Genomic DNA, 57,671 nt, shown 5'->3' on the forward strand with positions numbered 1-57,671 from the left:
TGCTATATGCGCGCTGGCGCAGTCAGCTTGACCGATCTCAGGCAGCAGAGGCAACGGCTTGACCCATTCCCGCCCTTCTGACCCTGTGCGCTGGCGGCGGGATTTCCCGCTGCTGTCGCAGCGAGTACATGGCCAGCCACTGATCTACCTCGATAATGCAGCCACGACCCAAAAGCCTCGTGTCGTCATCGAAGCCATCAGTCGCTTTTACAAGACGAGCAACGCCAATGTACATCGCGGTAGCCATGCGCTGTCAGCACAGGCCACAACTGCCTTCGAGCAGGCCCGCACCACCCTGGCTAACTGGCTCGGCATTGACGATCCTGCCTGCCTTATCTGGACACGCGGCACCACTGAAGCGATCAACTTGGTCGCCCAGAGCTGGGGTCGTAACCAGTTGCGCGCCGATGACCTGATTCTGCTGCAGCAGAGTTCCCATCACGCCAATATCGTACCCTGGCAGATGTTGGCCGAAACGGTGGGCGCACGCATTGAAGTGATCCCATTGCAGCCTGATGGTGATCTGGATCTTGAAGCCTATCAACTGCTGCTGCAGAAACGCCCAAAACTAATTGCGTTGAGTCATGTCTCAAATGCGTTGGGCACGCGCTATCCCGTTGAACAGCTGTGCAGGCTTGGCCGCGATGCCGGTGCTGTCACGCTGGTGGATGGTGCACAGGCCCTGCCTCACTTTGATATTGATCTGACCAGGTTCGGATGTGATTTCTACGCTTTTTCTGGCCATAAATTGTTTGGACCCAGCGGCATCGGCGCCCTTTGGGGACGCCGAGAATTGCTTGAGCAGATGCCCCCATGGCAAGGTGGCGGCGAGATGATCCGCGATGTCAGTTTCAGCGGAACAACCTATGCCGATCTGCCGTTTCGCTTTGAGGCCGGTACGCCCAATATCGAGGGCGCCATAGGGCTGGCAGCCGCCATTGAATACCTGCAGCAGCAGGATCGTACGGCCATGGAACGGCATGAACAGACACTTCTACAGCACGCACGAGACTGCTGCTCGCAACTTAAAGGCTTCCGTGAGCTGCCTTTTGGCAGTGATCGAGTCAGTCTGCTGTCGTTTGAACTTGAAGGTTTCCACCAGCAGGATGTGGCCCACTGGCTTGATCGTCACGGTATTGCCATTCGTGCCGGTCACCACTGCGCCATGCCGCTGATGCGATCATTAGGACTGCCGGGTTCACTGCGTGCATCATTTGCCTTTTACAACCGACTGGATGAAGCCGAACAGCTCGCCAGCTGCCTCGATCAGCTGATACAGAGCCAGACAACCTCAACCACCGTTGCATTTATCGAACAAAAAACCTCCCAAAACCTGATTAAGAGGGTATACTCTGCAACAGACTGGAACGCCCGCTATCAAGCCCTGATGCACATTGGTCAAAGCCTGCCGGGGCTCCCCGACGCTCTCAAGCAGGACTGCTACCGTCTGCATGGCTGTGAATCGCGTGTATGGCTTGTCCCGGCACTGGATGACACTGGCCGGCTGGCCTGTCAGGCCGATGCGGATGCCCGTATTCTGCGAGCTTTGCTGGCGCTTCTGCTCAACCGTATCAACGGCCTTACACCGGCCGAGCTGCTGAGCACTGATCTCGGTGCTGTTCTGGATCAGCTGGATATTCGCCGTCACCTGAGCCCATCCCGCGGCAATGGAGTGGCGGCCATTATTCAGGCCATCGAGGCCTTCGCGCGTGATCCGCGAGGCTAGGTCCGAGTCTCTTTTCTGTTCTGGAGAGTTTGATGAATCTGAATGACCTCAGCCTGTTTATCCGTGTTGTCGAAACCGGCAGTTTTACCGCCGCAGCCGACAGCCTGAATGTACAGAAGTCCACCATCAGCCGCCGTATCGCGCAGCTGGAGGACACCTTGGGTATCCGGCTGATACAACGCACCACCCGCAAACTCAAGCTCACGCCGGAAGGTGAGGAGCTGTTCAACCGGGCGCAGCCTTTGGTGGATGATCTGGAAGCCGTTCAGGACGACATCAGTGCATCCAAAACCGAGTTGCGTGGCCGTCTGCGCCTGACCATGCCCACCGAGATCGGTGTGTTCATGATGAACGAGGTGATCACCAGCTTCATGCAGACCTACCCAAAACTGGAAGTGGATGTCGAGCTGAGCACCCGCACCGTTGATTTGATTGAAGAAGGCGTGGATCTGGCACTGCGGCTGGGCCCCCTGCCCAACTCCAGCCTGATTGCACGTCATATTGCCGGGTTGCACCGAGGTCTGTTTGCAACGCCTGAATACCTGGAACAGCACGGCATGCCCAAGACACCGGATGACCTCGCCCATCACCAGTGCATTAGCCTGCTCAAGCCCTTTGACCATCTGCGGTTTACCAACTGGAATGACAACGAACCGGTCACCATGGGCGGCCGACTGAGAACGAACAGCATGAGTTTCGTGCGGGAAATGATTCTGCAGGGAATGGGTATCGGACGCCTGCCAGAGGTGTTCTGCGGCGAACTGGTCAAGACCGGTCGCATCGTGCGCGTGCTTGATGAGTTCACCCTGGACCCGCTGGAGATCAATGCCCTGTACGCCAGCCGCCGCAACCTGAACCCACGGGTGCGTGCATTTCTTGACCACATGTCAGAGCGCTTGCGCGATCACCCCTGGGTACAGAATCGACTGGTACACCTGGACGGTTGAAACAACAGCCCTGTTCCGTCTTACCGGTACAGGACTGCCGTTTGGCCAGTGGGGCCAGAAAAATCAGCTCCAGCCGGTCACAACCTTCACTTCCAGATACTCCTCCAGCCCCCAGGGGCCGCCCTCGCGACCATTGCCGGACTGCTTGTAGCCACCAAAGGGCGCTCCGCCACCCAGCGATTCACCGTTCATCTGTACCATACCCGAACGCAACTTGCGCGCCACACGCTTGGCCTTGTCGGCATCCTGTGTCTGCACATAATGCGTCAGACCATAGGGGCTGTCATTGGCGATGCGCAGCGCTTCTTCTTCGCTGTCAAAGGGGATGATCGACAGCACCGGGCCAAAGATTTCCTCACGGGCAATGGTCATCTCGTTGGTCACATCGGCAAATACGGTGGGGCGCACAAAGTAGCCTTCGCTCATTCCGTCCGGTCTGCCGGTACCACCCGCCACCAGCCGTGCACCCTCATCGATGCCCTGCTGAATCAGCCCCTGAATCTTGTCGAACTGGGCTTTGGAGACCACCGGTCCGATATGCTTGCCCTCCAGTGACGCCTGATTGACCTCGGTTTTGGCTGCCACCTCAATGGCCGTTTGTACCGCGTGATCATAGATGGATCGCTCAACCAGCATACGGGTCGGCGCATTGCACGACTGCCCCGAGTTCATGAAGCAGTGGCGAACGCCACGCACTACCGCCTTCTCATCCGCGTCGGCAAAGATGATATTGGCCCCCTTGCCGCCCAGCTCAAGACTGACTCGCTTAACCGTGTCAGCCGCATTTTTGGAGATGGCGATACCGGCACGGGTCGAGCCGGTGAACGAGATCATATCGATATCGGGATGTCCGGACAGCTGAGTCCCGACACCGGCACCATTACCGTTCACCAGATTGAACACACCGGCCGGTAAACCGGCTTCATCGATCATCTCGGCAAACAGCATGGCCGAAAGCGGCGCAATCTCGGACGGCTTGAGCACCATGGTACAACCCGCTGCCAGTGCCGCTGCCACTTTCAGAGTGACCTGGTTCATCGGCCAGTTCCAGGGCGTAATCAGACCACACACGCCGATCGGATCTCGAAGAATCTGGTTGCCCGGTGCATGCTCACCCAACGGGGTCTCGAATTCATATTCGCGCAGCACGCGAATGAAATTTTTCAGGTGGCCGGCACCCGCCCCCCACTGAGCACTCTGGGCGAGGGCAATCGGCGCGCCCATCTCCAGCGAGATCGCCTCGGCCATCTCCTGAGAACGGGCCTTGTAGCGGCTGTACAGCTTTTCCAGCAACGCCAGCCGCTCCTCTTTGGTGGTCTGACTCCAGCTTTCAAATGCGGTGCGGGCCGCGGCCACAGCGGCATCGGTATCGGCCTGAGTGCCCAGGGATATGACGGCACAGACGTTTTCAGTGGAGGGGTCAATCACCTCAAGGTCATTGGCCTGAGTCGGTGCCACCCATTGGCCGTTGATATAGAAGTCGCGTCTTTCCAGCATGTTCTGTGTCTCTCTTGTTATCACGTGGCTGATACTTAATCTGTTAAGGGTAGCGGCTCGGGCACACAAAATCACGGCCTGCCCTCTCAATCTCAGCCGGCTTTAGCCGTCTTGCGCCGAGCGGTTGGTGATCCTTTCCTGCGCGTGCTGCCGCTTCGCTTGCCTCGGCTTGCACCACCCTTGCGTCCAGCCGGAGCCTTGATGCCATTCATTGCCTGAGGTCGGATCTGCTCGATCAGCTGCGGCAACGCCTGCTCCAGCGGCTGCATGAACCCCTGATAGCTGAATGCCTTTCGGCTGATCGCATCCAGCTGCGATTCCCAGTGTGCGGTCATGTCCGGTCGGCTCAGCTCCTCCGGCAGTGCCGCGATCAGTGCCTTGCCTGCCTCGGTGGCGTGAATCTGCTTGCCCTGACGCTGTAGAAAACCGCGCTTGAACAACAATTCGATAATACCGGCACGGGTGGCCTCGGTGCCAAGGCCATCGGTATCGCGCAGCACCTTGCGCAGCTCTGCATCCTGCACAAAGCGCGCAATGCCGGTCATGGCCGCCAGCAGGCTGGCATCGGTGAACGCCTTGGGCGGCTGGGTCATTTTTTCCAGCAGCTCACCACGTTCACAGTGCAGTGACTCGCCCACCGTGAGCGCGGGCAGCTGACCTTCGTCCTCCTCCTGCGCCTCCTTGCCCATCAACGCCTTCCAGCCCGGATCGGTGATCTGACGCACCTTGGCCACAAACTGGCCACCGGCAATCTCCACCTCGACACGCCGATCGGCATAGCGACAGGGCGGGTAGAACTGCATCAGATACTGGCGCGCGATCTGGCTGTACACCTGCAGTTCGGCGCGGCTCAACCGAACCGAAGCCGCCGCCTTGCTGGTGGGGATGATCGCATGATGCGCTTCCACCTTTTTGTCGTTCCACGCCTTGGACCTGAGGCTCAGGTCGGCCTTCTGTACCGCTCCCGCCAACTCCGGCTGGGTACGGGCGATCGCCTGAGTGACACGAGGCGCTTCGGAAAAGTGTTCGGCAGGCAGGTAACGGCAGTCGGACCGAGGATAGGTGATCAGCTGATGTTTTTCATACAGTGCCTGGGCCGCATCCAGCACCTGCTGGGCATTGAGACCAAAACGTTTCGCACAGTCGATCTGCAGCGACGACAGGTTATAGGGCAGAGGCACTGCCTGCTGGCCGGTCTTGCGTTCATCCTTGGTGACCACACCTGGCTGGCCGGTAATGCGCTGCACCACGTTTTCGGCCAGCGGCTTTGACAGCACCCGCCCCTCTTCGTCCTGAAAACGGGCACAGGCTTCACTGGGTTGCCAGCGGGCGGTAAAACGCTCGCCCCGCTCGGTGAGCAGATGAGCATCCACTTCGTAATAGGGCTTGGGCACAAAGGCGGCAATCTCGGCATCACGCTGTACCACCAGCCCCAGCACCGGTGTCTGTACCCGTCCCACGGACAACACGCCGTCATAGCCGGCACTGCGACCCTTGATGGTCAGCGCCCGGGTCATGTTGATACCGAACAGCCAGTCGGCGCGGGAACGGGCTAATGCGGACACCGACAGCGGTACAAAGTCCTGATTAGGCTTAAGCCGCGCAATGGCACGGCGCACCGCCTCTGGGTTCAGGTCCGAAATCAGACAGCGCTGCATCTGTGCCCGCTTGGTAGCCGGTACCTTGAGAAAGTCGATCACTTCATCCACCAGCAGCTGCCCTTCACGATCCGGGTCACCGGCATGGACGATCTGATCCGCCTGTTTCACCAGCTTGCGCAGTACCGCCACCTGCTTGGCCACACCGCTGCGCGGCTTCAACTGCCATTCACCGGGTACGATAGGCAGATGCTCCAGCCGCCACTGTTTGTAGGCCGGATCGTAGGCATCAGGCTCGGCCTGCTCCAGCAGATGGCCGATACACCAGCTCACCACCTGATCACCGCCACAGCGGATCAGCCCTTCCTCCTTCTTCTGTGGGCCGGGCAGAACAACGGCGATGGCACGGGCAAGACTGGGTTTTTCGGCGATGTAGAGCTTCATGATATTCGGGGCATTGGCCTGGGAATGCCAAGAGTAAGAGATCAGACAACACATGTCGATAAAGACTGTATATAAGAACAGTTTATTCAGATATTAGCCTTAACCTGAGACAGAACAGCCCACTAAATAATCTATAAATCTGATCAATATGAGCTAATTTTAGTCATTTTTAATCAATCGTATGACAACTATAGTTAACTCAACCTATCAAACACGTGGAGAAACACGATGAACGTCTCACTGATCACCCGCCTGCTGAATACATCCGACAGTTTTGCTCCCCTGGCACTGCGTGTCCCGGCAGGCATTATTTTCATGGCACACGGCGCTCAGAAACTGTTCGGCGCTTTTGGTGGTTACGGTCTTGAAGGTACAGGTCAGTGGATGGCGTCCATTGGACTTGAGCCAGGGTATCTGATGGCACTGATGGCGGGTAGTGCGGAATTCTTCGGTGGTCTGGCGATTCTAATTGGTTTGCTGGTACGCCCGGCAGCAGCAGCTTTGGCCTTTGCCATGCTGGTCGCCATTTTTGCCGTGCATATCGGTAACGGACTGTTCATGTCGAACAACGGTTACGAGTTTGCTCTCTCTTTGCTGGCCATAGCCGTTTCTCTGTTAATCAGCGGTGGCGGCAACCTGTCACTCGACCGAATGCTGCACCAGCGTCAGAGCTAAGCTCTGATGTCGCTCTAGCCAGGACTTTCAATTAACCGACGTCACTGACAATCAGGAGATTTTCATGGGCTTACTGCTTGATGGCCGCTGGGTTGACCAGTGGTATGACACCGAATCCAATCAGGGTCGCTTCGTGCGGTCGGAATCACAGTTTCGTAACTGGATTGCTGCCGACGACCAGCCTGGCCCCAGTGGCGAAGACGGTTTTCAGGCAGAATCCGGCCGCTACCATTTGTATGTCTCCCTCGCCTGCCCCTGGGCACATCGCACCTTGATTTTTCGCCACCTGAAGGGACTGGAGAAAATGATCTCGGTTTCGGTGGTACACAGCTACATGGGTGACCACGGCTGGACTTTCGCAACGGAGCCGGGTGCAACCGGAGATGAACTATATGGGCTGGATTACCTCTACCAGCTCTACCTTAAAGCCGATCCGAACTACTCGGGCCGTGTCACCGTTCCGGTACTCTGGGACAAGCAGCGTCAGACCATCGTCAACAACGAGTCAGCGGAGATCATCCGCATCCTGAACTCCGCCTTTGATGAGATTGGTGCCGCCCCAGGGGATTACTACCCTCAACTGCTGCGCAGTGAGATCGACACGCTGAACAGTGAGATTTACGACCGCATCAACAACGGTGTATACAAGGCAGGGTTCGCAACCACTCAGGAAGCCTACGAACAGGCTGTTCACCCCCTGTTTGAAGCCCTGGACGCACTGGATACCCGGCTTGGCTCCCATCGCTATCTACTGGGCGACCAGATCACCGAGGCAGACTGGCGTCTGTTCACGACCTTGATTCGATTTGATGCCGTCTACCACGGTCACTTCAAGTGCAACCTGAAACGGATCGTCGACTACCCTAACCTCTGGGGATACGTACGTGAGCTTTATCAATGGCCCGGTGTGAGCGAGACGGTCAACATGCAACACATCAAGCACCACTATTACCGCAGTCATCACACCATCAATCCGACCGGTGTGGTGCCTGTCGGCCCGACTCTGAACCTTAACCAGCCACATCAGCGTAAAGCTGTCAGTCAATAAAACTCAGGAGATGCAATCATGAGCAAAATTCTTGTACTTTACTATTCATCCTATGGCCACATTGAAACCCTGGCCCGGGCCATTGCAGAAGGCGCCCAGTCAGTTGAGGATACCGAGGTGGTCATCAAGCGCGTTCCCGAGCTGATGCCGGAAGAGGTTGCCCGCAACGCCGGCGTTAAGCTGGATCAGGCGGCTCCCATCGCCGACCCCAAGGAACTGGACCAATATGATGCCATCATCTTCGGCACGCCGACCCGCTTCGGTAACATGGCCAGCCAGATGCGCAACTTCCTTGACCAGACCGGTGGGCTGTGGGCAAAGGGAGCGCTGGTCGGCAAGGTGGGCAGTGTCTTCACCAGTACCGGCACCGGTGGTGGCAACGAAACTACCATCCAGTCATTCCACACTACCCTGTTCCATCACGGCATGGTCGTGGTAGGGCTGCCCTATGCGCTGCCGGAGATGACTGATATCAGTTCCGTACACGGCGGTTCACCGCTGGGGGCTGCCACCATTGCGGGTGCCGACGGCTCACGCACACCTTCAGAGCAAGAGTTGACCATGGCACACTTTCAGGGCGCACACGTTGCCCGAATCTCAGCTAAACTCAGTGCCTGAAGCTGAATCTCTGCGGGTTGCCACGGGGCGCCCGCATCGTCCTTCATCGCCAAACACATCTACGAACGACTGTGCCGTATCGTCAGGCTCCATGCTTTGCTGCTGCACATACCAGGCCCCGGCCAACAACACTGCACCGACAATAATCACCGCAAGCGTGATGAGCAACCCACCCTGATAGCTGCCTTCCGACTGCGCCAGATAACCGACTATCATGGGCGCCAGCATCTGCGCGATGCCGTAGCCGAAGGTGAGCCGTCCCATCGGCCGCGAGGGATTCTCCGGGTAGAGCCGCCCCACCATTGCCAGCGTCATACTGACAATACCGATAAAGCTGACGCCGTAGATGATCGCACTCAACAAGACACCTGCCAGGCCGGTTGTCATCAGCAACAACAGCACACTGGCCGCATTGAGCAGATAAGCCAGCAGCAGTGCCAGCCAGTCTCCCTGCCTGCGCACCAGCAAATCCCACAGCCAGCAGGCAGGCGCCGCCGCAATGCCGGTCACCAGCCAGATCAGCCAACCACGGCCTTCCAGCAGGGGCGAAGCTTCCGCAATGGCGACCAGAAACGTCGCTGTCACCACATAGCCCACACCGGCACAGAAATAGGCTAACTGAAGCAGCAACATGAATGGACTGATCCTTCGTGCTTGGGAAGTTGGCGCGGCTGCACTGGCGGGCAGGCAGCGGCGGTAGTCCGGGCTCCACCACCAAACCGGCAACAGCAGGATCAGGGCGGAAAACCCGTAGATCACCCATTGCTGGTCCCAGCTGAAACGGAGTCGAATCATCTCCGCCAGCAGTGCCGTCATGACAATACCGATTCCCAGCCCCGAAAAGAAAATACCCAGTTCGGGCTTATGCCCCTGTCGCAGAAGCCAGCTCATCAACAGGCCAGCACCGATCAGTACGCCAGCAGAACTGCTCAACCCCGACAGAAAACGCAGCAGATACCAGAGCCATTCCTGGCTTGTGCAGCCCATCAGGCCAGTGGTCAGAACCGCGCCCAACAATCCGGCCTTGTACAGCCATATTTTCAGACCCGACGAGCGGATAAACGAGATCAGCAAGGCACCACTGAAGTATCCTGCATAGTTGGCCGTGGCCAGCATACCGGCCAGAGCATTGTTCATCCCGGCACCTGACATCATTTCCGGAATCATCGGGGTATAGGCAAAACGTGCTATCCCTACCGTGATGACCACAGCCATCACGCTGGCAATCAGGACCTTTACCTTCTCGGTCAGCATTCTCTACCCTCCTGTTTTCTGATGTGCATCAGATTAGAGGACAGAGGTAGTCTATTCTTCATATAAAATGACAGATTACATATGAAACTCGACAACCATGAATACAGGCCTGAGCGATGAATCATGCAATCACACAACTCTCGCCACCCGAAATGCTCTCATTGCCACGTCAGGTGTATGTTCGCCAGCAGCTGATGCCGCCTCAACACCTGTTCCCGCCACATACACATGACTGGCACCAACTGCTCTACGCCACCTCAGGTACTTTGGTGACAAACCTTGAAGGCCAGCGCCTTTTCGTTCCGTCGGGCACAGCCGTATGGCTACCGGCAGGGGTCGAGCACAGTACCTATACCGAATTCGGTGCCGAGCTGAAAAGCCTCTATATCGAAACAGGATTTAACGCACTCGACACAGCGATACCTCTGGTACTTGAGGTTTCCCCGCTAATGCGTGAACTGATGCTGGCCGCGGCCAACTTTGAGGTGGAGTACCCGCTGCACGGCTATGAGCACAATCTGATCCAGTTGATGCTGCAAACCCTGGGGCGTCTGCCACAACGCGGGCACACCCTGCCCTGGCCCGCCGATACCCGACTGGCCAAACTCTGCACTCGGCTCTATGCACGCCCTGGAAAACGACCCGGTCTGGATCAGATTGCAGCCGAAATGGCGATGTCGACCCGCACACTGGAGCGGCACTTCCGTCGTGAAACAGGACTCACTCTGCAAGGCTGGTATGCTCGTCTGCGCCTGATGAAAGCCATAGAGATGCTGGGCACGGAGATGAGCGTCACCCGGATTGCGCTGGAGCTGGGGTACAGTGCTCCAGCCCCTTTCATCCTGATGTTTCGAGAACACTTGGGCGTCAGCCCCAACCGTTACCGTACCCAAAAGCAGCCAAGTTAACGGAACTTAGCACCCCACACTGTCACACATACATCAACGAGAAGAGCTATACCGACCCGGTGGTGCTTTAACTGTTTCTGCAGGTGCTCGCCAGCGGTCAGGCGGGGCTGGCACTGTGCGGCTTACTGCTTTAAAGATGCCTGTCACCCCCAGTACACAGCTTTTAAGCAGTCGCATGCACGCAACAGCGCGAAGTCGACGGCCTCGTGGCAGGTAGAATGACATATCAATACTGCCATTGTGACAGCGGCGAACCTTGCGTGTTTGCGAATCTGTAGCGGCAACCATCATCAAACCCTCCCTGTGATCATTGATGACAGCTTAGGCCTGCCCTTGTATTATGAATAACGATTAATTTAGATCGTATTGATCGTTATTCATAATGGATGGATCATGCCCCAGCCTAACCTGAGTACCGAGCTGCTGCGCACATTTGTCACCGTGGTCGATGAAGATGGTTTTATCCGCGCTGCTGAACGCCTGCACAAAACCCAGTCCACCGTCAGCCAGCAGGTTCGCCGTCTGGAGCAGGAACTGGATGTGGCGCTTTTCCGTACCGAGGGGCGCAAGCGCGTGCTGACCTCAACCGGCGAGACCATGCTGGGCTATGCTCGCCAGTTGCTTGCGCTGCAGGAAGACGCATTAGCCGCCATCACCGAGCAAAGTGCAGAAGGCGAGCTGCGTATAGGAGTGTCGCTGTCGCTGACCGAAAGCATGCTGCCCTCCATTCTGGCGCGCTTCAAGCAACACAACCCGGGCATCCGCCTGAATGTGCAGACCGACTACAGCAACAGCGTCTGTCAGGACTACGACGACGAACGGTACGACCTGGCCCTGATTCTCCGCCGTGATCGCAGTCAGGTGCGCGGTGAGCTGCTGGGCTACGAACAACTCATCTGGATTGGGCCGGCAGGCTATCAGTGGTCCAAAAACCGCCCCCTGCCACTGGTGCTGTTGAATGTGCCCTGCCTGTTCCGTGAGGCGACTTTGCAGGCACTGGATGCCACCGATATCAGTTGGCGTACCGTGTATTCAACCACCAGCTTTACCAGTCTGATGGCAGCTGTGCGGGCCGGACTGGGTGTGACTGTCAGAACTCAGGGGGCACTGGCAGAAGGGATGGAGAGCATTGGCTCACAGCTTGGCCTGCCGGAATTGCCTCCGGTCTACATCGAGCTTCGCTATCGCAGCAAAGTACCCGGCTGCGAGCAGCTGGCACAGCTGATCCGCCACGAGCGGCTACAGGCCTGGTAAATCAGGCCTTCAACATCTCTTCTGGCACCCCCGCATGTACTGCGAGTTGGTGAGCTGTCTCAACTCGGGCACGAGCCTTGAGCGCCCGGCGCCGAGCCTGTTCCAGATCGTTTTGCCGTTGCGCCCACTCAGCCTGATCCAGAGTGGCATCGACTTCAGCAGCAGCCAAATCGGCCTCCATCTGCTCCAGATCGCCGGCAGTTAATTCGGCCAGGCGACACGCATCATTCAGGACATCCAGAGCACGAGCCCGCTCGGCCGCCTCCCCCTCTTCCGGTTCGGCATCCAGATCAATATCCTCGGCAGCCAGTACCGCCACACTGAGCGGCAGGGATTCAAGCGCGACATTAAGAGGCTGTCCGTAACAGTCAACCGGCTCGTTGCGCTGAAGCCTGAACGGCAGAAACACCAGAGATGCATCCAGCGAATAGCGTTCACGTGCGCCAGGGTCAGTATGATCGATCAGTACAGCCCGCGCATCGATGCGGCTTTGCTCCAGGTAGTGGCACACATCGTCTGGAGTCGCACTCGGGTCGTCCTCATCGCTGCGGGCGATCAGAATCCGCAGACAGGCACCTTCCCATTCGGGTGTGCGCAGCATCAGGTGGCCAAGCAGCAGCATCAGATGGCTGGAGGCATCGCCCCACCACCAGATGTCGATGCGGCGCTGCTCCGGCGGGATCTGTTCCAGTTGAGCCCAGCGATTTTCATCACCATCAAACACGAGCAGGCTGCAGCCCTCATGGAAAGCGGTCCAGAGGTGACGGGCAAAAATATGTGTAGCCTCAGCTGATAACGTGCGAGGATCATGTTCCAGCCAGTTAAGCAGTATCAGGTTGGCTTTGAGGCTGCCGAGACCAAAGCCTTGCAGCAAGGTCCGCAGCCCCGCATCGAATGTATTCACTGTCAGCGCCAGCGGCCAGGCATCGACCCTTGCACGCTGGATATCGTCAGCCAGCACTTTTTCTACCTCATCACGCTGACGGCGCAACCGGAGTCCTTCACCCTCCAGCATTTTCACGGCGGTGACGAAACCACTGCCACCTTCCAGCCCTGCCGCCAGTTTCAACAGTGGCAAGCGGCGATGACTGCTGTCAGAAAACAGCAGAATATTCGGGCGCCAGTCACGTGGACTGTCAGGGCCATTGCGAATCGCAAGCAGATGCTGACGTATCTGCCGGGTGTGATACGAACGCCGTCCGTCCGCCCAGCGTGGCAGGGGCGCTTTCAGCTGAAGATAGCGATAGATCAGCGCCATGATACCCAATGCCACCATTCCGGCCAGCAGGTCAATTGCCAGCATGGCCACAAGACAGGCCAGTGCGCCCGCCAGACTGAGCAAGGGATGATAGAAACGAAAACGGGGACGGAACGATGGGCTCGCGGATTGTGCTTCAAACCAGGTTGCGTAGTTGATCAAGCCATAGGAGATAAGAAAGAACATCGACACCACAGGTGCAATGAGGTCAAGTTCACCCAGGCCGATGGTCATCAACGCAACCACACCCGACAGCAGTAACGCTCGGCGTGGATTGTCACTGGCACCACTGCCCTTGGAAAAAGGGTTGAGCAGCGGGAACAAACGGTCCTGCGACACCGACTGCAGAATGCGTGGCGCTCCCATGAACGAGGCCATGGCTGACGAGAGCGTTGCCGCCAGCACACCGGCCAGAATCAAGGGCGCAAACACCGCCACTTGCTGCATGGCGGCATAGTCCTGGCTCAGCACCTCTGCCGGCAACGCTCCGGCAAAGAGAAAGGCCGCCAAGAGATAGACCAGTATCGACAGTGCCACAGCACTCAAAGTGCCATTGGGAATGCTGCGCCCGGGATCACGCAGTTCACCCGACATGCTGACCCCTTGCGTAAAGCCGGTAACAGCCGGGAAGAAGATTGCGAAGAGCAGCCAGAAATCAACCTCACCCGGTGCTGACCAGTTGGCCGACAGCTGTTCGGCATCGAAACGCTCTACGCCTCCTATGAAGAAGGATACCAATGCCAGAGCCAGGATCACCATAATGCCGAACTGCAACCGAGTGGCCCAGTCGGCGCCTTTCCAGGCAAAGCCGAACAGCAGCAGTGCCGCCAGTGCAGCAATCAGCTGAACACTCCAGCCCGGCGCGCCCGGGATCATCCCGACCACTGCCTCGGCAAACCCGATACAGTAGAACCCCACCGAAACCGCTTGAGCCAGAAACAGCACCAGTCCGATCGCCCCGCCAAACTCCTGTCCCAGCGTGCGCGAGATCAGGTAGTAGTCGCCACCCTTCTTGACGTGCAGATTGGTAGCCACCGCCGACAGCGACAGGCTGGTCAGCACCGAGATCAGATTCGCTGCCAGCAGAATCAGCAGCATCAGTCCAAGCCCCGCCGCCCCGACTACATAGCCAAGGCGGAGGAACAGAATAATGCCGAGAATGGTGAGGATGCTGGGGGTGAAGACGCCTGCAAAGGTGCCCATGCGCCCGCCCGTCTCTGTCGCGGAACGTGACTCGGTGGTTCGCATCGTCAGACTCCTGTCGGATGGCGCCCATGTAAGACATCAGCATAACGGGACAGACGGCGACTTAACAGCATCCCCGTATCAACAGGCAACGCCACGCTCCAGTACCTTGCGCAACACGAAACTGGAGTGCACCCCCGTAACCCCCTCAATACGTGTAATGTGGTGAAGCAGAAGGTCATGGTAGGCGTCCATGTCCTCCACCAGCACCCGAAGCTGATAGTCGGCATCCTGGCCGGTGATGATCAGGCACTCCAACACCTGCGGCAGTTCGGCGATCCTGCGCTCAAAGTTCTCGAACCGCTCTGGCGTGTGCCGATCCATGGAAATATGCAGGATTACGGTGAGGTTCAGCCCCAGTTTTTTGGCATCAACCAATGCCCGATAGCCACGAATCAGACCATTCTCTTCCAGCGCCCGCACCCGCCGCAGGCAGGGTGACGGCGACAGACCGATACGGTCGGCCAGCTCCTGATTACTGATGCGGCCTTCCTGCTGCAAAATTCGCAAAATGGCATGATCATAGCGATCCAGTGTCGCCCTCTCTTCATGTATCGACATAAAATTGCTCTATAAAATAAATTTGAGATTTATATTGCCAAAAATAGACCAAAATAGCGCAATTTAGCAATCGCCTGACATCATAAATCCCCTATCATGTGTCCCATATTCAGTTTCGGTCCGCGCAGGCGCCAACGGGTTCTACCCGAGCCCTGACGGCGATGACAGTCCTACCCGGAATGTCTAATGCAGCGGCCCACCCCACAACCAATGGAGAGCAAAACCATGGCAAGTGCCAACTTTAACCATCGCAAATATCAGCCGGTTGAACCCGTCACCGGCTTTACCCGTACCTGGCCCGACCGTCAGGTGACCGAAGCCCCAATCTGGGCCAGTGTCGACCTGCGCGATGGCAACCAGGCCCTGCTGGAGCCGATGAACGTGGCCCAGAAGCAACGCCTGTGGCATTTGCTGGTCAAGCTCGGCATCAAGGAGATTGAGATCGGCTTTCCGTCCGCCAGTCAGCCGGATTACGACTTTACCCGCTGGTTGATCGAGGAAAACCAGATCCCTGATGACGTGCGCGTACAGGTATTGGTGCAGGCGCGTGAAGAGTTGATTGCTCGCACCTACGAGGCACTCAAGGGTGTGAAGCAGGCGGTGGTGCATGTCTACAACTCTACATCTCGCATCCAGCGTGAGCGTGTCTTCGGCATGAGCCAGGACGAGATCAAGCAGATCGCCGTGCGCGGTGCGCGCTGGGTAAAAGAGTATGCCTCTAAATACCCGGAGACGGATTGGACCTTCCAGTATTCACCGGAGAGCTTCACCAGCACAGAAGTGGATTATGCCGTTGATGTCTGTGAAGCGGTGATGGACGAATGGCAGCCAACGCCACAGAAACGCTGCATTCTCAACCTCCCGACAACCGTCGAAGTTGGTCCGCCGAACCACTTTGCCGATCAGGTGGAGTATTTCTGCCAGCATTTGAGCCGCCGCGACAGCGCCATCATCTCGGTGCACACCCACAACGACCGTGGCGGTGCCGTGGCGTCCGCTGAGCTGGCCCTGATGGCTGGTGCCGACCGGGTGGAAGGTACTTTGCTTGGCAACGGTGAGCGTACCGGCAACATGGATATCGTCACGCTGGCGTTGAACCTGTACAGCCAAGGTGTGGACCCGCAGCTTGATCTGTCCAACCCGGACGAGATCATTCAGGTCTGCACCGAATGCACCGGCCTGCCAATTCATCCGCGTCACCCGTGGATCGGTGAGCTGGTCTACACGGCGTTTTCCGGCAGCCACCAGGATGCGATCCGCAAGTCACTCAAGCAGCAGCGGGATGACGAGCCCTGGCAGGTCGCCTATCTGCCGATCGACCCGGCGGATCTGGGCCGTGGCTATCAGGCGGTGATTCGCGTCAACAGCCAGTCCGGCAAGGGCGGCATGACCTTCCTGCTGGAGCGCGATTTCGGCATCAGCATCCCGCGCTGGCTGCAGCTGGAGTTGGCCCCGATCGTACAGAAAAAAACCGAGGAGCAAGGCGGTGAGCTGGACAGTCAGGTGATCCATGACCTGCTTGTCCAGCACTTCGTACAAGACAAGGTACCGGTGAGTCTGGACGGCTACCGCATCGAGCGTAGTGGAGATGCCGAAACCCTGGCGGCCGACATCAGCGTCGACGGCGAACAGGTGTGTATCGAGGGCAAGGGCAAGGGTGCCATGGCGGCCTTCATCAGCGCCTGGCAGACCCGCACTGGGCTCAGTATCCATGTGGTCGACTACGCCGAGCACGCAATGGGTGAAGGTTCCGACGTTGCAGCCGCCGCCTACGTCCAGCTGAATGTGGAAGGCCAGCGCGTCTGCGGCATGGCTGTGGATGCCGATACTGTCAGCGCCTCGCTCAAGGCAGTGGTATCCGGCCTGAACCGCTGTGGTCAAGCAACTCGGATTGCCACCGCTAAGCAGACTCAGCAGGCATGATTTTCAGGGGGCATCGTCAATCGGTGCCCCCTCCCCTTGCATACTGACGAACATCTGCTCACAGCAGGATCGATCAAGCCAGCATCACGCAGAGGGCACCGACTACGATCAGCCCCAGCCCCGCCAGATCACGACCATTGAGTTTCTCCCGGAACCAGCGCGCCGAAATCATCAAGGTAAACAGCACCTCGATCTGCCCCAGCGTTTTGACCAGCGCCACGGTTTCAAGGCTCATGGCCGTAAACCAGCCCAACGAACCGATACAGCTGAACAGCGAAATTGCAAACACCAGCTTTGGCCTCTGCCACAGCGCGATCAGCGTATGCGGCTCACGAAACAGCAACCACGCCAACAGCATAAGCGTTTGCGTCGCAATCACACACAGCAGCACCCAGGCTGCGCTGTACAGAAACGGCAGTCCCAGCAACAGGCTGGCTTCACGCACCCAAAGAGTGGTCAACGCAAATGCCAGCCCACTGCCAAGCCCGGTCAGCAGCGTGCCAAATGACACCTCTCGAAGGGCACCGGGATTGGTCATTAGCCAGAATGCCAGCGCGCCGATCAGTACACCGGCCCAGGCCAGCGGTGACAGCGGCGCGGCAAAAAACAGCGCTCCCAGTACCGCTGCAATCACGGCCTCGCTTTTGGCCAGTCCGACTCCGATGGCGTAATTGCGCTTGCGAAACAGTACCACCATCAAGGCTGTAGCAATGATCTGAGCAATGGAGGCCAGTACGATCAGCAGTATGAATGATCCAGTGAACGCGGGCATGGGTGCCGTTTCCCAGCGATACAGCAGCCAGAGATAAAACCCGGCCAAGGGGCTGGCCCAGATGAAACGTGCCAGCGTAACCCCAGCGGTACTTACATCTTTGCTCAGGCGGTTCTGAAAGGCGTTGCGCCAGGCCTGCATAAACGCGGCCAGAATGGTAAAGGGTATCCAGAGCCCCATGGGGCATCACCTATATGTGACAGAAGAGACAGGGAAACGCATTCTAGTGAATGTCCCGCTACTTTGGTACCAGCTCGGTGGCAGCCTCTTTCCAGCAACCGACGGCACCGGTAAAGTAAAAGCCATAAAAATAACGGATATTACACAATGAGCGAGATACAAAGGCCTGCACGCATTTTGCCGCTGCTGGTACTGGCGCAATTTCTGGGTACCGTAAACTGGTTGGCCGGCAACGCCATCATGCCGGCGCTGCAGAAGGACTGGGGCTTGCCCGACAGCGCGGTCTCCAGCCTGACTAACTCGGTACAGCTGGGTTTCATCAGCGGTGCATTATTGTTTGCCGTGATCGCACTGGCTGATCGCATCTCGCCGCGCATTCTGTTTTCACTTTGTGCCGGCAGCAGTGCCCTGATCGGTTACCTGCTGGGCTGTCATACCCATAGCTATGACCAGCTATTGTTGTTGCGTTTTCTCAGCGGCGTGATGCTGGCCGGAATCTATCCGGTGGGCATGAAACTGGCAGCCAGCTGGTATCCACAAGGACTGGGGCGTGCACTCGGCTATCTTGTCGGCGCACTGGTGTTGGGCAGTGCGTCACCGCACCTGCTGTCCGGTGTATTGGGCGATCACTGGCAGCTGGTTATTCTGGCTTCCGGTGCTGCTTCCGGTATCGCCGCGCTGATGATTTTGCTGGGGGTACCTGATGGCCCTGCACTGTATCGCGGCGCACCATTGCGCTGGCATGCACTGAGTCTTGCCCTGCGCCATCGTCCGCTGCGGCTTGCCGCCGGCGGCTATTTTGGCCACATGTGGGAGCTGTATGCGGTTTGGGCCTTTGCTCCAATCTGGCTGCTGGCCTGGAGCCGGGAGCATGAGACCGATCTCAATATCGGCCTGCTCAGCTTTTTGGTGCTGGGTGCCGGCAGTATCGGCTGCATTATTGGCGGCAAGCTGTCTGTCCGCTTGGGCAGTGGCCCGGTCGCCCGCGGCATGCTGATGCTGTCAGGACTCTGCTGCCTGCTTTCGCCGCTGATGTTCGCAATGCCGTTCTTGCTGGTGTTTGTGTTCTGGCTGCTCTGGGGCCTGAGCGTATCCGCAGACTCACCTCAACTATCGACGCTATCCACCCAGAATGCACCGGCAGAGGTTATAGGCAGCGCCCTGACGCTGATGAACTGCATGGGCTATACACTCTCGGTACTGTCAGTGGCACTGCTCAGCCAACTGCTGGTCATGATCCCGGTACACTGGCTGCCCTGGCTGCTGCTCCCCGGACCGATTTTGGGTCTTTGGAGTCTGGCCCGACTGCGTCAGTCACAGCCAGAGCCTACGCAATAATCGATCCGTTCAGTGCAAGGATGCTTGCTTCAGGTCGATTGATCATGTCAACTTGATCAATATCTGATACGAACTGACAGGGATAGAAACAGTGACGCGTATACTTTCAGCTTGCCTGGCAAGTCTGTTTCTACTGGCACTGCTTATTGCATCAACAGCACGGGCTGACAATCTGACGCTGGACCAGCATGAACAAGCGCTTATTGACAGCGGCGAGCCCATTACACTGGCCGCCATGTATGACTTTGTGCCGTTTTCCTTTATTGAGGATGGCCAACACAAGGGGTTTGTCGCTGACCTGACTAAGCTGTTGGAACAGAAAACCGGTATGCGCATCGACGTGCATACCGGCGAGTGGTCCAACAACCTGCGCATGCTGCGCGAACAGCAGATCGATGTCATTGCCGATATCTCATTCAAACCCGAGCGCACCCCCTACACCCTCTACACCACGCCCTACTTTGAAATTCCCACCGTTGTATTCACTCAAAAACACTTTGGCGAATACAAAAGCCTTGCCGACCTGTCCGGCAAGCGTGTTGGCGTACTGCAGAATATCTTTTACCTGCCTGAGCTTCGCTCCCACAACGATATTGAAGTGGTCGAATTTGATGATTACGAGCGCCTTGTACGAGCGCTGGCCTTTGGCGAGGTGGATGCGGCAATCCAGAACCTGACCAGCGGCTACCACTATGCCTCACGTAACGCCTATACCAACATCAAGGTGGCGGGCGAATTCCAGTTGCGCAACGTGGGCCGTGAAGACCTTCGCTTTGGAGTCCGCGTCGACAGGCCGGAGATCCGCTCACTGCTGCAGAAAGGAATGGACGCAATCACTGACAGCGAATGGGATAAGCTGATTGACCTCTGGGTTGGCAGTGAATCCCTTGGCTTTATTCGAAATGCCCGCACCGTTGCACTGACACCTGAAGAGCGCGAGTTCGTCAAGCAAATGCCAGTAATCCGGGTTCATAACGAAGAAAACTTTGAACCCTACAGCTTTTACGAAGACGGCAAGCCCCGCGGGCACTCGGTTGACCTGGTTCGACTTCTGGCCGAGCGGGCAGGCCTGCAGGTGGAGTTCGTCAGCGGCAAGCGCTGGGACGACTACCTGCAGATGATTCGCAGCGGCGAACTGGACGTCATGACCAATATCGTACGCTCACCCGAACGTGAGCAGTACATGCATTTTACAACTCCTTACCTGCGACTTGCGCAGGCGTTGTATCAGCACAGTGACAGTCAGCCCATCAACACCCTGGAAGAGCTGAAAGGCAAGTCACTGGTATTGCCCGACGGTTTCTTTCTGTACGAGCAGTTCAGCCGTGTGCCCGGAGTCAACCTGGTTGCGTCATCAGACAGCCTTGAGTCACTGATGATGGTCAGCACAGGCCAGGCAGATGCCACCATTGAGCTGATGAGTGTCGCCGATCATCTGAGTCAGAAGTATGGTGTTCCCAACCTGAAAACCCTCAGCACCCTGAACATCAAGGGTGGCGAACCGCTGTCACTGCATTTAGCTGTGCGCAAAGACCTGCCGCTGCTGCGCGATATTCTCCAGAAAGCGATGAACAGCCTGACCGAAAAAGAAAAGCGCGAACTGCAGCAAGAGTGGATTGCGCGCACCAACAACCCAACCCACTATGTTCACCTGACTGGCCAGGAGCTAGCTTGGCTCGAATCCAGAGCAGCACTGCGTATTTGCGTTCAACGCCACCGAATGCCGTATGAGCAGATCACTGAAGACGGCCGCCATGTAGGCGCCTTTGCCGACATGCTGGAAAAAATCCGCAACCATTCGGGTCTTAGTTTCCGCCTGGTGCCGGTAGACAACTATGCTACCGCCCTCAGCGCGCTGCAACAGGGGCACTGTGATCTGATCTCCAAATCACCCTTGTTGCCCGAGCAGCAAAGCCTTAGTTTCACCCAGCCTCTGTTCAACACCTCATTGGTGATCGCCACCCGGCTCGACGAGGTGTTTGTCAGCAGTGCCGAACAGCTTGAGCAGAAAACCATCGGCGTCGTCACGAATGACGACCCTCATCTCTGGTTGCAGCAATCCTACCCTGAACTTCAGTTGCATACTTATCCGGACCTGCCCACAGCGCTGAATGCCTTGAACGAAGGCGATATCTTTGCCGTGGCCGATACCTTACCGGCCATGGCCCGCGGGCTGGGACAAAATTTCTTTGCCAATCTGAAGATCTCCGGCCAGATAGAGCCGAACTACACCGCCCGATTTGCAATGCGCGCAGAAGACGCAACTCTCAACCAGATTATGAACAAGGCCTTGATGTCGGTCACGGACGATCAGCGTGAATCGATCGGCAACCGCTGGATGACAGCACCCACCTATGCCGAGCGAACCGACTACACGCTGGTTGGCCAGATCACCCTTGCCACAGCCTTTGCACTTGTACTGATTCTGCTCTGGAACCGCAAGTTGTCACGGCTCAACAACACCATCCGCGAAAACAACCTTCAACTGCTGGATGCACATGAAGAGCTGAAGCTGAAAAACCGTATGCTGGAGCAGCTGTCAGTCACTGACCGACTGACCCGATTGAAAAACCGGCTCTATATAGAGCGGGTTTTTGACCAGGAGATCGCCCGCGCAGAACAGGGCGGGCAGTATGATTTTGCCGTGTTACTGCTGGATATCGACCATTTCAAACGCATCAACGATCACTTCGGTCATGCCGCCGGGGATGCCACCCTGACCGACTTCGCTACGATACTCAGGGGCAACTGCCGCGAACATGATGTCATTGCCCGCTGGGGTGGTGAAGAATTCATGGTGATCTGTCCCAACACGAACACCGAAAGTGCCGAAACACTTGCCCAGAGCTTGTGTCGTGCGATCCGTGAACACAATTTTCCCCTGATTGGCCACTGCACTACCAGTATCGGAGTCACTGTCTGGCGCCCCGGTGATCGTCAGAAAAGCATGAGTATCCGTGCTGATACGGCACTTTATGCCGCCAAGGAAAGTGGCCGGGACCGCGTCTGCCATGAATTCTAGACCGACTTAAACGCTTTGCATTAAAGATGCTTTCAAGATACTCTTTATAAAGATGTTAAATTTATACACTTATAAGGAAGCATCATGCTCAGCCAAAACACCATCGAGATCGTTAAATCCACGGCACTCGTGATCGCCGAAGCCGGCCCCGCTATGACCGCTCATTTCTACGAGCGCATGTTCAGTCACAACCCTGAGTTGAAAGACATTTTCAACCTCACGCATCAGCAGTCCGGCCGCCAGCGCGAAGCGCTGTTCAATGCGGTCCATGCCTATGCGGCCAACATCGACAACCTGGAGGCGCTGCTGCCGGCCGTTGAAAAGATTGCGCAGAAACATACCAGTTTCCAGATCACGGCCGCACAGTACGATATCGTGGGGACTCACCTGCTGGCGACCATCGATGAGCTGCTCTCCCCCGGACAGGCCGTGATTGATGCCTGGGCCGAAGCCTACGGCGTGCTGGCCGGCATTTTCATTGACCGTGAAGAAGCCATCTACCAGGAAAGTGAGCAGCAGGCCGGTGGCTGGCGTGGCAAGCGCGCGTTTGAGTTGGTGGAAAAGTGCCGTGAAAGTGATGTGATCACCAGCTTCGTGTTCAAACCGGTGGATGGCGGTGCCGTAATGCCATTCAAACCCGGCCAGTATCTGGGGATCTATTTGAAGCCTGAAGGATTTGACTATCAGGAAATTCGCCAGTACAGCCTGTCGGCTGCACCCGCCAGTGACCGTTACCGCATCTCGGTCAAGCGCGAGCCGGAAGGCAAGGTGTCCAACTACTTGCATGATCATATGCAAACAGGTGACCGCGTGGAGCTGGTGCCGCCTGCCGGAGACTTCTACCTGCAGGCACAGGCAGACACTCCAGTGACTCTGATCTCAGCTGGTGTTGGCCTGACACCAATGCTGGCCATGCTGGAGAGCCTGACCAAGCAGAGAGCCAGTGTGAACTGGTTCCATGCGGCCGAAAACGGTAGTCATCACGCGTTTGCAGAACATGTCAGTCAGCTGTGCAAGCAGCATGAGCATTTCAACAGCCAGGTCTGGTATCGGATTCCAGACGCGGCAGACAAGGCCGAATCACGCTTTGATCATGAAGGCCTGCTGGATTTGAACGCCGTGAAAGACACGATCAGTGACCCTCGCATGCAGTTCTACTTCTGTGGTCCGCTTGGCTTCATGCAGTATATTGCCGGCCAGCTGAAAGCCTTGGGGGTGGATGACAGCCGCATTCATTATGAGTGCTTTGGCCCGCACAAGGCACTTTGAAGACGTGTATCATTACCCCCTGAAACAATCAAGGCGCCCATGGGCGCCTTGATTGCTGGATGCGAGGCAATTCAGCAATCAGACACGAATATCGATATTCTGTCCAACTGAACTGGTCGGATCGACTGTAGGCACGGGTGCTGCACTCTGTATCAATTGCAGAGCCTGCTGCCCGGTTGCCTCAATCTGGTCCTTCACCATCGAGTTGATCTTGGTGGCATGGCTCGCCTGAGTCTGCATGTTACTCATGGCGGTGCTCATTGAAGCGATATCCATGGATACCCTCCTTTACTTAAAGAATATGACACCATACTACGACATCTGTGTGTGACATAACAGCTTAGGGCCCATCCCGCTGATGAAGATTATTCACGCACAAGAATCAGCCTTATGGCATCCAGCCTTAGCTCGGCACTTTCCAGCGCGGCAGCCATCTGCTCGGTATCTGACTGCAATGCGGCAAGCTCTTCAGGACGCACCATAGGATTGACCTCTGCCAAGGCTGCCAGCCGCTGATATTCAGCACTGCGTTGCTGTTTCAGCTGCTCCAGCGCTTCGCCACGCAGCTTCACCAGCGCATTTGCTACCAGTGGGTCGGCCTGTTTCAACTGGGCACTGATCTGTTCCCGCGCCAGGCGGACCATTTTCTGACCGGTATTGCGGGTCACTGTTTCCAGCAGCTGATTCAATGGCTGATGTCCGATCATGCCTGCCAGATCACGCCCTTCCTGATCCAGCAGCAGACGCACGCTGCCACTGGGCAGATAACGTTCCAGCTGCAGCTGGCGTGGTGCCGGACAGCTCAGCTCATATACAAGTTCCAGCAGTAAAGTGCCCGCCTGCAGCGGCGGCAGTTTAAGGGTGCACACCGCGCTGTTGCCCAACTCACCACGACCGATCAGCTCCATGGTGCCGGTCAGCAGAGGATGCTCCCAGCTCATGAACTGGATATCTTCCCTTGCCAGCGCACGCTCACGACTGAACGTGAGGGTCAGTCCCTCCTCGGGCAGGCCCGGCAGCTGACACAGCATGTGATCACCAGGGTGCAACACCAGCCCGTCCGGCCCGTGCGGTTGAGTATCAACGCCAAAACGGTCAAACAGTTTTTCCGCAAACGCCTGCAGCTCACGACTGTTTTCTGCCGCAGCCACTTCATCCAGCAGCTGCTGGGCCTGCTCCGGCCGACAACTGCTTAACTCGAGCAGCCGGTCACGACCGTTCGACAGGTCGAGTTCCATTGACTCACGTTCGTGTCGGGTATCATCCAACAGCGCCTGCAATGCCTCAGCATCCTCTGGCTGCTGCAGGCACCGCAGCAGTCGAGGAGCAAAGCGGCGGTAAAGTGCATCACCCACGGCACAGACACGGCTAAAGGCGTTGAGTCCTTCGTCATACCAGCGCAGCAGCACCTCACTGGTACCGCCGGTATAGACAGGCACATGGATCTGAATATCATCACACTGACCAATACGGTCCAGACGCCCGATGCGCTGCTCCAGCAGGTCAGGCGTCAGTGGCAGATCAAACAGCACCAGATGTTGGGCAAACTGGAAATTGCGGCCTTCACTGCCAATTTCAGAGCAGACCAACACCTGAGCACCCAATTCCTCTTCGGCAAAATAGGCCGCTGCACGGTCTCGATTGACCAGACTCATGCCTTCATGGAATACGGCAGAACGCACACCTTCACGCAGATTGAGGTGATCTTCCAGCGCTACAGCCGTAGCGGCATGAGCACATATCACCAATACCTTGCGGTTGCGATTCAGGCTCAGCCACTCGACCAGCCATTCAACCCGCGAGTCCACTTCGAGCCAGTCATCACCGATGATTTTTTCCGGATGCAGCCAGGCCTCGGGAGCCACCTCCTCATCAAACAGGGCCAGCTCGGGTGGCATTTCCAGTGAATGCACCTGCAACTGGCGTTGAGGAAAACCACTGACAGTATCGCGGGTGTTACGAAACAGAACCCGCCCTGTGCCCTGACGATCGATCAACTGACGGATCAGTCCATCCAGCGCCTGTGACTGCTGGGCTTCGGGCAGCTGCAACCAATCCTCTACCGCCGCGTTGCCAAGGCGCTCAGCCAGAGCCTGACGCAGGTGCACATCAGCCCGCAGGACACTGGCCCCGTCATCACCCAGCAAGGGTTCGATCAGACTATTCAGCTGCAGGTAACGGTGATCCTCATCAAGAAACTGCTGCAAATCAGGATAACGGGCCGGATCAAGCAGGCGCAGACGGGCAAAGTGGCCTTCAGGCCCCAGCTGCTCAGGCGTCGCCGTCAACAGCAGAACTCCTGGCGTCTTCTCTGCCAGTGCTTCGATGGAACGATAGGCATGGCTTGGCGCTTCCTGGCTCCAGCCCAGATGGTGAGCCTCGTCAACCACCAGCAAGTCCCAGCCGGCTGCCTGGGCCTGCAGCTGGCGCGCATCCGAGCGTGTCAAAAGCGACAGCGGGCAGATCACCAGCTGGCTGGACTCAAACGGGTTAGCCTGACCGCTCAGTTCAATATCAACGCAGCGCGCCTCATCCAGCAGCGTGAACATCAGGTTGAAGCGGCGCAGCATCTCTACCAACCACTGGTGTACCAGTGAGTCTGGTACTACAACCAACACACGGCTGGCACGCCCACTGATCAGACGCTGATGGATTACAAGTCCGGCTTCAATGGTCTTGCCAAGCCCCACTTCATCCGCCAACAACGCTCTCGGCGCCAGGCGCTGACTCAGCTCACTGGCAATATAGAACTGATGCGGCAGCAGCTGTACACGAGCACCCAACAAACCGTGTGCAGCCGAAGCTCGAAGCCGATGCTGTTGCTCAAGTATTGCGACGCGCAGCTTGAACAGGCCATTGCGGTCAATCTGACCGGCAAACAGCCGCTCCTGTGGTCGGCTGAAATGAACGGCACTGTCAAGCTCCAGTTCAGGCAAAATGACTTCTTCGCCCGCCTCATCAACGCCACGGTAGATGAAGCACTGGTTATGCTCCATCCGCTCAACCACCTCCATCGCATCTCCCAGCATATTGCAGACCCGGTCTCCGGGTTCATAGGCAACACGACTGAGAGGGGCGTTATCGGCGGCATAGGTACGAGTTTCTTCTGCAGCCGGAAAACGGATCTCGACACGGCGGTTGGCATATTCGACGACGATGCCCAGACCAAGCTCTGCTTCACTGTTACTGATCCAGCGCTGTCCGGGTACAAATGGCGGTAGTGACAAAATGTGGCTCCCTTGAATTCAGGTCGGCAATTTTAGGCGCTTGGCGGACAAGACTCAAAGCCTGATCACCAAAGTGGCTCAATCCGGCACAATTAAGGCTATTCTCTGCTGCAATTGAGGCAATAATTCCTGCTCGAACCAGGGGTTGCGCCGCAACCACAGATTATTACGCGGGCTTGGGTGGGGTAAGGGTATGCGGGCTGGTCCAAATTCCTGCCAACGACTGACCCGCTCGGTGAGGTTCATACCCTTGCCCAAATGCCATTCCTGAGCATAGCGCCCCACCAACAGGGTCAACTCAATGTCAGGCAGTTCCGCCAGCAACTGTGCTCGCCAGGCCGGGGCGCACTCAGGCCGAGGAGGGTTGTCACCTGACTTGCCGCGGCCGGGATAGCAAAAACCCATGGGCACAATCGCCACCCTGGATGGATCGTAGAACTGGTCACGGGTCAGACCAAGCCAATCTCGCAGGCGATCACCACTGGCATCGTTGAACGGTATACCGGTCTCATGCACCTTCACTCCAGGTGCCTGCCCGACAATCAGCAACCGTGCCCTGCTGTCAGCCTGCACCACTGGCCTGGGGCCAAGCGGCAGCTGGTCAACACAGATACGACAGGCACGCACTTGCCGCAGCAATTCAGGCAGTGACATCAGCAAAGTCCTCCACTTTGTTCTCCACAGCCCCGTTGTATCATATTGATACCCGTGTAGAAGCCATTTTAAATACGTGGGTTTTGTTGTACTGTCCGATAATACAAACATGTCTGTCGAGAGGGATCTTTCATGAAACAGCAGATTCACCGGCTGCTGGGTCTTGTACTTGTGGCACTGGCCACACTGTCACAGGCCGAACCTTTCACTCCCTCACCCGCCACTCCAGCCCAGCTGGAGGCCATTCGTGAGGGTGGGTATGTCCTGTTCATTCGTCACGGCCCAACCGACTCCAGCCAACCGGATCAGGTGCCGATTGATCTTGACGATTGCAGCACGCAGCGCCCGCTGTCCGATGCTGGCCGCGACATCATGCGTGATGTCGCCCACCAGTTTCATCTGGCCGACATCCCTTTCAGCGAGGTGTACAGCAGCCCACTGTGCCGAGCCTACCAGACAGCCGCCATTATCTTCGGTGACGACGGTTATCGCGTAGATCAGAATTTGATGTATGTTGCAGCGCTGACCAGCCGTGAGAAACAGCCAATCATTGCGCGCACGCATGAACTTATGAGTACGCCGGTAATACCGGGCAGCAATCGCATTATGGTTGCCCACGGCCCGAACATGGTTGAAGTGATGCAGTACTTCCCGGTCGAAGGCACCCTGGTCATTATTCGCCCCCATGCCGATGGCAGTGGCTTTGATTATATTGCCAGCATCGAACCCGACCACTGGGCCCACCTGCTGAAAACGGCGGACTGAGCCTCATGCGCGCGGGCAAAACCATTCTGATGATGTTCCTCCTGCCCGCCCTGCTGGTACTGTTCATGGGGATACTGCTGGGCTACCTCTCCCTGAACAGTCTACGCCAGCAACAACAGGACAGCAGTGCAGCCCTGGCACTGGACCTTGCCACCATCCACCAGGAAGCCAGCTTTAATCGTGATATCGCCCACCTCCATAGCCGTGTCATCAAGGTCCTGGACGGGGCTCGCAAGCGTGAACTGACTGAGGTCGAAGTCTATTACGCCCACCGGGATTTCGTGGATGAATTGGCCGAAATAAACACCCGGGTTGAAACCCTGCGACAGTCCAGCCTGCTCAAGGAGGTCAATCACAATTCGGTCACTCGGCTGGCAGAAGAGTTCGAAGCCTATCGCAACATGGTGATCATGGCCACGGAGATTGCCGCCATTGATCCGGATACCGCCAATCGTTTCTTCGCCACGGCACAGCAAAGTTACAATGAATTTTCGCAATTTACCGGCCGAATCTCGGTACTGCTGACGGAGCGTGCCCTGCAACGAGAGCAGGAAAGCCAAACCCGTTACGACCAGACATTCCTGCGCATTCTGGTCATGAGCTTACTGGCGGCACTGGTGATTACCCTGATCGTGATTGTGGTGGCCCGCATGATCAGCAGCCGAGTAAGGGACATCGCCGACGCACTAAGCCAACTGGCGTACAACCAGAATGCCAGCCTGAAGCTACCCGCCATTGAGCGCCTGCAGCGCAAGTCCAAGGGCGAGTTTGGCCGCATTGCGGGCGTGCTTTTGGGCTTTCGTGATGATCTGGTGCGCCGCATCCAGGCCGAAGAGGCCAATCATCGTCTGATCTTTTACGATGCACTCACCGAGTTGCCCAACCGCCGCATGCTGCAGGAGCAGTTGATACACTTGACCAGCAGCGAGAGGATGAAGAACTACTACGCTCTGTTATGGGTCGATCTGGACCGTTTCAAGCTCCTTAACGACCTTCGTGGCCACCAGGCAGGCGATAGATTTCTGATTGAACTTGCACGAAAAATACGCACTCTATTGCGAGAAGGCGACCTGCTGGCACGTGTCGGCGGTGACGAATTTGCCATTCTGGTCGAACTGCCACAAAGCAATCGCTCGCTGGCGGCAAGGGAAGCAGAGCAGATCGCACAGGAGTTGCGCTGCGGCCTTGAAGGCGAGTACTCAATCGAGGACTTCAATCATTTCCTCAGCGTCAGCATCGGCATTGCACTGTTTACCGACCGCCAGTTTGAGAGTGAAGCTCTGCTTGGGCAGGCGGAGCTGGCCAAGTATCAGGCCAAGGCTGCCGGTCGCAACACTGTCAGCTTTTACGACCCACAGATTCAGGCCGAAATCAGCCAGCGTGCCGAACTTGAAAACGAACTGCGCCAGGCGATCGACCGCAACGAATTGGAACTCTTTTACCAGCTGCAGTTCGATCATCGCAGCCAGCCAATCGGTGCAGAAGCGCTACTGCGCTGGCGTCATTCGGAAAAGGGACTGGTATCTCCTGCACAGTTTATTCCTCTGGCAGAAGAAACCGGCCTGATTGTACCGATTGGCAGCTGGGTTCTGAAAACCGCCTGTGAACAGCTTTGTCGCTGGCAAGGCAACCCGCTCACCGCTCACCTGCAACTCGCGGTTAATGTCAGCGCACGCCAGTTCCGACAGCCCGACTTTGTAGACGAGGTTGAGTCCACGTTGGCGCACTGTACAGTACCTACCGGCAAGCTCAAGATTGAACTGACCGAATCCACCGTCCTCGACTATGTTGAGGAAACCATCAGCAAGATGGCTCGGCTCCGAGAGCATGGAGTTAAGTTCTCGATGGATGACTTCGGCACGGGATACTCATCACTTCAATACCTGAAACGGTTGCCACTGGACCAGATCAAAATCGATCAGTCTTTTGTGCGTGATATAGATACGGACAACGACGATGCCATGATCATCAAGACCATCATCGCCATGGGCCACGCCCTGTCTCTGGACGTTATCGCAGAAGGTGTCGAAACCGAGCAACAGCGCACCATCCTTGAAGCCTATGGCTGCCAGCACTATCAGGGCTATCTGTTTGCTCGCCCCCTGCCACTGACTGAATGTGAACAGCTCCTGCAAGCAGGACCGAAACCCGTCCATTGACGATCTGCCACTTTGTATTTAGATTTATCTAATATACTCAAAGGGGCTTTCTCATGTTACCTGCATCGCTGCAACGCCTGCTTACTGTTCTGCTGTTGGGCCTCGCAAGCCATGTCACCGCAGCCGAATCGATTGAGACCGTCTTAGTCGAGCGACGTGCCCTGGAAGAAAAAGTTCAGCTCGATGGTGTTATTGAAGCGGTGCAACAGAGCACGGTTTCGGCTCAAACCAGTGGTCGCGTCATCGCTCTGCCCTATGACGTGGACGATTCAGTACCCGCCGGAGCCTTGATCGTACAGCTCGAAGACAACGAGCAGCAGGCGCGGCTGCAGCAGGCCCAGGCTGCTCTCACTGAAGCCGAAGCGAGCCTTGCCGATGCGCGCCAGCAGTTCAGTCGCAGCCGCTCGCTGCATGAACGACGTCTGATCGCGGACCAGGCACTGGATCAGGCTCGCAACAAGCTCAGCGCCAGCGAAGCACGTCTGGCTGGTGCTCAGGCAGCAGTTGCCGAAGCCCGCAAGCAACTGGACTATACCCGTGTTACCGCTCCCTATGGGGGTATTTTGACGGAGCGCCATGTAGAACTGGGTGAAAGCGTCAATCCTGGTCAGCCTCTTCTTAGCGGACTTTCACTGGAACAGCTGCGTGTAGCGGTAGACCTGCCACAACAATATGCCGGTATTGCCCGCGAGCAACGAATGGCCCGCGTGACCCTGCCCGATGGCGATATGCTGTCTACCGGCAAAATGACTTTCTACCCCTATGCGAACCCGACAAGCCACAGCTTCCGCCTGCGCATGACACTGGATGAACCCGATGCACGTCTGTTTCCGGGCATGCTGGTCAAGGTCAGCCTCCCGGTTGCCACTCGTGAAGCGCTCTGGATTCCAGTCACCAGCCTGCTGCATCGCAGCGAGCTGAGGGCTGTTTTTGTGCTTGATGACAATGATAATCCTCGCTTGCGTCAAATACGCACCGGTGTTCGTAACGGTGGCCTGGTCGAGATTCTCGCGGGCCTGAGTGAGGGAGAGCGCTTAGTGGCCAATCCGTTGCAACTCAGCGGACAGCCTGCATTGAATATGGGCGAGGAGTATCGGCCTTGAGCACTTCACTGCCTCCTGTCGGCCCTTCGGGCGCGATCGCCCGTGTATTTCAGAACTCGCGCCTGACACCTTTGCTGGCCCTGCTGGCCATACTGCTCGGTATTCTGGTACTGGTGTTCACTCCCAAGGAAGAAGAACCCCAGATCGACGTGACACTGGCCGATATTCTGGTCGCCCTGCCCGGAGCCAGTGCCGCAGAGGTCGAGAACCTGATTTCCACGCCCGCCGAACAGGTGATGAGCGAGATCGAAGGCGTCAAACATGTCTATTCGGTATCACGTCAGGGGCAGGCCGTGATCACTGTGCAGTTCAAGGTCGGCGTCAGCCGTCAGGAGGCACTGGTTCGACTCTATAATCAGGTGTATTCCAATCAGGACTGGCTGCCTGCCGACCTTGGCGCCAGCCCGCCTCTGGTCAAGCCCAGAAGTATCGACGACGTACCGATCATGACGCTGACCCTGTACGACCCGCAGCAGCGATACGGTGGCGAAGAGCTGACCCGCTTGGCGCACATGCTGGAGGTGGCACTGAAGCGGATACCCGGTACGCGAGATATCTACACCGTTGGCGGTGTGCCTGATCGGGTTGACGTGCACTTCGATCCTGCCCTGTTGGCCGGCTATGGCCTTGGACTGGATGATATCGCGCTTGCACTGCAGGCCGCCAACAGCAGCTCACAGCCCGTCAGAATTACCCGTGACAACCTCTCCATTCCGGTGCAGGCAGGCCTGCTGCTGGAAGATGTCGAAAGCATCCGCAGCCTGGTGATCGGCATGCATCAGGGAGCCGCCGTCTCCCTGCGTGATGTCGCCAAAATCAGCAGGGGCAGTACGGTACCCGATCGCAGCGTCATGCTGGGCTTCGGTCCGGGCAAAAGCGCGGCAAAGTCCGGCACTGTCGGGCAGGTCTATCCCGCCGTAACACTGGCCATTGCCAAGCAGCCCGGTGAAAACGCGATTAACATCACCGAAGCCATTGAAGCAAGGCTACAGCTGCTAAAAAACCGCGCACTGCCTGATGACATTGAGGTGGTAATCACACGCAACTATGGCGAGACCGCCTCGGTCAAGGCACGCAAGCTGATTACAGACCTGATTTCAGCCACTCTTTGCGTAATGTTGTTGGTGCTGGCCGCCATGGGCTGGCGCCAGGCCACTATCGTTGGTGCTGCTGTACTGGTAACCCTGCTGCTGACGCTGGTGTTTTCATGGGCCTGGGGTTTTACATTGAACCGGGTCTCTCTGTTTGCACTGATCTTTTCAATCGGGATACTGGTGGATGACGGCATCGTCATCACCGAAAACATCAACCGGCGCATACAGAACTCCCTGCATCCGGTGAAGGATATCATTCCGGTTGCTGTAGACGAGGTGGGGGCGCCGACGATAATGGCCAGTCTGACCATTATGGCGGCCCTGCTCCCCATGGCTTTTGTCAGCGGTCTGATGGGACCATACATGAGCCCTATCCCGATTAATGCATCAGCCGGCATGGTGATTTCACAGGTTGTTGCCTTTGTGGTTGCCCCCTGGCTGGCCCTGCGTCTGCTGCACCATCGCCGGGGCGCACAGGCCAATGAAACCGGCAGCTCGGGTGATGGTGTCAACCCGACTACACTCCGGCTTTTCAGCCGACTGCTGACTCCGTTTCTAGGGGCTCACCGGGGCCGCCGGGCACTGCTGGCAATGGTGGTGATCAGCCTGACCTTACTGGCCGTCGCCCTGCCGGTGTTTCAGCTGGTGATTCTGAAGATGCTGCCGTTTGACAACAAGTCGGAGCTGCAGGTCGTGGTCGATATGCCGGAAACTGCTCCGATGGAAGAAACCCAACGCCTGCTGCTGTCACTGGGGCAACACCTTGAGACGGTACCTGAAGTTGCAAACTGGCAAAGCTATGCCGGCATCTCGGCGCCGATCAACTTCAATGGGCTCGTACGCCAGTATTATCTGCGCAGCGATCCCTGGCAGGGAGATCTGCAGGTCAATTTGGTTACTGAGAGTCAGCGCGAGCGCCCATCACATAACATTGCTCAATCGCTTCGTCACCCCCTGCAGGCCATCGCCGAGCCTTTTGGCGCTTCGGTAAAAATTGTCGAGGTCCCGCCCGGCCCGCCTGTCATGTCACCTCTGGTGGCCGAGGTATACGCCGCTGATGCAACCAGACGTGCGGAGCTGTCGCTCCAGTTGATGGCGCAGATGCAGCAGATCGAGGGACTGGTCGATATCGATTCAACACTGGAAGCTCCGGCGAAACAGTGGCAGCTGGTGGTTGATCGCGCTCGCGCCGCCCGGCTGGGAGTTTCTCAGGCACAGGTAGTGCAAGCATTGCAGACAGCACTTGGAGGCAACAACCTGAGTTACCTGCATGACGAACACGCCAAATATCCGGTCCCAATTCGGGTCATTCTGCATGAAGGCGACAAAGCACAGCCGTCGGCACTGCTTTCGCTGCAACTGCGCAACCGTGAAGGTCTGTTGATACCACTGGCCAGCTTCGCACAGATTGTTGAGTCAGACTGGGACGCAGCGCGCTATCACAAGGACCTGCTGCCGGTAACCTATGTCACGGCGGACATGGCCGGTGAGATCGACTCTCCACTCTATGGCATGTTCCGCATGGTGAATGCACTGAATCAGCAGGAGGATGCGCCGGAACAGTTCTTTATTCGCCAGCCCGACCTGCCAGAGCTTGGCACACTGAAATGGGACGGCGAGTGGCAGATCACCTATGAGACGTTCAGAGACATGGGACTGGCCTACAGTGTCGGCGTGTTCATGATCTTTGTGCTGCTGGTGGCCCAGTTCCGTTCCTACCTGATGCCACTTGTCATCATGGCACCCATTCCGCTTACGCTGATTGGGATTCTGCCCGGCCACGCCCTGCTGGGTCGAGAGTTTACCGCAACCAGCATGATCGGCATGATCGCGCTGGCCGGCATCATTGTGCGCAACTCCATACTGCTGGTGGTATTTATTCGTCAGTTACAGGATGAAGGGATGGGACTGGAAGACGCCGTAGTGATGGCGGGAGCTGTCAGAATCAAGCCCATCGCACTGACAGCCATTTCAGCAATGGTGGGCGCCTGGTTCATTCTTGGCGACCCGATTTTCAACGGACTGGCGATCTCGCTGGTGTTTGGTCTTGCCATGTCGACGTTGCTGACCATCATCGTCGTGCCGCTTTTGTATTATGTGCTTGCACGCCGCCGCTGGTTATAACGCGGCGGCAATCACTGCGCAGATTCAGTTTCAGCTTCAGTTTGCCACTGCTCTGACCACTTCAGCAGCCAGGTCGGCAGTTCATCTTCCGGCATCGGTCTGGCGATGGCATACCCCTGACCCAGCTCACAGCCCAGCTCCAGCAACGCCTGGCAATGGGCCTGAGTTTCGACCCCTTCGGCAATAACAGAACGTCGGAAGGCCTGAGCCAGGCGGATGACACCATCCAGGATTGCCAGGTCATCCGGATCATCAAGCATGTCACGCACAAAACTGCGGTCGATCTTGAGCAGCTCAGCCGGCAAACGCTTAAGGTAGGTCAGCGACGAGTAGCCGGTACCGAAGTCATCCAGAGCAAAGCCCACACCCAGGCGCTGGCAGGCAGTAATGATGTCCGATATCTGCACCACGTCATCCAGTGCAGTGGTTTCCAGAATTTCCAGCTCCAGATCTCCGGGCTGAATCGTTGGTCGCTGCTGCAGTTCTTTGTCCAGGCGCTCAACAAAACTGGCATGTTGCAAATGGATGGCGTCAATATTGATACTCACCTGCAATCGCATGCCAGCCTGTTTCCAGCTGACCTGCTGATCCAGAGCCGTACACAACACCCAGTGGCCCAACTCGATTGCCAAGGGGTGGTTCTCAATCACGGGAAGGAAGGCTGCCGGTGGCAACAAGCCGCGTTCAGGATGCTGCCAGCGAATCAGTGCTTCACATCCAATTACCTCACCGGTCCGCATGTTGACCTTGGGCTGGTAAAACAGCCTGAACTCTTCGCTGTACAGGGCATCCCGTATGCGCTCCAGACTTTCATGCTGATCACGTACTGCGCGATCACGCTCTACATCAAACAGATGGTAACGATTCTTGCCCGCCTGCTTGGCCTGATACATCGCCTGATCCGCCTGACGCTGCAACTGGTCGGCATCCAGCGATTCCTGCTGCGGGTAGAAAACCACGCCAATACTGGCGGAAACGGCCAGCTCAAGCTCATCCAACTGGACCGGCTCGGCGGCAGCCTGCAAAAGCCTTTCGAGTACCGGAGTGCTCGCATCCGGATGCTCAAGGTTCTGCAATACGGCAACAAATTCATCCCCGCCCAGACGGGCCAGAGTATCCTCATCACGCATCACCCGCTTCATGCGCCGTGCTACCTGTACCAGAAGCTGGTCACCCACCGCATGACTATGAGTATCATTCACTGCCTTGAACCCATCCAGGTCAATAAACAGCACCGCGATACTGGTGCCATGACGATTGGCCTGTGCCATGGCTTGCTGCAGACGATCCGCCAGCAGCGTACGATTAGGCAAGCCGGTCAGCGGGTCGAAATGGGCAATCTGCTCAAGCTGTTTTTGCTGCAGCTTCAGGGTTGTGATATCGGAGAGTAGCGCCACATACCCCTGCAGACGACCGGCCTCGTCATAAAAAGCATTTACTTTCTGCAGCACGGCATAAAGCTCACCGTCCTTGTGTCGGTTCCACACCTCACCACTCCAATGACCATCACGCTGCAAAGCCTGCCACATGCTGGCATGGAAGTGCTTACCCTGAAGGTCAGAGTTAAGGAAGGCGGGGTTACGCCCCAACACCTCGTCGGCATCATAGCCCGTTGTGCGGGTAAAGGCGTTGTTGACGCTGACAATATTGCCGTCAGGATTTGTGATCATGATGCCTTCATTGGCATTATCAAATACGCTTGCAGACAGGCGCAGCTGGCTTTCATGAAGCTCCCTGCGTCTCAGACTCACCAGCAACTCTGCAAACAGTTTCAGCAGGGCTACAGTTTCGCTGCCAAACTTGTCTCGGTGGCGCATGGAGGAGATACCGATAAACCCGGTGCAGCGGCCCCTCACCATCAACGGCTGACCAATCAGGCTTTTGGTACCGTGTGATTTCAGTATTTCGACAATAAAAGGGTCGGGAACCTGTCCCAGGTCTGCTATGACAACCGGCTCGCCTCTTTCATGCAGAGCAACCCAGTTGGGGAATTCACTCATCGGGAGTTGCTGCAGTTTATGTGCTCCTGGCTCCACACCCTCGGCGCACCATTCAAGCGTCATCGAGGCGGTTTTTCGCTCAAAATCATACTCGAACAGATAGCAACGATCGGCATCAAAGAAGCTGCCAATCTCGCACAGGGCATCGTCAAGAGCGGATTCAATCTGATTCAGTGGCAGGTTGATGAACCGACTGGAGAACTTCAACACAACCTGCCGATAGCGGTCTGCCTGTGCAATCAGCTGCTCCGCCTCATTGCGCTGCATCTCGGCACTGACCCTGTCTACAAAGAGCTGAATCAGGTTGGTTGCAATCTGTGGCTGCAGCAACGGCTTGCGACTCATAACAACCAGCAGCCCAACCGCTTGCTGCTGTTTATCAAGCAACGCGCTGCCAATATAGGCTTGTGCACCCATGTCCGCGAGCATGTAATCTTCAGGGTATTTCGTCTGAATACCAGTGGCACAAACAAGTTGGTGCTGTTTCAACACATCAGAACAAGGGCTACCGTGCAGGTCATAGCTGAAACGATGGATAATGCCTTCATCGGACCAGCCCGCCAGTACTTCGGCCCGCTCACAGTCTTTTTCAAACCGTGCAACAAAGGCATACTCAAGCCCGAGAGCGTCAACCAGGTGCCGGCAGACCGCTTCATAAAAAGCTTCACCGGCAAGCGGCGCAAAGGTGGTTGCCAATGCTGTCAACGCCTGCTGAGTGAGCTGCTGCTCAGTAATGTCCTGCACTGTCCCCAGCGTCTGCAAGGGTTCACCCTCGGGGGTGTATAGGGTTTCAGCACATACACTGACATGTTTCACGATATCACCCGGCAGTAACAGCCGGTGCTTGATCTCGTAGGTTTTCCCACTTCTAAGCGCCTCACTGTAAACAGCCCGGATCCGCTGCCTGTCTTCAGGGTGCAGCCGCGACAGCGCCTTGCGATAGCTGGAATCACTCTCAGATGGATCAAGGTCCAACAACCGGTACATCTCATCAGAACAGGTGAAACGCTGATTGATGTGATTCAATTCCCAACTGCCCACCCTGGCAATGCGTTGAGCCTCTCTGAGGCGCTCACTGCTCAGCTCAAGTGCCGCTGTCGTTCTGCGTCGCTCCCGCTCCAACTGACGTCGCCGCTGGATATTCAGAGCCAGGGCGGTAATGACCACCGCCTGTATCAACAGGGCACCCGCCAGCAGCCAGATCTGCAGCTTGCGATTGCGCTCCAGTTCATTTACCTGAGCGTCCACCATCGCTTCCAGGCGCTCCTGGTAGTGCCACAGATCCTGGGCTTCATGCCGGCCCGGGGTAATATCATTGATGATGGAGAACAGCAGGTTCTGCTCGTTGAAACGGTAAGGGCGGGAGTGAACCTCTACGGTTCGAATTTCGCCACTGGCAAGGCGGTGACGGAAAAGAAAGTAATTGCGACCCTCGGCCTGCGCCAGAGTCCGTTCTTCTGCCACCTGTTCGGCAGTGAACGTATTGATCTGCTGGATAGTCATCTGCTGCAGCTGTTCAATCGGATAACCATAGAACTCGGCTGCGGCGTCATTGGCTTCAACGATGTTACCTGTGTCAGGGTCAATAAGCAGCATCATGACACCAGACTCACGGAATACCCGTTCAAACTCGGGGCCCTTGGCAACTACGGAGGCAAGCCCTGTCATCACCAGTACCATGGACAGGACCACAGCCATCAACAGGCGGCTCAGTTGACGCAGCGACAGACGATGCTGCCACATATCAATCATGAGCCGTACCAAAACAGCAGGACCCGAACGAGTTTCGTCTGGTGCGAGGAGTGTGTTCAATCCTTGAACATATGTGTAACGAGCACGATCCGTGCCGTATAAATGAGGTTGCGGATATGGTCTTAAACAGCGCCATCTAAAGGCTCGCTCCAACTACTGACATCCGTTTGGCCATCCAAACTAACCAATTAACGGTCAGACAACAAGCGTTTAAAGCTGTCGCAAGCAAGATACGGGTCAGCCGTTGATAATAATCAGGTATTAACATCGCTGAATATACTACGGCTGACTTCGTTCACTGGCTCATAATCCTCAAGAGCCCGAATATGTCACCTTGACGTCAAGGTGTCTCATCCTTACCCGACACTCCATCCTGACGGAACATGGCCTTGATTCCCCTGACAGCCTGTCGAATACGATCCCTGTTTTCAATCAGGGCAAAGCGCACGTAGTCGTCACCGTAGTCACCAAAACCGATGCCCGGCGATACACACACCTTGGCATCGGACAGCAGCTTTTTGGAAAATTCCAGCGATCCCAACTCACGATAATGATCCGGAATTTTGGCCCAGACATACATGGACGCCTTGGGGTTATCCACCATCCAGCCCGCTTCATGCAGGCCTTTCACCAACACGTTTCGGCGCTGCCTATATTGCTCGGCGATATCGCGCACACATTGCTGATCGCCCTCAAGTGCCGCGATGGCCGCCACTTGCAAGGGAGTGAAGGTGCCATAGTCGTGGTAGCTTTTGATACGTGCCAGCGCATGTACCAACTCTTTGTTACCCACCATGAACCCGATACGCCACCCGGCCATGTTGTAGCTCTTGGAAAGCGTAAAAAACTCAACGGCCACATCTCGCGCACCGGGTACCTGCATGATCGAAGGCGCGGTCCAGCCATCATAGACAATATCGGCATAGGCCAGATCGTGCACCACGATAACGTCATACTGCTTCGCCAGCGCGACCACACGCTCAAAGAAATCCAGCTCGACACACTGTGCGGTGGGATTGGATGGAAAGCCCAGAATGATCATCTTGGGTTTCGGGATCGACTCGCGAATGGCGCGTTCAAGCTCGACAAAAAAGTCCACCCCCGGCACCAGCGGAACCGAGCGGACCTGAGCACCGGCAATCACGGCACCGTAAATGTGGATTGGGTAGCTGGGATTGGGTACCAATACGGTATCGCCATGATCCAGGGTTGCGAGCATCAAATGAGCCAACCCCTCTTTGGAGCCGATGGTTACAATCGCTTCATCTTCAGGGTCAATATCGACCTGATATCGCGTCTGATACCAGTTGGCTATGGCTCTGCGCAAACGCGGGATACCCCGTGATGTCGAGTAGCCATGCGTATCATCACGCTGGGCAACGGCACAGAGTTTTTCAACAATATGGGGAGGTGTGGCCCCGTCAGGGTTCCCCATGCTGAAGTCAATGATATCCTCGCCACGTCGACGAGCGGCCATCTTTAATTCAGCCGTGATGTTGAACACATAGGGGGGAAGACGATCAATACGGGAAAAATGGCGTACGGATTGCACACCGGTCTTGTCAGTCATATAAGCCTCGATAAACGTCAGCGCCCGGAACCGTCCGAGCGACGCCAGCCATGTGCGTATGGCTGTGACACCGAGATTATCCGCAATCAGGCGCGGACGCCAGCCCCTTCTGCAAAGACTCTGCAGGCTTCATGACTCATTCACTTTAGCTCTTAACTGATCAACGATATGTGCCGCAATGGGAATGGCAGAGGTTGCTGCTGGGGAAGGTGCATTGCACACCACCAGTGCGCGATCGGTTTTAACGAACAGGAAGTCGTCTACCAGTGAGCCATCTCGCGCCACAGCCTGCGCCCGCACCCCTGCCGGATAGGGCTTCAGATCGTCCAGCGTCAACTGCGGACAGTACTTTCGCACAAGTTGCAGATAGCCGCTTCGAAACAGGCTGTTTTTCATTTCGTTAAGTCCGGGCTCCAGGTTGCGAGCCAGCATTTTCAACAGCCCGGGCCAGCTCAGCATACCCGCCAATTCAGACAGGCTGATATCCCGTTTGCGATAACCCTCGCGCTTAAAGGCAAGCACCGCATTAGGCCCAACGGTGACCGTACCATCGATCATACGGGTCAAATGTACACCCAAAAACGGCAACTCGGGATCAGGAATGGGATAGATGAGATGGTTCACAATGCGGTCATGCTCCGGTGGCAACAGAAAGTACTCGCCCCGAAACGGTACGATACGAAAATTGGGCGTTGGTCCAAGCATTTTCACAATGCGATCGGACCAGAGCCCCGCGCACGCGATCAGGTGGCCAGCACTGAGCAGTTCGGTTTCAGTTTCAACCTGCAGATCGGCTTCGCGCTCTTCGATCCGTTTCACCTCGGTGTTGAAACGTACCTCTCCACCGGCTTTCTCTACCAGCTCAACCATCTTTTCACAGATGCGGCTGTAGCTGACAATGCCGGTTGAAGGTACAAAAATGGCTCCTACCCCCGTGATATTGGGCTCACGGGCTTTCAATTGACCGGCATCAAGCACTTCAATGGGCAAGTCATTCTCGGCACAGCGACCGATCAATACCTGCATCCGCTCCAGTTCCTGCGCATTGGTCGCTACCAGCAACTTGCCACACTCATCGAAGGGAATGTAATGCTCCCGACAGAACGCCTTGGTGGCCAGATTGCCGGCCTTGCAAAAGCGCGCTTTCAGACTACCGGGCTTGTAGTAAACCCCGGCGTGAATCACGCCGGAGTTGTGGCCAGTCTGGTGCTGCGCCGGGCCAGACTCTTTCTCCAGCACCAGTATCCGCTTGCCTGGAAAGCGCTGTTGCAACTCCAGTGCTGTTGCCAGCCCGAGAATTCCGCCACCAATCAGAATAAAGTCATGCATGGTTCGCACTCGCCTCTGTAGCGGCACCGGTGGCCGGCTTTTCCCCATAGCGACGACTGAACAGAAACAAGCCTACAAACGCCACGGCAGCCACCAAGTCATAGGCCAGCTGGCCATGAGGCCAGAGTAGACCGATAGCGCAGACACCGCTGAACAGACGCAACAGTAGGTTAAGCCGCCCTTCCAGATAGCCTTCCATGAATCCGACAAAGGCATACATGCCGAGAATACCAAAGGCAAAAATGGTCAGTACTTCAACCCAGCTGCCGCCAATAAACGGGGTATAGGCAAACAACAGAGGTACCACATACAGCCCTTTGGAGATTTTCCAGGCGGTGAAGCCGGTCGCCATGGGCGGTGTACGGGCAATTGCCGCCGCCGCAAAGGCTGTCAGACAGACCGGAGGGGTCACATTGGAGTCCTGCGACAGCCAAAAAATGATCATATGGGCCGCCAGCAGGATCATGGCCAGCCTTTCGGGTGCCATCGCTTGCTCCAGCAGTTGCCCCTTGAAGTCTGCCGGCACCTGTTCCAGCAGGCCCATCGCCTGCGCCTCGCTCATGGGCGCGGCCAATGCGGAAAGACTGGCAGGGTCCACCAGCATGAAAATGGTACGCGCCGCTTCCGGCAAATTGCCACTGACCATCAGCTGCAACAGTTCCCGCTCGGCCATCAGGCCATACAGTGCCGGCGCCGACAGGGTCGCCAGCACGATGTAAGCGGCCGTGACCGGGAGGCCCATCCCCAATACCAGCGATGCCAACGCCACCAGCACCAGCGTGATGAGCAGGCTGCCACCGGCCCAGTCGGTCACCATCAATGAGAAGGTATTGCCGATGCCGGTCATGGAGACCACATTCACCACCAGTCCGACCGCAATCAGCAGCATGGCGGTGGTGGCCATGTTTTTTGAGCCCTGTGCCAGCGCATCGACAATCGCTCGCGGTCCCATCTTGCGCGGCGACAGCCAGGACGCCACTACCACGGACAGAATGGAAATACCGGCTGCATAGGTAGGTGTAAAACCTTTTACCAGCAGGGTAACCAGTACCACCAGCGGCAACAGACAGTGCCAGCCTTCCTTGAACACCTCACCCACCGGGCGTGCATCCATCTCAATCGCATGGGCATGGCTGCGCTTGGCCTCAACCCGCACGTAGAAGCCGACCGACAGGAAATACAGCAACGCCGGCAATGCCGCTATCCCAATGATGGTGACATAGGGGATCTGGGTGTAAGACGCCATGATGAACGCACCTGCCCCCATCACCGGTGGCATCAACTGACCACCGGTAGAGGCCGCTGCCTCAACACCGGCGGCAAAACGCGGCGGAAAACCGGCCTTCTGCATCAACGGAATGGTGATGACACCGGTGGATACCGTATTGGCAACGGATGAACCGGACACCGAGCCCATCAGGCCCGAGCCAAACACGGCCACCAGACCAGGACCACCTACCATCTTGCCGGCCACGGCGCGTGACAGATCGATGATGAAATCACCGGCACCGGATTTCACCAAAAAGGCACCGAACAGAATAAACATGAACACATAGGTCCAGGAGATCATGGCGATGGAACCAAACATCCCCTCGGACGAGAAGAAACTCCGGTACAAAACGGTTTCCAGGTTCAGGCCCGGAAAGTTGAACATGCCCGGTACATACTGCCCCCACCAAAACACATAGGTCAGGGCAAACAGAATCAGACAGGGAATGAACCAGCCGGTAGTCCGGCGTGTCAATTCCAGTGCAATCGCAATGGCGATAATCGATACGATCCAATCCGTGGTGATAAAATTGACACCACGCGCATAGAGCGCATCTTCAAACAGCATCAGATAAGCAGTTGTCCCCACCGCCGCCAGACCGATCAGCAGGTCCAATCCCAGCATCAGCTTCGAGTCGCCAGCCTTGCGGCTCATCGGCACCATCAATGCACAGATCAATGCAAAACCGGCAAAGTGGATCGCCGCCACCCACAGCTCTGACAGCGTTCCCAAGGTGTTGAAATAGATGTGGGCCAGCGCAAACAGTGCCCCGCCCCAGTAAATGAAGCGCCCACTGAGGGAATTTGCGTCACGCTTGGTCAGCTCAAGGCTTTTGAGGCGCTCGGCGGTCTGCTGATCATTCAGCTGCGTTGAGGTCATCGACTCGGTCCTCTGTTATTCGGTATTCACCACAACTGCACACCCCGCCCTCTGGCAGGGGTGCAGTCGACAGACTGGTGAGCAAGCCTGGCTTACTCGGCGATCAGGTGATCCGGGATTTCGAGGCCCGCTTCACGGTAGTAACGCACAGCACCCGGGTGCAGCGGTACCGGCATGCCGGCAATCGCTTTTTCCAGTGCCATCGCCTTGGTGGCGGCATGAATACCGTTTAGGAAGGTCAGGTTTTCATAGATGGTTTTAGTCAGCTGATAAACGTCTTCTTCAGACACATCTGCATTGACCGCCAGGAAGTTGGGCTGAGCAATGGTGTTGATCTCTTTGGTCTGACCCGGATAGGTGTTGGCTGGAATGACATAACGGGTCCAGAGGTCATAGCGACCGTTGGCCTGCTTCATCTGCTCATCGGTGAAATCCAGTGTGGTGATATCACCACCCATGGCGGCATAGGCTCGGGTGATGGCTGAGGTCGGAACGCCCGACGGAATGTTCATGCCATCAATAGTGCCGTTCTGCATCGCATCAGCCGACGGGCCATAACCCATGTAGGCCAGGCTGAAGCTGTCCGGGTCGATACCCAAATTGCCCAGAATGGTACGGCCGGAGCCTTCAGTGCCTGAGTTTTTCGGCCCGATGGAGAACTTCTCGCCCTCAAAGCCCTTCAAGTCCATGATGGTGCCGGTTTTCGCATAGGGTGTGCGAACCACGAACTGCTCCACGTTCTGCCACAGCATGGTGACCGAGCGCAGGTAATCCTGTTTGCCGGACTGTTTCAGCTCGCCCTCACCGTTCCAGGCCCAGGCCCCATAAAGACCCTGCAGGATCGAGAACTGAACCTGGTTCTCACGCATCAGTTTGATGTTTTCACCGGAACCGGCGGAGTTGATGGCAGAAACGGACAGGCCGATGGTGGGCTCAAGCTTTACTTTTGCCAGTGTCGCAATGGCCACGCCGACCGGGTAGAAGGTACCGCCGGTTGATGCGGTGGCCATGATGTAGGAACGTTTTTCTTCAGCCTGTGCCAGACCGGCAGCGCCGCCAACGGTTGCCATGGCCAGGGTCAGACCCATTGCCTTGATCAGGGTGCGTTTGCTCTGATTCATCTTGGTATCCCTTATCGTTATGTCATCAGTCGTTGTTGTTAGTGACCTGAATAACAAAGCAGGAACCGGGCCAACTCACTCGACCCTTACAACCCTTTGTTTTACATATATATTCAGCATGCAACACTGACCTGATGAGCTAAATTTCGCCTATTAAGCCCTCTGAGCATAGGCAAAAAATCGCTTATTGCGCTGTAAAATCACTGCGATTCAGGCCATAACGCTGCATTTTCTGGTTCAGCGTCCGGCGTGGCAGGTCCAGCTCATCCATGACCGCCTTGATATTGCCCTGGTGCCGCTCCAACGCTTCACGAATAAGTTGCGACTCGTATTCAGCCACTCGAACAGCCAACGACAGGGTCTGTCGCCCGGCCAGCGGTGCACTGATTAGTGGTGTTTGCCGTGAAAGCAGTTCGGCCACGCTGGCACGCGGGTCCACGGCGTAGCGGATGGCGATGTTCTTCAGCTCACGCACATTACCCGGCCAGGCGTAGGACTGAAGCGCATCCAGATCATGATCACTAAGCTGGCGCGCTTCACGGTCATGCTCATCAGCGCCGCGGCCGGCATAATGAGCAAACAGCAACGGCACATCCTCGATCCTCTCACGCAGTGGCGGAATATGCAGCTCGGAGACACTGAGACGATAGAACAGGTCTTCACGGAAATTGGGGTCGCCACGCAGGTCCACCTTCGCAGCAGCCACCACACGCAGATCGACCGGAATCAATGTATTGGAACCCAGCCGTTCGATCACATGCTCCTGCAGCGCCCGCAGCAACTTGATCTGCAGGTGCAGCGGCATGCTCTCAATCTCGTCCAGAAACAGGGTACCGCCACTGGCATACTCAAACTTGCCGATACGGCGCTTGGCCGCATGGGTAAACGCACCGGCCTCATGCCCAAACAACTCACTTTCAATCAGGTTTTCGGGAATGGCCCCACAGTTGATTGGCACGAACTGCTTCTTGCCTCGAATGCTGTACTCGTGCAGACACTGCGCCACCAGCTCCTTGCCTGTACCGGTCTCACCGTAGATGATCACATTGGTATCCAGCTCGGCCAACGCCAGCAGCTCTCGCCGCAGGCGCTGAATGGCCGGTGAAATGCCGATCAGACGCGCTTCCAGCACCGAACGACTGGCCAGACTCTGCTGCAGGCGCAGGTTTTCCAGCATCAGCCGTCGCTTTTCACAGGCTCGGCGAATCCGCTCCACCAGGCGCTCGGGCACAAAGGGTTTTTCGATAAAGTCGTAGGCACCTTCGCGCATGGCCGCCGTAGCCATATCCACATCGCCATGTGCCGTGAGCAGAATCACCGGCAGATCCGGTGCACGCTTGAGCGCTTCGGTCATCAACTTAAGGCCATCCATGCCGGGCATGCGCACATCAGTCAACAGAATGCCGGGGCAGAACGGATCTATCCGCTCCAGCGCCTGCTCAGCACGGCTGAAACACTCCACACTGAAACCGGACAGCTCCAGCCACTGGGCAGTTGCTTCACGCACCATCGCCTCATCATCCACCAGCAGTACGCGGCCCTGATCAATCATTATTCGCTCCTTGGTTGGTAAAGCGGCATGCTCAGCCGGAAACAGGCACCTTCAGCCTGATCAACAGGTTCGATACTGCCACCGAGGTCACGCAAAATACTGTGTACGATTGCCAAGCCCAACCCCAGCCCCTGGCCCACCTCCTTGGTGGTGAAGAATGGCTCAAACAGTTGAGTGCGATGCTCGGGCTCAATGCCGGGGCCGTTGTCTCGCACATCCAGCAGCATCTGTCCGTTCTCTATGGCCTGCACACTGATCCAAAGGTGGTGCTCACCGGGTCGTGTCGACATGGCGTCGCAGCTGTTCTTGATCAGATTAATCATCACTTGCTCATAGCGTGCGGAATCACCGGCAATTTTCATGTCAGGCGGCGGCGGATCAAAATGCAGTTGCAGATCCAGCTCCTCGAAGCGACCACGAAACAGCTGCAGCACCTGTTCCATCACCTGCTGCAGCGACACCGGATCGATACGCTCCGGTTTGCGATAGGCAAAGGTTTTCAGCTGCCCGGTAATCAACGCCATGCGGTCCAGCAGCTGCTGTTGCTGGCGCAGGTTACGCACCAGTGCATCAGGATTATCCAGCTGCTTTTCAGCAATGGCGAGATAGGTACGCATGGCGGTCATCGGCTGATTGAGCTCATGTACGACAGAAGCCGACATCCGCCCCAGCGCCGCCAGCTTTCCAGCCTGCACCAGCTCCGCCTGAGCTTCCTGCAATGCCTGGGTGCGTGCAACCACCTTTTGTTCCAGCGACTCGTTGGCTTCTCGAAGCGCCTGCTCCAACCGCTTGCGACGGCTGATATCGATCAGAGTGACCAGATAGCCCAGCTCAGGGTGTCGATCCATCTGCCGAATCGAGATCAGCATTGGAAACTCACTGCCATCCGCACGCTGGCCGACCACTTCCAGCCCGGTCAGTGGTTGAAAGCGTTCGCTGCCCAATGCACCCAGCGCCTGCTGCAGCGGCCGAGCCGAAAAGCCGGCCCGCAGCAGGTTCAGCACCGGCTGGTGCCGAATCTGTTCCGCCGAAACGCCAAACAGCTGCATCGCCATCGGGTTGACCAGCTCAACCTGGCCCAAAGGCGTAATGTGTATCAACCCGACCTGCGCGGTATTGATGATGTCACGCTGCTGTTCTTCACTGCGTGCCCTCTCCTGCAGTCTCTCCAGCTGGAGCCGACGTTTCTGGCGTGACTCACGCAGGTACAGCAGCAACAGACCCAGCGCCACCCCGCCGGAAAGTACCGAGGCCACCACCAACTGCTCACGCTGCCTGGCCGGACGGATATCGGTCAGTGTGCTCACCTGCCAGCCCAGATCATCCAGCTCAACTCGATGCATGATTGCCATGGAGTCTTTATGCGGCACAAGCTGCAGACGGGTACCATCACTCAACAGCCGGGACTCCAGCTGCCCCAGTGGCCACCCCAGATCAGACTTGAATACCAGCTCTCCCGTGGGTGACACCACCAGCAACGGGTGGTCCGTCGTCAGCTGTTCACTCAGCCGGGGTACATCCAGCCGAATCACGGCTACCCCCACCAGCCCGCCATCATAGATCGGCGCTGACATGAAGAAAGTCGCGGTTTCCAGATCCTCCTGATACTGCAGCTCCTGCCCCTGCTCTCCCGCCAGTGCCTGCTGGAAATAGTGCTGCTGCCACTGCGAGCGCAACTGTTGTGAGCTTTCATCCCGCCAGTTGCTGTAGGCCAACGCCTCGCCGGTAGGATCCAGCACAAACAGAGCCGTAGAGCCGGCCACCAGGTTGAACTGCTCCAGTACCCGGTTCACCAGAGTACGGTTATGTTCATCCGGTTGGCGCAGAAAGTCTCTGACCTGCAGGTTCTGTGCAACCAGAAAGGGCAAATAGTTGTACTGACCAAGACTGCGGCGCAGCTGGCCGATGCTGTTCAGCAACCGATCGGAACCTTCCACATGCAACTGCTGCATGGCCCGATCATAGGCAACCCGACCACCCCACCAGGCCAGCAACAGAAACAGCAGGCTATACAGCAGAATTTTGAGGCCAAGCGACAGGCGAAATTTTGAAGACGTGGCACGTTCGGGCATTGGCAGTCTCTCTTAGGCAAGCGCGGAACCTTAGCAAAGGCAGATATTTTTTTCAGCCGATCAACGCCTGTGCCATAATAGCGGCCCCATTCTATTCAGTCTGTATGGATACCATGACCGCCAACACCATTATCGCCTATCAGGGCCACGAAGGGGCCTATTCCCACCTTGCCTGCCGCCACGTGCACCCGGAGCTGACGCCTCGCGCCTGCGAAAGCTTTGTTGAAGCGATGTTTATGGTCGAGCGCGGCGAAGCGCGACTGGCGATGATTCCGCTGGAGAACTCCACCGCCGGCCGGGTTGAAGAGATCTACCGCCTGATGCCGAAAACGCGCCTGCATGTGATTGGCGAGCACTTTGAGCCGGTCAACCACTGCCTGCTGGCGCTGCCGGGCACCCGCATCGAAGACCTGAAAACGGTCTCGTCGCATCCTCAGGCACTGGCACAGTGTGCCGAAAACATCCGCAGCCTCGGAATTGAGCCGGTTGCCGCGCTGGATACCGCAGGCTCTGCCGATGAGTTGTCACAAAAGCGTACCCCGGGTCATGGCGCCATCGCCTCCAGTCTGGCGGCCGAGCTGTACGGGCTGGAAGTACTGCGAGAAAACTTTCAGGACAAGACCGGCAACACTACCCGCTTCATGATTCTGTCACGCGACCAGATGATACCGCCGCTGGAAAAGGATGTGCGTTACATCACGTCCCTCATGTTCCGTGTGCGCAACATCCCGGCGGCGCTGTACAAGGCACTGGGCGGCTTTGCCACCAACGGAGTGAACATGGTCAAGCTGGAAAGCTACATGGCCTCTGAAACCATGACCGTGTCCAGCTTTCACCTGGATATTGAAGGCCACCCTCATGAGCAAGCGATGAAATTTGCCCTGCAGGAACTGAATTTCTTTGCCGAGGAGGTACGCGTCATTGGCACTTACGAGGCGCACCCGTTCCGTTTCAGCCGCCTGAATCTGGAGCTCTGATTACTGCACTATCTGGAGCTCTGATTACTGCACTGCACAATAAAAATCATGTTTTATAACCAATTCGTTTATAAAACGTATTGTGCGGCGCACAAAAATGAGCGATATTGAAGATGTCCTGTCTGGCAGGACATTGCGAGAGTCGTTGCTCTTCCTCAAGCTCTCGCATCCCATTTCCAACTCTGGCCGTTTTGAGTTGTTTGCACTTTGCCTGCCCCTCTTCAGATGAAGAGGGGTTTTTTTTGACTGAATTTCGAGAAACGTGACACGCAACGGCCACAAGAGGGGTTACATGTCAGACTGATTGCTCGCGGGCGGCACGTTCCTGCAGTTTTTTCAGCACCCGAGATACCGCCACAAAACCGAAAGTTGCGGTCACGACTGTGGTGGCCCCGAAACCGCCGGCACAATCCAGTCGCGTACCGTTCTCCATCACGCTCTTCTGCTGACAGACACTGCCGTCCGGCTGCGGGTAGCGCAGCTGCTCTTCAGAATAAACACATTCAACGGCAAAGCGGCGCCCGCTGCTGCTGAAACGATAGTGACGCCGCAGGAAGGAACGCACCTTCGCCGCCAGCGGATCGGTTTGCGTGCGCGTGAGGTCGGCAACGCGAATCAGAGTTGGATCGATCTGACCACCGGCACCGCCGATGGCGATTACCGGCACCTTGCGCCGCTTGCACCAGGCGATGACCGCTGCCTTGTCCTTCACGCTGTCGATGGCATCCACGACATAGTCGAGATCGTCGTGCAGCAACTCATCCAGATTGTCGCGGGTGGCAAAGGCTTCCACCTCATGCACCAGACAGTCCGGATTGATGTCGTGGATACGCTCGGCCATCACGCCAACCTTGGACTGGCCGATAGTGGAGCTGAGCGCATGGATCTGACGATTGGTATTGGTGACACACACATCATCCAGATCAATAAGCGTAATTTCGCCTATGCCGCTGCGCGCCAGTGCCTCCGCTACCCAGGAACCAACGCCCCCGATACCAATAACCGCCACATGGGACCGCTGAAACAGTTCGAGCCCGTCCAGTCCATAGAGCCGAGCCGTACCACCAAAGCGCTGCTGAGCCACATCACTCATCGTCGAACGCATCCTCGGTCAGTTCGGTCAGAACGGTGTCGCCGCACTGATTGCACTTGCCTTCAATAAAGACCAGCCCATACAGCTCGTATTCCTCAGGGTCGGACATCCCCAGCCCCAGCTGTTGGCAATTGTCGCACCAGGTATCGGTAAGGAAGAGTTGCTGTTCCTCAGAGTCACGGGCGTAAAAATCCCGCTGCACACGATTTTCGTTCATTTTTTGATCAGTCTTCATAAGAGGCGCATGATAAATCAGCCGGCAGTACCATGCCAGCGCAGAGCAAAAGGATCACGCCATTCACCTGCCAGCAGCGCTGCCATCTCGGGCAACCGGAAGAGCTCACCCCGGTCAGGGTCAGTACAAAAGGCACAGTCCTTGTCTGCAAGGCTGAAGCTCAAATGCCAGGCATGCAGATAACCACGATCTGGCTGGGCCACGTTCGGCTGCGCCGCATCCGTTTTTTCATGATAGATCGGATCGCCAATAATCGGAGCACCGATGCTTTTCAGGGCGACACGGATTTGATGTGTTTTACCGGTGTAGGGACGACACAGAAAGGCGCGCAGGCCTGGCTTGAGCGATGCACTGTAGAACTCGGTACGCGCCCGGTTTTCGTCTGTACGCGTAAGCTTCCAGCTGCCGCGACGGCTGCGAACCATTCCACCCTCGATACGGCCCTGTTTTTTGCTCGGCTTGTGATCGCTCAGCGCCAAATAGAACTTACTGACTTTTTGTGCAGCAAAGGCCGCCGACAGCTCGGCAGCGACTGCGGCCGAGAGCGCGAACACCACCAGGCCCGAAGTCATTCTATCGAGCCGATGCACCGGCCAGACCGGTTGCCCCAACGCCTGTGCCAACAGCATCGCCAGACCGGCGGCCTGATCATCCTTGTGCATGCTGATACCGGGGGCCTTGTTGATCACGACAAAGCGTGCATTCTGTTCGACGATACGAAAGGCAGGTACGCGGGCTGGCTGGATCACCAGTTCATAACCTGCTTCACAAAAGGAACGGTAATCTTGCGTTGGGCACTGAGCGAGGCCACATCCAGCTTGTCCAGCGTGACCAGCAGATGGGCCATGTTACGGCTGCCGTGGTGCATCAGATAGCGGATGACATCATCACCCAGCTGCAGGCCACGCGCCTGAGCACGCGCACGCAGTGCCACCACCTTGGTATCGTCATCCAGCGGCTGCAACTGGAATACCATGCCCCAGTTGAGGCGCGACTCAAGATCCGCCAGTCGAATCCCCAGTTTTGCAGGCGGCAGGCTCGCTGCAATAATCAGGACATGGCCGTTGGCGCGCATCCGGTTATACAGATGGAACAACGCCTCTTCCCACTCAGGGTCACCGGCAATTTGCTCCAGGTTATCAATGCATACCAGATCCAGTTGATCAAAATCCTCCAGCAACTGTGGGCCATACTGTTTCAGTTCGGCCAGCGGCAGGTAAACGGCACTGCGGCGAATCGGGTCCGAGGCGTGACAGCAGGACTGCAGCAGGTGTGAGCACCCCGTACCGGTATGCCCCCAGAGGTAGAGATACTGCTCGCCAAAGCCGGCCACGGACTTTTCCAGGGCAGCACACACCAGCCCGTTACGGCCACGGACGAAGTTTTCGAAGCGGGCATCATCCCGCAGCGTTATTCCCAGAGGTAACTGCACAGGTGCAGCAGAACGGCTTTTCTCTTTTTGAATCACTGCAAGCGTCTTATGGTTCGCGATACCGAGGAAAAACATACGGCGTGTAAATGACGCGCGTAACTCTAACACAGAGCGCCTGCAACCTGATAAACTAGCGCAATAATTTTTTACCGTTATTTACCCGCTTTAAAGGTTGACTCACCCATGTCTACAGGTTCTGAAAAAACTTCCCTGAGCTACAAGGATGCCGGCGTTGATATTGATGCCGGAAACGCGCTTGTCGAGCGTATCAAAGGTGTCGCCAAACGCACTGCCCGTCCTGAGGTCATGGGTGGACTGGGTGGGTTCGGTGCCCTGTGCGAGCTGCCGGCCGGTTACAAGCAACCGGTACTGGTATCGGGTACCGATGGCGTGGGCACCAAGCTGCGCCTGGCAATGGATCTGAAAAAGCACGACACCATCGGTATCGATCTGGTGGCCATGTGTGTCAACGACCTGGTCGTGGCCGGCGCCGAGCCGCTGTTCTTCCTCGACTACTATGCCACGGGCCATCTGAATGTGGATATGGCTGCTGACGTTGTCACCGGCATCGGTGCCGGTTGTGAACTGGCCGGTGCGGCACTGGTGGGTGGTGAAACCGCCGAAATGCCGGGCATGTACGAAGGCGACGACTACGATCTGGCCGGTTTCTGCGTGGGCGTGGTCGAAAAGTCCGAAATCATCGACGGCAGCAAGGTACAGGTGGGCGACGCCCTGATCGGCCTGGCCTCTTCCGGCCCGCACTCCAACGGCTACTCTCTGATCCGCAAGATTCTTGAAGTATCCAATGCCGACCTGCAGCAGCCGATGGGTGACAAGACGCTGGCCGACGCCCTGCTGGAGCCGACCCGCATCTACGTCAAGTCGATCCTGAAGTTGATCCGCGAATCCCAGGTCAATGCACTGTCGCACATCACCGGTGGTGGCCTGCTGGAAAACATTCCGCGCGTACTGCCTGCCTCGGCCAAGGCGGTCATCAACACCAACTCCTGGTCGCTGCCGCCTGTATTCCAGTGGCTGCAGGCCGAAGGTAACGTGGATGCACGCGAGATGTACCGCACCTTCAACTGTGGTGTTGGCATGGTCATCGCCGTCCCCGCCGACAAGGCAGACGCGGCCATTGCACTGCTGCAGGCTGAAGGCGAAAGCGCATGGCTGATCGGCCAGATCGAAGCGGCCGCCGAAGGCGAAGAACAGGTTGAGCTGCGTCAGGGAGCCTGAACATGGCGTCCAAACGCATCGTTGTACTGATCTCCGGCAGCGGCTCCAACCTGCAGGCCATTCTCGATCAGACACGCGCGGGACAGATTAACGGCAGCATCGTGGCGGTGATCAGCAACCGCCCCGATGCCTACGGCCTGACCCGGGCGGAGCAGGCTGGCGTTGACGCCCGCCTGCTCGACCACAAGCAGTTTGCCGACCGTGAATCCTTTGATCAGGCGTTGGTTGAGCTGATCGACAGTTACTGCCCCGATCTAGTGGTACTGGCCGGCTTCATGCGTATCCTGACACCTGAACTGGTGCGTCATTACCATGGCCGTCTGTTCAACATTCATCCCTCATTGCTGCCCAAGTACAAGGGACTGAATACGCACCAGCGTGCACTGGACGCCGGCGACGCAGCCCACGGCTGCAGCGTTCACTTCGTCACCGAGGAGCTGGACGGAGGCCCCGTGATCGTACAGGCCAGCGTCCCGATTGCCGCGGATGAAACCGCGGACAGCCTGCAACAGCGCGTACATGCACTGGAGCACAGGATTTACCCGCTGGCGGTGGAGTGGTTTTGTCTGAACCGATTGGCACTGACCGATACCGGCGTTACGCTTGATGGGGAACCTCTTCCGACAACGGGTTTCCAATACGGCAACTGACCGATGGAGGCTGCATGACTCTTCAATTCAAGGCAACATGGCTGTCAGCCCTGTTGCTGCTGGGCACACCCGCTCTCGCCGACACCGACCCTCTGCCGCCATTCAAGGCAGTGTATACGACCGAGTTTGACCTTGGCATATCACTCAGCGGTGAAGCGGTGCGCGAGCTGCGACGCGATACCGATGGTCTCTGGCACTTCAGCTCAGAGGCCTCCGCCATGATGGCGGGCATCCGCGAAGCATCATCCTTCGATTACCGCAGCGGCGAGATGATTCGCCCGCTCAAATACGATTATTACCGCAAGGTGCTCGGCAAAAGCCGTAGCGCCCACATTGACTTTGACTGGCCCGCCGGTAAAGCCACCAATGTGGTAAAGGACAAACCCTGGAAAATGGCCATTGAAGCCGGCACTCAGGACAAGCTGAGCTACCAGCTGCAGATGCGGCTCGACCTGAAGGCAGGAGAGCAGAGCATGTCCTATCAGGTTGCAGATGGCGGAAAAGTAAAAACCTACGCCTTTGCCGTGACCGGTGAAGAGCAGGTCGAAACCCCCTACGGTACATTTAATACCGTGCGCGTCATGCGCGACCGGGGCGAAGATGCCGATCGGGAAACCCTGATATGGTTTGCCCCTGAACTGGACTACCTCATCGTTCGTCTGCAGCAGACCGAATCCGATGGCAAAACCTATGCCCTGCTGCTGAAAAACCTGGAGACACCATGAGCGAAGCATTGATCAGCGCAACCGAAAACTGCCTGCTGACACGCGAACAGGCTGCTCTGGACAATCCCGATGAGCTGTTTTACTGCAGCTACCTGATCAGCCACCTGAATCTGGTGGCGGCTGAACTGCCGGAATCAGGTGAAGCTTTCCTGCACAATCTGCAGGAAAGCCTCGACAACGCCTTCAGCGTTGACCAGCTCAGTGATCAGGACAAGTCCGGCATCAAGTCACTGTGGAACGAGGTCTGCGGCGAGATCGGGTCTCCGCTGGCCAGCTGATCCAGCACATCCACCAGCAGCACCCGCTGCTGGTCCAGCGCCAGCGTCAAGGTAAAACAGCGCTGGTTGCCACTGATGTCCATATAGGGCGCCGAGCGCAGAATCCGCCGCTCATAATCCTCAGCCGCCACCAACTGATAGAACCAGGGGCGCCAGCTCCAGTTGTGACCAATCACTCGCACATCTTCGTGCCACTGGCCGTCTCGGTATTCATAGTTGGGCGATACCTGTAGCCCCTGACGGTCACAGATGAAGCAACGCAGAATGGCCGCATCCGGGCAGTAGTGCCTGAGAGCCTCGACCCCCTCGCCTGCCAGCAACAGATCACGCAACGCCAACAACTGGCTCTGCATACCTTCCAGGTGCCACTGCCGCCGCGCAGACTGCTCGATCATTTGCTCTAGATAGCGCTGCAGCAACTGCTGTACCCGGTCATAGCAGGCATCCGGTGCCAGAAAATCGGGCAGTGCCGGATCAAAAATAAAGCCTTGCACGTAACTGGCGTTACACTGCAGCGCGAGGAAAAACTCTTCCTCGGTTTCAACCCCTTCAAAAATCAGCTTGCTGCCCAGACGCGATGCCATGTCACCCAACGTGTGCAGCAGTGCACTCTCCTGGTGCCCAAATGCACTGTTTTTGAACATGCGCATGTCAATTTTGAGCAGATCCGGTGTAAAGGCCAACAGCCGATCCAGCTGCTGGAAACCGGTGCCAAAGTCATCCAGCGCCACCCGTACCCCTTCAGCACGATACCGGCGAGCCAAGTGGTGAATGCGATCAATCCCGCCGCCATGCTCTGTGATTTCGACAATCACACGACTCAGGTCCACACCCGTCTCACGCATCATCTCCAGCGTGGGCAAAGGCTCCAGCGGATCAAGCGCATCAATCCATTCCGGTGACAAGTTGATGGTCAAATAGGTGTCTTGGGGCGCAGAAAGAAAGGCATTCAGCGCCTGGCGGCGTACATCACGATCCAGCTGCAGACGTTCCGCAGCCGGTAGAGTCGAATCCTGAAACAAGGCACCCGCCGATACAACCCGACCCTGTTCATCCTTGCGTCTGGCCAGTACCTCATAACCTGCAACACGACCGGTGGCAATTTCCACGATCGGCTGAAACCAGGGAAAGAGTGAATACTGCATAATAACCTCGATAAACATGCGGGATGTGGCCTAACCCATAAGCAAAACCCGGGCCATCATATTACGCGCCCGGATTTGGCGTGGATCAGGGTAAAACAAAGCTCAGGGCTTGATGCGCTCGCCCCAAAGGTCGTGCTCATCTGCATCGGTTACGCGCACACGCACCCGGTCGCCCGGCTTCACGTTCACGTCATCGAGCAGATAGATCTGACCGTCGATTTCCGGTGCATCCGCCTGCGTACGCCCAATGGAGCCATCCAGACCGACTTCATCGATCAACACTTCAAGCTCGCGGCCAATCTTCTGTTGCAGCTTGCGCGCGCTGATGGCCGCCTGCTTCTCCATGAAGCGCGCCAGACGCTCCTCTTTCACCTCTTCAGGTACAGCAGGGTGAATCGCATTGGCGGTCGCGCCCTCTACCGGTGAATAGGTGAAGCAGCCTACACGATCCAGCTGAGCCTCATCCAGGAAGTCGAGCAGGTACTCGAACTGCGCATCGGTCTCGCCCGGGAAGCCGACGATAAAGGTGGAGCGCAGCGTGATGTCGGGGCAGATGTCGCGCCAGGCATTGATGCGATCCAGCGTTTTCTCGCTGGCGGCCGGACGCTTCATGGCACGCAGCACATCCGGATGCGCGTGCTGGAACGGTATGTCCAGATAGGGCAGGATCTTGCCCTCGGCCATCAGCGGAATCACATCATCCACGTGCGGATAGGGATAGACGTAGTGCAGACGCACCCAGGCGCCCAGATCACCCATCGCTTCGCACAGCTCTTTCATGCGGGTCTTGAGCGGACGCCCCTGCCAAAAGCCAGTACGGTATTTGGTATCTACGCCGTAGGCACTGGTGTCCTGCGACACCACCAACAGCTCCTGTACCCCGGCACTCACCAGACGCTCGGCCTCATCCATCACATCGCCCACCGGACGCGATACCAGATCGCCGCGCAGTGAAGGAATGATGCAGAAGGTACAGCGGTGGTTACAGCCTTCCGATATTTTCAGGTAGGCATAATGACGCGGTGTCAGCTTGATCCCCTGCGGTGGCACCAGATCGATGAACGGCTCATGCTTGCGCTCGGGCTTGGGCAGGTACTGATGCACCGCGCCCACCACCTGCTCATACTGCTGCGGCCCGGTCACGGCCAGCACCTGCGGGTGGATATTGGTAATCTCATCCGCCTGCGCGCCCATGCATCCGGTCACGATCACCTTGCCGTTTTCGTTCAGGGCCTCGCCAATCGCTTCCAGGGATTCCGCTTTGGCTGCGTCGATAAAGCCACAGGTGTTCACCACTACCAGATCCGCCTGATCATAGGAGGGCACCACCTCGTAACCATCGGAGCGCAACTGGGTGAGAATACGTTCGGAATCAACCAGCGCCTTGGGGCAGCCAAGGCTGACAAAACCAACTTTGGGTGTGTGTGCAGACATAGGGATCAACTGTTCAGGATTGAGCCTGAGGGCGAGCGCCGACAGGGGTTAAGAAAGGCGCGATTATAGCGCAAAGCGGTGGAAGAATCCCTATCCCGATCGGCCCGAGCAGTGCAATTTTGTTCAATACGCCAAGCGGCATCTATCGCACACTCTGGCCGAACGCACTGGTAGAGAGACCATAATGACACTCACATTGATTCTGCCCATGGCCGCCTTTGCGCTTGCCGCATCGATTTCACCGGGCCCTGTGAA

44 protein-coding genes (2 of these 44 cut by a window edge) are annotated in these 57,671 nt (G+C 56.9%); 22 read left to right on the plus strand and 22 right to left on the minus strand.

Features of this window, described 5'->3' with window-relative positions:
- The 3 genes in view from ABIE61_RS02445 to ABIE61_RS02455 are tightly spaced (at most 32 nt apart) and all read left to right on the plus strand, a layout consistent with a single transcriptional unit that may run on beyond the window.
- Positions 1–62 carry the end of a DUF2069 domain-containing protein gene (locus ABIE61_RS02445; RefSeq protein ID WP_206841204.1) on the plus strand. The gene continues 325 nt to the left of window position 1, outside the view, so 62 of the gene's 387 nt are visible here — the last part of the coding sequence; its start codon lies off the left edge, out of view; it ends in the stop codon at positions 60–62.
- Positions 59–1,726, plus strand: a complete 1,668-nt coding sequence (locus tag ABIE61_RS02450) for a SufS family cysteine desulfurase (protein ID WP_354406368.1) — start codon at positions 59–61, stop codon at positions 1,724–1,726. The genes ABIE61_RS02445 and ABIE61_RS02450 overlap by 4 nt, the downstream gene beginning before the upstream one ends.
- A gap of 32 nt (positions 1,727–1,758) precedes the next feature.
- Positions 1,759–2,673 (plus strand): LysR family transcriptional regulator, encoded by a 915-nt coding sequence (locus tag ABIE61_RS02455; protein WP_091826964.1) that lies wholly within the window; start codon positions 1,759–1,761, stop codon positions 2,671–2,673.
- Between the two features lie 63 nt (positions 2,674–2,736).
- Here ABIE61_RS02455 and ABIE61_RS02460 read toward each other — a convergent pair whose 3' ends face one another.
- Together ABIE61_RS02460 and ABIE61_RS02465 are read right to left on the minus strand one after the other, a co-directional pair.
- A complete protein-coding gene (locus ABIE61_RS02460; RefSeq protein ID WP_091826963.1) occupies positions 2,737–4,170 on the minus strand; it encodes an aldehyde dehydrogenase family protein in 1,434 nt (477 codons plus the stop codon).
- 92 nt (positions 4,171–4,262) lie between these two features.
- Positions 4,263–6,212: a DNA topoisomerase III gene (locus ABIE61_RS02465; protein WP_354406372.1), complete on the minus strand. Its 1,950-nt coding sequence runs from the start codon at positions 6,210–6,212 to the stop codon at positions 4,263–4,265.
- A gap of 228 nt (positions 6,213–6,440) precedes the next feature.
- On the opposite strand from ABIE61_RS02465, the gene ABIE61_RS02470 reads away from it, so the two are divergent.
- From ABIE61_RS02470 to wrbA, 3 genes are all read left to right on the plus strand, one after another.
- Complete coding sequence (locus ABIE61_RS02470; RefSeq protein ID WP_354406374.1) at positions 6,441–6,887, plus strand: DoxX family protein; 447 nt, start codon at positions 6,441–6,443, stop codon at positions 6,885–6,887.
- A 64-nt stretch (positions 6,888–6,951) separates the two neighbouring features.
- A complete protein-coding gene (locus tag ABIE61_RS02475; protein ID WP_354406377.1) occupies positions 6,952–7,935 on the plus strand; it encodes a glutathione S-transferase family protein in 984 nt (327 codons plus the stop codon).
- 18 nt (positions 7,936–7,953) lie between these two features.
- Positions 7,954–8,553: an NAD(P)H:quinone oxidoreductase gene (gene wrbA, locus ABIE61_RS02480; protein ID WP_206841190.1), complete on the plus strand. Its 600-nt coding sequence runs from the start codon at positions 7,954–7,956 to the stop codon at positions 8,551–8,553.
- On the opposite strand, the gene ABIE61_RS02485 is transcribed toward wrbA, so the two are convergent.
- Entirely contained in the window at positions 8,533–9,807 is a 1,275-nt protein-coding gene (locus ABIE61_RS02485; RefSeq protein ID WP_354406380.1) for a YbfB/YjiJ family MFS transporter, read from the minus strand. The two genes, wrbA and ABIE61_RS02485, sit on opposite strands and share 21 nt — an antisense overlap.
- 116 nt (positions 9,808–9,923) lie before the next feature.
- Between ABIE61_RS02485 and ABIE61_RS02490 the strand changes: the two genes are divergently transcribed.
- Positions 9,924–10,715, plus strand: coding sequence for an AraC family transcriptional regulator (locus tag ABIE61_RS02490; protein WP_354406382.1), 792 nt, complete (start codon positions 9,924–9,926; stop codon positions 10,713–10,715).
- A 393-nt stretch (positions 10,716–11,108) separates the two neighbouring features.
- Complete coding sequence (locus ABIE61_RS02495) at positions 11,109–11,969, plus strand: LysR substrate-binding domain-containing protein (protein ID WP_354406385.1); 861 nt, start codon at positions 11,109–11,111, stop codon at positions 11,967–11,969.
- A gap of 1 nt (position 11,970) precedes the next feature.
- Here ABIE61_RS02495 and ABIE61_RS02500 read toward each other — a convergent pair whose 3' ends face one another.
- Together ABIE61_RS02500 and ABIE61_RS02505 are read right to left on the minus strand one after the other, a co-directional pair.
- Positions 11,971–14,475 carry an APC family permease gene (locus ABIE61_RS02500; RefSeq protein ID WP_354406388.1) on the minus strand — a complete coding sequence of 835 codons (2,505 nt, stop codon included), beginning with the start codon at positions 14,473–14,475 and terminating at the stop codon, positions 11,971–11,973.
- 78 nt (positions 14,476–14,553) lie between these two features.
- On the minus strand, positions 14,554–15,033 hold the full coding sequence (locus ABIE61_RS02505; protein WP_206841181.1) for an Lrp/AsnC family transcriptional regulator: 480 nt from the start codon (positions 15,031–15,033) through the stop codon (positions 14,554–14,556).
- Between the two features lie 186 nt (positions 15,034–15,219).
- On the opposite strand from ABIE61_RS02505, the gene leuA reads away from it, so the two are divergent.
- The gene (leuA, locus tag ABIE61_RS02510; RefSeq protein WP_502915020.1) at positions 15,220–16,956 is read left to right on the plus strand and encodes a 2-isopropylmalate synthase; all 1,737 of its coding nucleotides are present in this window, start codon (positions 15,220–15,222) and stop codon (positions 16,954–16,956) included.
- A 73-nt stretch (positions 16,957–17,029) separates the two neighbouring features.
- Here the strand turns inward: leuA and ABIE61_RS02515 are convergent, their stop codons facing one another.
- Positions 17,030–17,908, minus strand: a complete 879-nt coding sequence (locus tag ABIE61_RS02515) for an EamA family transporter (RefSeq protein ID WP_354406391.1) — start codon at positions 17,906–17,908, stop codon at positions 17,030–17,032.
- Positions 17,909–18,055: 147 nt separating this feature from the next.
- On the opposite strand from ABIE61_RS02515, the gene ABIE61_RS02520 reads away from it, so the two are divergent.
- The 3 genes from ABIE61_RS02520 to hmpA all read left to right on the plus strand — a co-directional run bounded on the left by ABIE61_RS02520 (position 18,056) and on the right by hmpA (position 23,537).
- On the plus strand, positions 18,056–19,246 hold the full coding sequence (locus ABIE61_RS02520) for an MFS transporter (RefSeq protein ID WP_354406394.1): 1,191 nt from the start codon (positions 18,056–18,058) through the stop codon (positions 19,244–19,246).
- Positions 19,247–19,337: 91 nt separating this feature from the next.
- On the plus strand, positions 19,338–22,268 hold the full coding sequence (locus tag ABIE61_RS02525) for a transporter substrate-binding domain-containing diguanylate cyclase (RefSeq protein WP_354406396.1): 2,931 nt from the start codon (positions 19,338–19,340) through the stop codon (positions 22,266–22,268).
- Between the two features lie 84 nt (positions 22,269–22,352).
- A complete protein-coding gene (hmpA, locus tag ABIE61_RS02530) occupies positions 22,353–23,537 on the plus strand; it encodes an NO-inducible flavohemoprotein (RefSeq protein WP_354406399.1) in 1,185 nt (394 codons plus the stop codon).
- 78 nt (positions 23,538–23,615) lie between these two features.
- Here the strand turns inward: hmpA and ABIE61_RS02535 are convergent, their stop codons facing one another.
- The 3 genes from ABIE61_RS02535 to ABIE61_RS02545 form a co-directional block, all read right to left on the minus strand.
- Positions 23,616–23,813 carry a putative motility protein gene (locus ABIE61_RS02535; RefSeq protein ID WP_091826950.1) on the minus strand — a complete coding sequence of 66 codons (198 nt, stop codon included), beginning with the start codon at positions 23,811–23,813 and terminating at the stop codon, positions 23,616–23,618.
- 89 nt (positions 23,814–23,902) lie between these two features.
- Positions 23,903–26,764: an RNA polymerase-associated protein RapA gene (gene rapA / locus ABIE61_RS02540; RefSeq protein ID WP_354406402.1), complete on the minus strand. Its 2,862-nt coding sequence runs from the start codon at positions 26,762–26,764 to the stop codon at positions 23,903–23,905.
- Positions 26,765–26,842: 78 nt separating this feature from the next.
- Positions 26,843–27,418, minus strand: coding sequence for a uracil-DNA glycosylase family protein (locus ABIE61_RS02545; RefSeq protein WP_206841168.1), 576 nt, complete (start codon positions 27,416–27,418; stop codon positions 26,843–26,845).
- A gap of 132 nt (positions 27,419–27,550) precedes the next feature.
- Here ABIE61_RS02545 and ABIE61_RS02550 point away from each other — a divergent pair, with 132 nt between their 5' ends.
- From ABIE61_RS02550 to ABIE61_RS02565, 4 genes are read left to right on the plus strand one after another with little or no spacing between them, the layout of a single operon-like run.
- On the plus strand, positions 27,551–28,183 hold the full coding sequence (locus tag ABIE61_RS02550; protein WP_206841167.1) for a histidine phosphatase family protein: 633 nt from the start codon (positions 27,551–27,553) through the stop codon (positions 28,181–28,183).
- A 5-nt stretch (positions 28,184–28,188) separates the two neighbouring features.
- Positions 28,189–30,342 carry a putative bifunctional diguanylate cyclase/phosphodiesterase gene (locus ABIE61_RS02555; RefSeq protein ID WP_354406405.1) on the plus strand — a complete coding sequence of 718 codons (2,154 nt, stop codon included), beginning with the start codon at positions 28,189–28,191 and terminating at the stop codon, positions 30,340–30,342.
- A 53-nt stretch (positions 30,343–30,395) separates the two neighbouring features.
- Positions 30,396–31,445, plus strand: coding sequence for an efflux RND transporter periplasmic adaptor subunit (locus ABIE61_RS02560; protein ID WP_354406408.1), 1,050 nt, complete (start codon positions 30,396–30,398; stop codon positions 31,443–31,445).
- Positions 31,442–34,663, plus strand: a complete 3,222-nt coding sequence (locus ABIE61_RS02565; protein ID WP_354406410.1) for an efflux RND transporter permease subunit — start codon at positions 31,442–31,444, stop codon at positions 34,661–34,663. The genes ABIE61_RS02560 and ABIE61_RS02565 overlap by 4 nt, the downstream gene beginning before the upstream one ends.
- 11 nt (positions 34,664–34,674) lie before the next feature.
- On the opposite strand, the gene ABIE61_RS02570 is transcribed toward ABIE61_RS02565, so the two are convergent.
- The 7 genes from ABIE61_RS02570 to ABIE61_RS02600 form a co-directional block, all read right to left on the minus strand.
- Positions 34,675–38,415, minus strand: a complete 3,741-nt coding sequence (locus ABIE61_RS02570) for a sensor domain-containing protein (RefSeq protein ID WP_354406413.1) — start codon at positions 38,413–38,415, stop codon at positions 34,675–34,677.
- Positions 38,416–38,755: 340 nt separating this feature from the next.
- Positions 38,756–39,985, minus strand: coding sequence for an alanine transaminase (alaC, locus tag ABIE61_RS02575; RefSeq protein ID WP_354406415.1), 1,230 nt, complete (start codon positions 39,983–39,985; stop codon positions 38,756–38,758).
- A gap of 129 nt (positions 39,986–40,114) precedes the next feature.
- Positions 40,115–41,314 carry an L-2-hydroxyglutarate dehydrogenase gene (lhgD, locus tag ABIE61_RS02580; protein ID WP_354406417.1) on the minus strand — a complete coding sequence of 400 codons (1,200 nt, stop codon included), beginning with the start codon at positions 41,312–41,314 and terminating at the stop codon, positions 40,115–40,117.
- The gene (locus ABIE61_RS02585; protein ID WP_354406419.1) at positions 41,307–43,463 is read right to left on the minus strand and encodes a TRAP transporter permease; all 2,157 of its coding nucleotides are present in this window, start codon (positions 43,461–43,463) and stop codon (positions 41,307–41,309) included. The genes lhgD and ABIE61_RS02585 overlap by 8 nt, the downstream gene beginning before the upstream one ends.
- Positions 43,464–43,555: 92 nt before the next feature.
- The gene (locus tag ABIE61_RS02590; protein ID WP_354406420.1) at positions 43,556–44,584 is read right to left on the minus strand and encodes a TAXI family TRAP transporter solute-binding subunit; all 1,029 of its coding nucleotides are present in this window, start codon (positions 44,582–44,584) and stop codon (positions 43,556–43,558) included.
- A 184-nt stretch (positions 44,585–44,768) separates the two neighbouring features.
- Entirely contained in the window at positions 44,769–46,136 is a 1,368-nt protein-coding gene (locus ABIE61_RS02595) for a sigma-54-dependent transcriptional regulator (protein ID WP_354406423.1), read from the minus strand.
- Positions 46,136–48,208 (minus strand): sensor histidine kinase, encoded by a 2,073-nt coding sequence (locus ABIE61_RS02600; RefSeq protein ID WP_354406426.1) that lies wholly within the window; start codon positions 48,206–48,208, stop codon positions 46,136–46,138. The genes ABIE61_RS02595 and ABIE61_RS02600 overlap by 1 nt, the downstream gene beginning before the upstream one ends.
- 113 nt (positions 48,209–48,321) lie before the next feature.
- On the opposite strand from ABIE61_RS02600, the gene ABIE61_RS02605 reads away from it, so the two are divergent.
- A complete protein-coding gene (locus tag ABIE61_RS02605) occupies positions 48,322–49,185 on the plus strand; it encodes a prephenate dehydratase (protein WP_354406473.1) in 864 nt (287 codons plus the stop codon).
- A gap of 295 nt (positions 49,186–49,480) precedes the next feature.
- Here ABIE61_RS02605 and tcdA read toward each other — a convergent pair whose 3' ends face one another.
- The 4 genes from tcdA to hda are packed head-to-tail and all read right to left on the minus strand — an operon-like array spanning position 49,481 to position 51,981.
- On the minus strand, positions 49,481–50,278 hold the full coding sequence (gene tcdA / locus ABIE61_RS02610; protein ID WP_354406428.1) for a tRNA cyclic N6-threonylcarbamoyladenosine(37) synthase TcdA: 798 nt from the start codon (positions 50,276–50,278) through the stop codon (positions 49,481–49,483).
- Complete coding sequence (locus tag ABIE61_RS02615; protein WP_242530158.1) at positions 50,271–50,495, minus strand: hypothetical protein; 225 nt, start codon at positions 50,493–50,495, stop codon at positions 50,271–50,273. The genes tcdA and ABIE61_RS02615 overlap by 8 nt, the downstream gene beginning before the upstream one ends.
- Positions 50,496–50,530: 35 nt before the next feature.
- Positions 50,531–51,262 carry a TIGR01621 family pseudouridine synthase gene (locus tag ABIE61_RS02620; RefSeq protein ID WP_354406431.1) on the minus strand — a complete coding sequence of 244 codons (732 nt, stop codon included), beginning with the start codon at positions 51,260–51,262 and terminating at the stop codon, positions 50,531–50,533.
- A complete protein-coding gene (gene hda / locus ABIE61_RS02625; protein WP_354406433.1) occupies positions 51,259–51,981 on the minus strand; it encodes a DnaA regulatory inactivator Hda in 723 nt (240 codons plus the stop codon). The genes ABIE61_RS02620 and hda overlap by 4 nt, the downstream gene beginning before the upstream one ends.
- A gap of 147 nt (positions 51,982–52,128) precedes the next feature.
- Here hda and purM point away from each other — a divergent pair, with 147 nt between their 5' ends.
- From purM to ABIE61_RS02645, 4 genes are read left to right on the plus strand one after another with little or no spacing between them, the layout of a single operon-like run.
- Positions 52,129–53,184, plus strand: a complete 1,056-nt coding sequence (gene purM / locus ABIE61_RS02630) for a phosphoribosylformylglycinamidine cyclo-ligase (protein ID WP_354406435.1) — start codon at positions 52,129–52,131, stop codon at positions 53,182–53,184.
- A 2-nt stretch (positions 53,185–53,186) separates the two neighbouring features.
- Positions 53,187–53,834 (plus strand): phosphoribosylglycinamide formyltransferase, encoded by a 648-nt coding sequence (gene purN, locus ABIE61_RS02635; RefSeq protein ID WP_354406438.1) that lies wholly within the window; start codon positions 53,187–53,189, stop codon positions 53,832–53,834.
- Between the two features lie 14 nt (positions 53,835–53,848).
- Positions 53,849–54,559: a DUF3108 domain-containing protein gene (locus tag ABIE61_RS02640; RefSeq protein WP_354406439.1), complete on the plus strand. Its 711-nt coding sequence runs from the start codon at positions 53,849–53,851 to the stop codon at positions 54,557–54,559.
- On the plus strand, positions 54,556–54,837 hold the full coding sequence (locus tag ABIE61_RS02645) for a YfcL family protein (RefSeq protein WP_354406440.1): 282 nt from the start codon (positions 54,556–54,558) through the stop codon (positions 54,835–54,837). Before ABIE61_RS02640 ends, ABIE61_RS02645 begins: the two co-directional genes overlap by 4 nt.
- Here ABIE61_RS02645 and ABIE61_RS02650 read toward each other — a convergent pair.
- Together ABIE61_RS02650 and rimO are read right to left on the minus strand one after the other, a co-directional pair.
- Positions 54,765–55,982 (minus strand): EAL domain-containing protein, encoded by a 1,218-nt coding sequence (locus ABIE61_RS02650; protein ID WP_354406443.1) that lies wholly within the window; start codon positions 55,980–55,982, stop codon positions 54,765–54,767. The genes ABIE61_RS02645 and ABIE61_RS02650 overlap by 73 nt on opposite strands.
- A gap of 102 nt (positions 55,983–56,084) precedes the next feature.
- Positions 56,085–57,416, minus strand: a complete 1,332-nt coding sequence (gene rimO / locus ABIE61_RS02655) for a 30S ribosomal protein S12 methylthiotransferase RimO (RefSeq protein WP_354406446.1) — start codon at positions 57,414–57,416, stop codon at positions 56,085–56,087.
- Positions 57,417–57,600: 184 nt separating this feature from the next.
- On the opposite strand from rimO, the gene ABIE61_RS02660 reads away from it, so the two are divergent.
- A protein-coding gene (locus ABIE61_RS02660) for a LysE family translocator (protein ID WP_091826925.1) crosses the window boundary here: on the plus strand, positions 57,601–57,671 show its start. 523 nt of this gene lie beyond the right edge of the window; only the first 71 of its 594 coding nucleotides appear in the window; it begins with the start codon at positions 57,601–57,603; its stop codon lies off the right edge, out of view.

It is taken from the genome of Marinobacterium sp. MBR-111 (assembly GCF_040547585.1).
GTDB lineage: Bacteria > Pseudomonadota > Gammaproteobacteria > Pseudomonadales > Balneatricaceae > Marinobacterium > Marinobacterium iners.

Bases quoted from the DNA above. Each gene is read 5' to 3' on its own strand.
- lhgD (WP_354406417.1), bottom strand. From the start codon at position 41,314: ATGCATGACTTTATTCTGATTGGTGGCGGAATTCTCGGGCTGGCAACA.
- rimO (WP_354406446.1), bottom strand. From the start codon at position 57,416: ATGTCTGCACACACACCCAAAGTTGGTTTTGTCAGCCTTGGCTGCCCC.
- purM (WP_354406435.1), top strand. From the start codon at position 52,129: ATGTCTACAGGTTCTGAAAAAACTTCCCTGAGCTACAAGGATGCCGGC.
- alaC (WP_354406415.1), bottom strand. From the start codon at position 39,985: ATGACTGACAAGACCGGTGTGCAATCCGTACGCCATTTTTCCCGTATT.
- ABIE61_RS02465 (WP_354406372.1), bottom strand. From the start codon at position 6,212: ATGAAGCTCTACATCGCCGAAAAACCCAGTCTTGCCCGTGCCATCGCC.
- ABIE61_RS02460 (WP_091826963.1), bottom strand. From the start codon at position 4,170: ATGCTGGAAAGACGCGACTTCTATATCAACGGCCAATGGGTGGCACCG.
- ABIE61_RS02605 (WP_354406473.1), top strand. From the start codon at position 48,322: ATGACCGCCAACACCATTATCGCCTATCAGGGCCACGAAGGGGCCTAT.
- ABIE61_RS02500 (WP_354406388.1), bottom strand. From the start codon at position 14,475: ATGCGAACCACCGAGTCACGTTCCGCGACAGAGACGGGCGGGCGCATG.
- ABIE61_RS02640 (WP_354406439.1), top strand. From the start codon at position 53,849: ATGACTCTTCAATTCAAGGCAACATGGCTGTCAGCCCTGTTGCTGCTG.
- ABIE61_RS02650 (WP_354406443.1), bottom strand. From the start codon at position 55,982: ATGCAGTATTCACTCTTTCCCTGGTTTCAGCCGATCGTGGAAATTGCC.
- ABIE61_RS02560 (WP_354406408.1), top strand. From the start codon at position 30,396: ATGTTACCTGCATCGCTGCAACGCCTGCTTACTGTTCTGCTGTTGGGC.
- ABIE61_RS02545 (WP_206841168.1), bottom strand. From the start codon at position 27,418: ATGTCACTGCCTGAATTGCTGCGGCAAGTGCGTGCCTGTCGTATCTGT.
- ABIE61_RS02570 (WP_354406413.1), bottom strand. From the start codon at position 38,415: ATGATTGATATGTGGCAGCATCGTCTGTCGCTGCGTCAACTGAGCCGC.
- ABIE61_RS02590 (WP_354406420.1), bottom strand. From the start codon at position 44,584: ATGAATCAGAGCAAACGCACCCTGATCAAGGCAATGGGTCTGACCCTG.
- hmpA (WP_354406399.1), top strand. From the start codon at position 22,353: ATGCTCAGCCAAAACACCATCGAGATCGTTAAATCCACGGCACTCGTG.
- wrbA (WP_206841190.1), top strand. From the start codon at position 7,954: ATGAGCAAAATTCTTGTACTTTACTATTCATCCTATGGCCACATTGAA.
- ABIE61_RS02550 (WP_206841167.1), top strand. From the start codon at position 27,551: ATGAAACAGCAGATTCACCGGCTGCTGGGTCTTGTACTTGTGGCACTG.
- ABIE61_RS02505 (WP_206841181.1), bottom strand. From the start codon at position 15,033: ATGTCGATACATGAAGAGAGGGCGACACTGGATCGCTATGATCATGCC.
- ABIE61_RS02520 (WP_354406394.1), top strand. From the start codon at position 18,056: ATGAGCGAGATACAAAGGCCTGCACGCATTTTGCCGCTGCTGGTACTG.
- ABIE61_RS02455 (WP_091826964.1), top strand. From the start codon at position 1,759: ATGAATCTGAATGACCTCAGCCTGTTTATCCGTGTTGTCGAAACCGGC.
- tcdA (WP_354406428.1), bottom strand. From the start codon at position 50,278: ATGAGTGATGTGGCTCAGCAGCGCTTTGGTGGTACGGCTCGGCTCTAT.
- ABIE61_RS02490 (WP_354406382.1), top strand. From the start codon at position 9,924: ATGAATCATGCAATCACACAACTCTCGCCACCCGAAATGCTCTCATTG.
- ABIE61_RS02600 (WP_354406426.1), bottom strand. From the start codon at position 48,208: ATGCCCGAACGTGCCACGTCTTCAAAATTTCGCCTGTCGCTTGGCCTC.
- ABIE61_RS02485 (WP_354406380.1), bottom strand. From the start codon at position 9,807: ATGCTGACCGAGAAGGTAAAGGTCCTGATTGCCAGCGTGATGGCTGTG.
- ABIE61_RS02475 (WP_354406377.1), top strand. From the start codon at position 6,952: ATGGGCTTACTGCTTGATGGCCGCTGGGTTGACCAGTGGTATGACACC.
- ABIE61_RS02585 (WP_354406419.1), bottom strand. From the start codon at position 43,463: ATGACCTCAACGCAGCTGAATGATCAGCAGACCGCCGAGCGCCTCAAA.
- ABIE61_RS02555 (WP_354406405.1), top strand. From the start codon at position 28,189: ATGCGCGCGGGCAAAACCATTCTGATGATGTTCCTCCTGCCCGCCCTG.
- ABIE61_RS02470 (WP_354406374.1), top strand. From the start codon at position 6,441: ATGAACGTCTCACTGATCACCCGCCTGCTGAATACATCCGACAGTTTT.
- ABIE61_RS02645 (WP_354406440.1), top strand. From the start codon at position 54,556: ATGAGCGAAGCATTGATCAGCGCAACCGAAAACTGCCTGCTGACACGC.
- purN (WP_354406438.1), top strand. From the start codon at position 53,187: ATGGCGTCCAAACGCATCGTTGTACTGATCTCCGGCAGCGGCTCCAAC.
- ABIE61_RS02515 (WP_354406391.1), bottom strand. From the start codon at position 17,908: ATGGGGCTCTGGATACCCTTTACCATTCTGGCCGCGTTTATGCAGGCC.
- ABIE61_RS02615 (WP_242530158.1), bottom strand. From the start codon at position 50,495: ATGAACGAAAATCGTGTGCAGCGGGATTTTTACGCCCGTGACTCTGAG.
- leuA (WP_502915020.1), top strand. From the start codon at position 15,220: ATGCAGCGGCCCACCCCACAACCAATGGAGAGCAAAACCATGGCAAGT.
- ABIE61_RS02495 (WP_354406385.1), top strand. From the start codon at position 11,109: ATGCCCCAGCCTAACCTGAGTACCGAGCTGCTGCGCACATTTGTCACC.
- ABIE61_RS02595 (WP_354406423.1), bottom strand. From the start codon at position 46,136: ATGATTGATCAGGGCCGCGTACTGCTGGTGGATGATGAGGCGATGGTG.
- ABIE61_RS02535 (WP_091826950.1), bottom strand. From the start codon at position 23,813: ATGGATATCGCTTCAATGAGCACCGCCATGAGTAACATGCAGACTCAG.